The following is a 57,671-nucleotide window of genomic DNA, read 5'->3' on the forward strand; positions in this document are numbered from 1 at the left end:
ATACGCCGCCGCGCGGCTGCTCGACCAGCACATGCCCCGTGCTGGTCGAGCAGCCCGCCACTCTTGCTGATCGAGTAGCCCGCGCAGCGGGCGTATTGAGAGATCGACACCGCTGGCAGGGCGGAACGCGTCTCTCGCGCTCTTCACGACGGCGATTCTGCCGTTCACCGCCGTCGCGGATGCCGAGGCTCGGCGTCCCGAGCCGTGCGTGATCAACCGGAACACACGCGCAGGTGCGGGAGCCGCAGAGGCGAGACGATCGATGAACGACGAAGCGGACGTGCCGGACACCGCCCTACCCAGGGTGCGGTGTCCGGCACGTCCGCGGGAACGCCCGAGCAAGTGGTCCTGCCCGGCTCGGACGTGTCTGGAGTAAGTGCTACATGCCGTCACTCAGCATGGATTGCACCAGCTTGACGTGGCGCTCGAAGTTCAGCTCGCTGAACTCGGTGTTGTAGTTGAGGCCGTAGGGGTAGAAGTGGTACCCCGAGCAGTTGAGCGTGGCGTTCGGTCCGTCCCAGGTGCGCAGCAGAGCCTGGGAGGAGACCCAGCCGTTGTTCTGGCAGTTCTGGTTGAAGCCGTTCGAGGTTCCGACACCCACGGTGTGCGCCATCTCGTGCATGGCGGTGCCCTCCACCATGTAGGTGCGGTTCGAGCCGAAGCGCATCTGGCCGTAGATGTTCGCGTCGGCCGTCGGCGTGCCGGGGCCGTAGGAGACGGTCAGCTGGCGGGAGATGTTGTTCAGACGGTTGTACCGGGCCACAGCGCGGTCCATCGCGTCGGTGATGCGGGCGTAGGCGTCGGCCTCGTCGGCGGTCGGGTTCGCCGACCGGTTGAGCGTGTAGGTGATCTTCTGCACGGTCGGGTCGGTCAGGGCCCAGCGCTGGGCCTTGGAGCCCGTGCAGGTCCACTGCTGGACGAGGGAGCCGTCGAGCTGACCGAAGTCCTTGTTGTCGAGGCACAGGTTGCTGTGGCGGTTGGCGAGCTCGGCGTAGCCCCCACCGACGGAGGTGATGCGCCACTGCTGCGCGGTGCTGCCGTTGCAGCTCCACTGGCGCACTTCAGAGCCGGGCGTGGTGCCGAAGTCGAAGTTGTCGAGGCAGAGGTCGCTGTGCTTGTTCTTGATCTCGGCGTAGCCGTTCCCGAGGTCGCTGACCTGCCAGAGCTGGTTGGCTGTCTCGCCGCACGTCCACTGGCGCACCTCTGCGCCGGGCTGCGTGGCGAACTCGTAATCGTCGAGGCACATGCTGCTGTGCTGATTGCGAATCTCCTGCGCCGCTCCCGTGCCGATGGGGGCGGTGGCGGCGGAGGCGGGAGTGCTCACGCCGACTGTCGTGAGGCCGACGACGGCCAGGATCAAAGCTCCAATCGTGCGCGTGGAGACTCGGGACTTCGTTGTCCAGGACATGGAGTGCCTTTCACAGACATGCGGCATCCCCGAAGGGACGCTAGTGGCGGGAGCGCGCCTCCTGATCGGCGGAGGCGGCACGAGGGAGCATCAGAGCCGTCCAGGATGGTGATCCGAAGGTTCCGTCGCGGGCCGAGCAGCGCTGGGGCTCTCTGATGGAGGCGGAGCGGCTGTTGACCGGATGTTGACGTGGACAACCATCGACCGGTCACCGACGCGGTGTCAAGGGCCGTTCGTCATGCGATCCACGCCGGGGATCCGGGTCCGGAAGGGCGGATCCCAGCCCTCGAGCGGAGAGAGCGCTTCCACCGCCCGGGCGCACAACATCCCCGGAATTCCGGCATTGTTACCGTTAACAAAATTCGCTACAGTGACCGAGCAGTGGTTGAGCAGCACGACGCTCCTCCCGACCCACCCCCGATCCAGCGGTTCGATGACGAGCCGGAGAGGACCGTCGACGATGACGTCCCCACACCTTCTTCACGCCAGTCGGAGCACCCCTTCCCCGGGTGTCCGTCCCCACTGCCCCGACAGCGGCGGTGCCTGGACAGCGCCGGCTCCCGCTCCGCGGTAGAGACCATCACGCTGGGCGCGCCACCCCTGACCTCGGCGCACCTAGTCGGTCAAGCCCGCGCAGGACATCCGCCGCGGCGATCAGCCCGCGCAGGACATCCGCCGCGGCGATCAGCCCGCCGATGCCCATCAGAGGATCACGCCCTCCGCCTCGCCCTCCGCTGCACCCGGAACCGCCTCCCGCTGCGACCTCGCTCGCAGCACCCTTCTCTCCTCCCCGCCCCCCTCACCTGAAGGACGACCCATGTCACGATCCCCCCGGCAGGAGCGCACCCGGCGCTCACGCCTCCCTCGAGCGGGCGCCGCGCTGACGCTCGCCGTCGCCTGTCTCGGCGGCGTCCTCGGCCCGATCGGCACCGCCGGCGCAGCCGAGAGCGTTCCCTCGCCCGTGCTGCAGTACTCCTTCGACGACATCGGCGCGACCCTGGGCAACGGAGCCGTCGTCGCCGACGCAGCACCCGGCAACCACCCCGGCACGCTGGTGAACGCCGGTGCCACCAGCGTCGCCGGGCCCTCCGGCACCTCGGGCGACCGCGCACTCTCGCTCCCGGGCGGCTCCAACACGTCGGCCGCACCGCACGTCCGCATCGCGCCGGGCCTGATCCCCGCCGGCACCCAGGACGTCACGATGTCCGCCTGGCTGCGCTGGAGCGGTGCTCCGGACTGCACCTGGCCCTTCACCCTCGGCTCGAGCGTCGACTCGCACGTGCTCGCCACCACGAAGTGCGGGCCCGCCGGCTTCGGCGCGATCAAGAGCGGCTCCGAGGTGCGAGGCGCCGGCAACACGCCGGTCGCCGCGAACCGCTGGGTACACATGGCGGTCGTCGTCAAGGGCGGCCAGTCGGTCTCGACCTACTTCGACGGCGCTCTCGTCGGCCAGGGGAACACCACCTACACCGCCGCCTCCGCGATCGGCACCTCCACGTTCTCCGGCTTCCTCGGCAAGTCGTTCTACGGCGGAGACGCCTACTGGGCCGGCGCCATCGACGACATGCAGGTCTGGACCTCCGCGCTCACCGCGGGCCAGGTGCAGCAGAGCGCCGCGAGCGTGCACTCCGTGCTCGCGAACCAGGACGCCGCCGTCTCGCTCGGCGACACCTCGAACGTGACCGCGAACCTGAACCTCCCCACGACCGGCGCCAACGGCTCCACGATCACCTGGACGTCGAGCGCCCCCGGCGTCGTCAGCACCAGCGGCGTCGTCACGCGGCCCGCCGCGGGGAACCCGGACGCGACCGTCACGCTGACCCCGACCGCCGTCCACGGCGGCGTCACCGTCGTCGGCCGGTCGACCACCGTCTTCGTCCCGGCGTACGCCGCCGGTGACAGCGCCGAGGCCGAGCTCGCCCGGGCCGTGGCCGACGGCATCAGCAACGACCCCGCCCTCGCCGGACCGGTGCGCGGCAGCCTGAACCTGCCCTCGACCGGAGCCGACGTCGCCGCCACCGCCGCGCGCGCGAACAGCTCGAGCGCCGTGGTCACCTGGACCTCCTCGAACGAAGCGGTCATCACCTCCGCCGACAAGGGCACCGCGCCTAACGTCGTCGCGAAGGGATCGCTCACGCGTCCGTCCACCGACACCACCGTCACCCTCACCGCGACGGTGACCGTCGCCGGCACCACGCCCCTCGTGCGGACGCTCACGCGCACCGTGCCTGCCGCGGCACCCGTAGCCGCGTCCGACCTCGACGCGTACCTGTTCGCGTACTTCACCGGCGACAGTGTCGAGGGCGAGAAGATCCGCTTCGCAACTTCCGACGGCAACGACTCGCTCCGGTGGAAGACTCTGAACGACGCTCAGCCGATCCTCACGTCGACCCTGGGCACGAAGGGTCTGCGCGACCCGTTCATCTTCCGCTCGAAGGAGGGCGACCGCTTCTTCCTGATGGCCACCGACCTCTCCGTCGGCACCACCGGCTTCGGCGGATCGACCAACCGCGGCAGCCGCTACCTCGAGATCTGGGAGTCCACTGACCTCGTCAACTGGGGCCAGCAGCGCCACGTCGAGGTCAACCTGCCGAACGCGGGCATGACCTGGGCGCCGGAGGCTACCTACGACCCCACCATCGACGCCTACGTCGTCTACTGGACGTCGGCTCTCTTCACCGACAGCACGCGCAACGTGGAGGACGGCAACGGACCGCAGATCCTCACCTCCACCACCCGCGACTTCCGCGACTTCACCACCCCCGAGGTCTGGTTCAAGGCCGCTGACGTCCCTTCGCTCAACAAGAGCAACGGCCTGATCGACGCCACCATGCTCAAGGACGGCGACACCTACTACCGCTTCACGAAGGCGACCGAGACCAGCGGCTGCCCCTCGCCCGACATCATCGGACAGAAGTCGACGAACCTGCGCGCTACCACCGCCTCCGGCGCGTGGAGCCTGATCGACACCTGCATCGGCCGCACCGCCGGAACGCCGGAGGTCGAGGGTCCCGAGATCTTCAAGACCAACGAGGGTGACCGGGCCGGGTACAAGTACTTCCTCTGGACCGACAACTACGGCGGCCGCGGCTACATCCCGCTCGGCACGAACTCGCTCGAGGGCGACATCCAGTGGACGATCCCCAGCAGCTTCTCGCTGCCGACCTCGCCGCGCCACGGATCCGTCGTCTCCATCACCGCGAAGGAGCGCGACGCGCTCGCGGCGAAGTGGAACCCGTCGCTCCTGGTGACCTCGATCGACGCCGTGGCGCGGACCGTGCAGGCGGGATCGACGACCGTCGACCTGCCCGCGACGGTGGGCGCGACCTTCAAGGACGGCCACCGCGAGACGGTCGCCGTGACGTGGGAGACCGCTGACCTCAGCACGCTGAAGAAGGCGGGGGACACCGTGCAGGTGCGCGGTCAGCTCGCCAACTCGGCCGCGACCCCCGCCATCGCCACGATCACGGCGACCGCTCCTCCTGGGCCCTCGGTGGAGGCCTCGGCCTCGAACCGCTGCATCGCCGGCAAGGTGACGGTCACCGCGACCGCCACCAACACCAGCGGCTCGACCGTCGAGATGACCGTCGCATCGCAGTGGGGGAGCAAGACCTTCACCGGCGTCGCACCCGGCAAGTCGGTCACCGCCGCCTTCAGCACCCGCGCTGCCTCGGTCACCGCGGGTGACGTGAACGTCACCTCGAAGGACTCGTCCGGCACCCGGACGGTCAGCGCACCCTACTCGGCACTCAGCTGCCGCTAGACCGAGATCCGGGAGGGGAGGAGTGCCGACCGCCCCCCTCCCGGATCTCTCCACCCCGGGGCCCCGGCTCCCGTTCTCCGGGGAGCACGGGCCGCAGCGTCCGTGCTCCCCGGGTCCCTCTCCTCGACGGAAGTAGACGAACAATGCGGTTCCGACGCACGACGGCCCTCCTGGTCGCCGCGAGCCTGACAGCGGGAGGCGCGGCGCTCAGCGCCGCCCCCGCGCAGGCCGCGGTCCCCGGTCCGATCCTCTCCTACGACTTCTCCTCGACCGCGGCCGCCGGCTCGCCCGTCACCGCGGGCACGACGCTCGTCGACTCCGCGGCGGGACGCTCCGCCACGGTCCGCGGCTCCGGAGCCACGACGGTCGTGGGACCGCGCGGCGGCACCGACCGCGCCCTGCGCCTCCCCGGCGGCGCCGCCGGGAGCTCCGCCGCCTTCGCCGAGATCGCGCCGGGACTGACCACGGCGGCGACCACCGACGTGACGATGTCCGCCTGGTTGCGCTGGGAGGGGAACCAGAGCTGCAGCTGGGCCTTCGCGCTCGGGCAGTCGACCGAGCGGTACCTCTTCAGCACCCCCCAGTGCGGCGGGAACCTCATCGGCGCCGTGAAGAACGGCTCCGAGCAGCGCGCGGTCGACACCGGCCCCGCCGCCACCGACCGCTGGACGCATGTCGCCGTTGTGCTGCGCAGCGGAGTGAGCGTCTCGACCTACGTCGACGGCCGACTCGCGCAGACCACCCCGACCTCCGCGACCGGAGCGGCGACCGTCGGCACCGCCGCCCTCTCCGGGCTGCTCGGCAAGTCGTTCTACGGCCCCGACCCCCTTTTCGCCGGTGCGATGGACGATGTGCACGTCTACTCCGCCGCCCTCACCCAGGACCAGGTGCGCGAGGACGCGGCCCCCGCCGCCGCCGCCATCGCCGCCTCCGACGCTGCAGCCGCGACCCTCACGGTCAGCGGCCCCGTCACCAGCGACCTCGCTCTCCCGACCCGCGGCGTCGGCGGCTCGACCCTCACCTGGGCGAGCAGCGACCCCTCGGTGATCGGCGCCGACGGCTCCGTCCGGCGCCCCGCGCCCGGCTCGGCCGACGCCACCGTGACTCTGACCCCGACCGCGACCTTCGCCGGATCCACGGCGACCGGCACCGCGCGCAGCGTGAGCGTCGCCGCGGACACCGAGGCCGACGCGACGACGCGCCTGCGCACCGCCCTCGTCGTCCCCCCGACCGTCGCCTCGGGCACCGCCCTGCCCACGATCGCCGGGTACACCGTCTCGTGGAGCGCCGACGCAGCCGGCCTGTCCGGCGGCCGCCTCGTCAACGACACGACGACCGACCGGGCGCTCGCGCTCACCGCCACCGTGAAGGTCGGCGCTACGACGCTGACCAAGACCTTCCGCACCACGATCCTCAGCGCCACCACGGCGAAGACCGTCGTCTCCTACACCCGCACACCGACCGGCGAGAACAAGGCGAACCAGGACGCGATCGCCCGCAGCCTCCACCTCGCCGTGGGCTCGTCCGTCGCCGACGCAGCGCCGCTCTCCGGCAACGCGGGAATCCTCTTCGCCGACGGCGTCTTCGTCGGCACCGACAAGGCCGACGCCCGCGCCCTCACATCGCCCTCGCTCTTCACCTTCGCCGACGGCACTGTCGGCGTGATCGCCACCCGCATCCTCCAGTCGGGCGCCTCCGACGGCACCGGGACCGCGAGCGCCCTGGTCTTCAAGGCGACCGATGCCACCGCGACCGATTTCACCGAGCTCGGACTCATCGACCTCGGCACCACCGGCGGCGTCGTCTCGCCGCGGGCCGTCTACGACACCGACCAGAAGCGCTACCTCGTCTCCTGGACCGACTCGGCCGGAGCCGCGAAGTACACGACCGTCACCGACCTCGCCCGCACCGAGCTGCGGACGCAGGCGTTCTGGCCGAAGGACGGCGGACGGCGGAGCGTCGTCGTCACCGATGGGAACCGCGGAGCCGTCCTCGCCGGCAGCCCCGCCACCGTCCCCGCCCCCGATCTCTCCGGATTCGGCGGCCGCGTCGCCGACGCCCTGCCCGGCAGCGCGCTGACGGTCTCCGCGTCCGTCGCCGAGGCGCTGATCGAGACGTTCGGCCGCACGGTCAACACCGCCTCCTCGGTCGCTCCCCAGACGATCGACCAGGGCGACACCTCGACCCTCGCCGGAGTGAAGGCGACGCTGTCCTACGCCGACGGCTCGACCGGCAGCCTCGGCGTCGACTGGAACCCGCAGCAGCTCGCGGACCTCGCCGCGAAGGGCCCGGGTACGTACGACCTCTCCGGAACCGTCCGCCAGCGGCAGTACAGCGAGCCGTTCGCCTACAACCGCGCGGACCCGACCATCTACCGCTACGAGCGCAACGGGAAGACGCAGTACCTCTTCACGGCGACCGACGACACGAACAACAACAACGTCGCCTCCCAGCACCTCCCGATCCGCGTGGCCGACAGCATCGACCAGCTCAGCGACGACAACGGCGGACGCACCCGCGAGGTCGACCTGCTCAACCGCACGACCCGGATGGACCGCACCGCCGAGGGCAAGGTGATCGCCGGCTGCTACTGGGCCCCCGAGATCCACGAGATCGGCGGCAAGCTCTCCATCCTGTTCGCCCCCTGCTTCAACCCGACGAACGACCAGTCCAACCAGGACGGCGCGTGGTTCACCGTGCAGGCGCACATCATGCAGCTGCGCGACGGGGGAGACCCCGCGAACCCCGCCGACTGGACTGCGCCGCGTGCCGTCGTGAAGAGCGACGGGAGCGCCCTCAGCCGCACCGGCACGGGACGCAACATCAGCCTCGATATGAGCTACTTCGAGTCCGGTGGAACCGCCTACTACGCCTGGTCCCAGCGCTACGTCGACAACGGCGCGAGCGACCCGGCGACCTGGATCGCCAAAGTCGACCCCGCGAACCCCACCCGCGTCATCGGCGAGCCGACCCCGATCATCGTGCCCTCGCTCACCTTCGAGGACCGCCTCGCCGAGGGAGCGTTCGCGATCCAGAGGGACGGGAAGATCACCCTCGTCTACTCCAGCAGCGCCGTCAGCCCGAAGTACATCGTCGGCGGCGCCTGGGCGAAGGAGGGCAGCGACCTGACCGACATCGCCAGCTGGACGAAGTACGACGCCCCGCTCCTGCAGAGCGTTCCGATGCCCGACGGCGTGGTCGACTACCGCACCTACGAGCAGGGACCGGGCCACGGAGCCGTCACTCAGGACGAGGACGGCAACGACCTGTACGTGTACCACACCTGGGGCAATGGAGTCGGAGGAGACGGCCGGGACACCCGCCTCACCCGCATCCACTACGCCGCCGACGGCCGACCGGTCTTCGACCTGACGCCGACCGAGGAGGTCGCGCCCGCGAACCGGACCGTGACCGCGAAGGTAACCGTCACCTCACCCCTCACCGTGACCGCGACCGCGTCCACCCGCTGCGTCAGCGGGAAGGTCGTCCTCACCACCGTGGTCAAGAACGACAGCCGCTCGAGCATCGACGTCACCACCGCCACCGCCTACGGCTCGAAGACCGTGACCGGCGTCGCACCCGGCACATCGGCGACGACCGCGACGACCACCCGCGCCGCCTCGATCCCCGCCGGATCGGTCGCCACGACGTCGACGGCCACCATCGACGGCAAGGTCGTCACCGCCCAGAAGAACGCCGACTACTCCGCGCGCAGCTGCCGCTGAGAAGAGGGGGAGCGGGAGGCGCGACCGCCCGCTCCCCGGATACCCGCATCGGACATCACCACCGCTGACTCCAGCACCTTCACCGGAAAGACGAGGACCGACACCATGCAGCACCGCAGAACAACCGTGACCGTCCTCGCCGCCGGCCTCCTCTTGACGAGCGTCATGCAGTCGTCCCTCTTCACTGACCAGAACGCCGCCTTCACCGAGGCACTGAACGATCCCACCGAGACCGCAGCGGCTCCAGGTGATCGCGACGTCCTGCTGATCAACGGAAACGCCTTCGACCTCTCCTGAGCACCGGTCATCCCCTGACAGACCGACGATGAGCGGCCCACGCCCCCTGCCGACTCCCGCCTGACGACCACGATCCTTCGGAAGTCCGATGGACTCCGCCCCGAACACCCACCACACACGCCGCGCCGGCATCACCACCGGCCGCAGAACGGACAACCCGACATGAACACTCGCTCCTTCCTCCTCCGCGGAACCGCCGGTATCGCCGGAGGCCTGCTCCTGCTCGGCGTCGCCGGCACCGCCTTCGCCGACGAGCAGCAGGGCGCCGACGACGTCGACGTCAACGTGCAGATCGCGCCCCTCACCGGGGTCGGCGCGCTCTCGATGACCGTCGCGAGCGACTCCACCGCCCTGACCGAGAACGGCTCGACCAGCACGGTCCGCCAGTTCACGGGCTCCCTGCCCACCGTCACGATCACCGACACCCGCGACGCCGCGGACATCCCCGCCGGGGCCGGCTGGTACGTGCTCGGCACCGCGAGCGACTTCACCTCGTCGACCGGCGACACGATCGGCGCGGAGAACCTCGGATGGGCCCCGAACCTGATCGACGGCGGAGACTCCGGCCTCGTCGCCGAGGGCGACGTCGTCGACACCGCCCTCGACGCCGGACCGAACAACGTCGGCCTCGTCGACCAGGAGCTGCTGGCCATCACCGACAACAGCGCCGAGGTCGCCGAGGAGGGCTCTTGGACCGCCGACGCGGCACTGACCCTCAAGACCCCGACCACCGTCGACGCCGGCGATTACAGCTCCACCCTCACTCTCTCGCTCTTCGAGTGAGAGAGAGGACTCGTGTTCCGTCTCGCGGCAGCCGCCTCCTGACGGCTCTGCCTGGTCGGGCGCGGCACCCGAGAGTGTGCAGCGCCTGCACCTTCAGCGGCGACGTCGACACCTTCATCCTGATCGAGCTCGCACGAGGCGAGCACGCCGAGGAAAGCGGTCTCAGAGCAGCACTTGCGCACCGGACCGCTGGCAGCATCAGCCTCATCGCCCTGCGTGTGCACCTTCGCGGCCTCTCGAGTCGAGGTCTGGTGCTCCTGGAAGGACGCAGGAGAACCAAGGTCCTGAGCACAGAGAGTCTCTCGATCACGCGCGCTGGCAGAGCCTCACTCGCGGCTCAGGCGCGGGCACTGGATCTCCTCACTGAGGAGATCCACGTCGCCCTTCTCGGTGGCAAGCCGACACACTGACGTGAACTCGGTCCCGGAGACGATGACTCCATCCCCACCACTGGACGAGAGCGGCGTGAGTGCGCTGCCGCGCTCGGCCCGCTCACTGTCGTGAGCGTGGACCTGCCAGGCCGCGGGGCCGGCACCTCCGGTGAGGAGATCGAGTGGCTCCTCGCGTCCTTCGTGCGAGTCCTTCCCGGCGAGGACGCTGCGGTGTCCGTGCTCGGCGCTCCCACCGGCGCGCAGACGCTGGCGGCGACGAGTCGGCGAGCGGCGACGCTCGACGAAATGCAGATCGACCTCGGCGAAGGGCCCGCCTGGGATGCACACCGTACCTACCGTGCGACCGAGATGCGCATCGACGACGAGCGGCACTTCGCTGCATGGCCGGTCTTCGGCCTCTCCGCTGAGGCGGCCGGAGCGAGGGCAGCCCTCGCCGTTCCTCTGCTGGTGGGCACCTCGAACATCGGCGCCGTCACCCTCTACAGCAGCGCCGTGATGCGGCTGGATGCTCGGCAGCTGCAGCTCGCCGGTCGATTGTCGGGAACCCTGGCCAGGGCCGTGGCCGAGCAGATGATGAGTCATTCGGCTGACGGCGTGCTCGTCCGTGATCCCGCATTCTCGCGCCGAGAAGTGCATCAGGCGACCGAGATGGTGATGAGCCAGATGCGGTCGACGCCCGCGGACGCCCTGGTGATGATCCGCGCCCACGCCTTCTCGGAGGGCATCGGCGTGCGCGAAGTGGCCGCACTGATCATCGCCCGAGCGCTCGACTTCTCCCACGATTCACCGGCCTGAACCGAGGCGTGAATTCACATGTCGGTAACACGCCGGTAACAGGCAGCTCGTGGTTGCTCTGCTTTCCTTGACGAGTCCTCGGCGAGGGCGCCCGTAGATGCAACTGCTGTCTGACGGGGAGGCACTCTCGATCGTACGCATCGATTTCTGGAGTCTAACGCGCCGGGTCGTAGGCCAGTCCTGGCCTCGCGGTCCCTCTCGCTTGCGACCGCGTCATACCTGCTCAGCAAGGAGACGGAATGTCCAGCGCATTGATCGTGATCGACATGCAGAACGGTTTCATCCACCCGGAGGGATCGCTTCCGAGCCTGGGGCTGGGGATGCCCGGCGTCGAGGCCGTCATCGCCGAGAACGGAGAAGCGATCGCTGCGGCCCGTGCTGCAGGCATACCCGTCATCTACACCCGGAGCGTCTTCCGACCCGGAATGGTCGATCTGCCGATGCGCATGGAAGGCCTCCTCCCGCCGGACTTCGAGATTCTCGAGCGCGGCAGCTGGGATGCGGACATTCACTCGGACCTGACACCTCACGAGGGCGAGGCGGTCATCGACAAGAACCGCTACGACGCCTTCCTGAACACCCCGCTCGAGCAGGTTCTCCGGACCCTGGGGGCCACGTCCGTGCTGGTGACCGGAACGGTCACTTCGATCTGCGTGGAATCCACGGTGCGGTCAGGCTACATGCGCGACTTCGACATGTACGTCGCCTCAGACTGCGTCCTGGGCGCTCCGGGGCAGCACGAGGCCTCGCTGAGCATCATGGGAGCCGCGTTCGCTACCGTGCTGCCCTGGCGCGAAGCGATGGCGGCGCTCCCTGAGGCTGCCGTCCCTGCCGCATCGGCAGTGGGCGCCGACAGGCCGTGAGGTCAGTCGTCGGCGGCCGGTCGATCGGCGAGCCGCGCAGCGAGGACATCGCGATGCGGCGGCGGGCCTCGGGATCCAGCAGACGATCGGCCAGGGACTCGTAGACCCGGAGGCCGTCCGCGGCGAGGCGGGCGACGAAGCGCGCGAGCTCCGCTTCGTCAGCATCGCTGGTGGGTGGTGCGGGGGTGGACCGACCCGAGACCTCAGCGCTCATCTCGGCTCCTGAAGGGACTTGCGCTCGACGGCGACTCGCACCACCGCTGCTCGTGGCAGGTTGAAGGAGGCCTCTTGTTACCGTGAACAATTTGCATTAGGTTCAGCGTGTCGACGAGGATCCCCCGTCCTCCCCTGCAGTTCGACAAGCGTTGCGCTCTTCGTGCTCTCGCTTCCCCCATCTCGGATTCAGAGGCGAATCCGGAGAGGAACCGTCAATGTCGACGTCCCCACGCCCGAAGAGACCCGATCCCAAGGCACTGCGGGCACTTGTCACCGCCTCCGTGGCGACGGTCGCCCTGCTGGCCTCCTGCGCTGTCCCCGCGTCCGCCGCGACAGCAGCCGGTGCGGTCCCGTCTCCGGAGCAGAGCCTGCTCGCTGACCTCACCTTCGATACGGCGCCGAGCAACGGCGCGTACGTCGACCGCAGCACCCGCGCCTCCGTCCAGGGAGCGGCGAACCTGGTCCCCGGGAACACGGGCCAGGGAACAGCAGCGCGCCTCTCGTCGGCCTCGTGGCTCGACCTGACCGCCACGGACGGCAAGGCCCTCCTGGCCGGTCGGCAGAACGTGACGATCTCGTACGACAGCAAGCCCGACGCCTCGGTGAACACCGGCTGGGCCGTCTTCGCCGCCCGCTCCACCACGCGTCAGGAGTACGCCCAGGAGCACTACCTCGGCGTCCTCGACCGGACCTCCGGAATCACGGTCGAGCGGTACGACAACACGAACGGCCGGAACACGGCCGGGAACCTGGCCACGACGGCGACGAACGCCGAGTGGAAGCACGTCGATCTCGTCATCACGGAGTCGACGACGCGTCTCTTCGTCGACAAGAAGCCGGTCGCCGTCAACGGCTCCGGCGTCCCGCTGAGCCAGATCCTCGGAGCGTCCGGTGGAGTCCTCCAGGTGGGCAAGGCGAACTGGGGCGGGGGAGAGTACTTCTCCGGCCTGATCGACAACCTCCGCATCTACGACCGAGCGCTCTCCGGCACGGAGCTGGGCGCGGAGCAGGCCGCGGTCACCTCCGACGCGGGCGCCGCACTGGCCGTGCCGGCCACCGTGCTCGGCGACCTCCCGTCCCGCGTCCTCGGCAAGCAGGTCACCTGGAGCGCCACCGGCGCCGGGGCGAGCCGCGTGCAGTCGAACGGAGCGATCGACACGTCGGGCCTCGGCACCGGGACCGCCGCCGTGACGCTCACCGCCACCGTCGAGGGCAGCAGCCAGACCTTCCGCTGGGACAGCCGCATCGCCGCCCCCGGCGGACGGATCGCGACCTACGTCAAGACGGTGACCACCACGGCCGGGACGAAGGACGACCCGCTGGCCTACAACGACGACCGCCGCGCTGATGCGCTGTACGCCGCGGCACTGCCCGCCGGCGGCAGCAGCTGGGAGCCGCTGAACCGCTCCCAGGCGATCCTGTACGTCGCCAACGACGGCGACCAGAACGCGAAGCCGAACGCTCAGGTCGGTTCGCCGAGCCTCTTCCGGTACGCGAACGGGGCGCACGGCGCGGTGTCCGCGCAGAACAACGCGACCGACTCCGTCTACGTGTGGACTTCTCCCGAGGGGAGCACGTTCTCGCAGCAGCGCGCCGTGCGGATCGCTCCCGGCTCGGTCGTGACCGACCCCCGGATCGTGTTCGACGCCACGGCGCAGAAGTACAAGGTGTTCTGGACGGACCTGCTCACGGGTGAAGGACGGGTGACGGTCCTCGCGGACCTGACCACGAGCACACCTCTCGGCGTCACGTCGAAGGCTGACACCCGGGTCCTCGGCGTCCAGGGCGCAGGACTCCCGTCCTGGGCCGCGCAGAGCCAGGCGAGCGACCTCGCGGTGACGGCCGCCGAATTCGACGTCTTCTACAAGAACTACGTCGACCTCCAGAACACGGGCGTCGAGAAGATCGACGCCACCGTCGCCCAGGGAGCCGGAGCCGGTGGAGTCGCCGCCGCGCTTCCGAAGCAGGCCGTGCTGACCTACAACGACGGGTCGAAGAAGAGCATGAACGTCGACTGGCAGGACGACCTCTCCGGAGTGGACACCACCACGCCGGGCAGCTACCAGGTCTCCGGGACCCTCCAGCAGGATCCCGAGGAGATGGTCAGCGACGCCCGCGCCGATCCGCACGTCTTCTTCAACCCGGACGACGGCTACTACTACCTCACCGGTTCGCACTACGGACAGCCCTCCCTCGGACCGATCGAGGAGAGCTCGAGCTACCGCAAGATCGGCCTGAAGCGGGCCACGACGCTCGCCGGGCTGCAGGACGCGCCGGAGCAGATCGTCATCGACCCGGACAAGGGCACGCCCGGCAAGGAGGGGCAGTACCCGAACACGTTCTACGGCTGGGGCGGCTACATCTGGGCGCAGGAGTTCCACAAGATCAACGGCACCTGGTGGATCGTCGCCGGGATGAACAAGGGCTACGCACCCGTCGGCGGATGGTGTGACAACACCGTCCTGATCCCCTACACCGGCACCGACGCATCCATCGCCGCGGGCGGCTTCTTCGACCAGACCAAGTGGGGCGAGCCCGTCGTCCTCGACGGAGCCGCGTTCGACGTCAGCTACTTCGAGCGCACCGAGGCGGGCGTGCAGCAGGGCTACTGGATCATGCCCTCCGGCGGGCAGATCCTGATCGGCAAGGCGAAGACCGGACCGAAGGGCACCGTGCCCCTCGTCGACGGCGAGCTGAAGCGCGTGTACGGCGAGTCCCAGCCGTGGGAGATCGGCAAGCGGTCGCCCACACCCAGCGACACGACCGAGGGCGCCGACCAGGGGATCGTCGAGGCGCCGTTCATGGTGCAGCAGGGAGACGCGATCTCGATCACGTACTCCGGCGGTACCGTCGACAAGTACTACAGCCTCGGTCTCCTCACCACGACCGCGAGCGCCGACCTCCAGGACCCGGCGAGCTGGAAGCAGACGCCCTTCCCGGTGCTCGACACCAACGACACCTACACCGGTCGCCTCGGAGCGGACGAGACCCGCTACTACACGAAGCAGCAGGCCGGAACGGGACACAACTCGTTCGCGAAGGACGAGTCGGGCAACCTCGTGCTCGCCTACCACGCGCGCCCGTACCAGGACCCGCACCAGGCCACCGACCCGCAGAACGCCGGCGGGCTCTTCGACTCCGACCGCAACACCTGGTTCAAGGGCGTCAACGTCCGCGCCAACGGCACCCTCGACCTGTCGCTGACGAAGAACCAGGAGGTGGCGCCGGGGAACCGGACCGTCACCGCGACCGTCGTCGTCCGCGGAACGACCTCGACGGTGACCGCGACCGCCACGTCGCGATGCGTGGCGGGGAAGGCGATCGTCACCGTCGTCACCAAGAACACCGGTGCCGCCGCGGCCGTCGTCACCTGGGCGACGCCCTGGGGTGAGCGCACGCAGAGCGTGGGCGCGCAGAAGACCGCCTCCCTGGCGATCACGACCCGCGCCACCGCGATCGCCGCGGGGACGCTCACCGGAACGGCTGTTGCAGCAGGCACGAGCACGCCTGTCACCGCGACGTATCCCGCAGCTCGCTGCGGCTAGCGCGAGCGAGGAGCGGGGCCGGCCGACGGCCGGCCTCGCTCCTCGTCGTCACGCCCACTCACCTTCGAAAATCCCCCACCGATCAGGGCCGGCACCGCTGCCTCGCCCGGACATGAAGGAGTTCCCCATGAGACTCGTCCCACGACGGCGCACTGCGCCTGTCGGCGCGCTGCGGAACCCAGCCGCCCCTCGGGCGCTCGGCCGGCCCGCCCGCCGCTCTCCCCTTCGCGCTGCCGTGGCCGCACTCGGCCTCGGGGCGGTGCTGGCCGCCGGCCTCGTCGCCCCCGCCGCCACCGCGGCCGACGCCGCGATCCCCACCGCCGGCCTCCTCGCCGACTACCGCTTCAGCCAGTCCACCGGCGCGACCGTCCCCAACTCCGCCGGCGGAGCCGTGGGAGCCGCGCGCGTCGTGAACGGGACCGACGCGCTCTGGACCGGCACGTCACTCCGTCTCACCGGCGGCGCGAAGACCAGCGCGGCCCCCTGGGTCGAGCTGCCCGACGACCTGCTCACGGGCAAGAGCTCCGGGACGGTCACGATCGAGACGCGCGCCGACGCGTCGATGCTCTCGAGCTTCCACTTCCTCTGGAACATCGGCAGCGACAGCACCTCGCAGTACTGGTTCGCCTCCGTCCGCGACAAGGTGCGCACCGCGATCACGACGTCCGGCGGCGGCGGCGAGAACAACGCCCGCAGCGCCTCCGGTATCGCGGCGGACCGCTGGTACAGCCTCAGCTCGGTGATCGACGGCTCGGCCGGCACGATCTCGTTCTACGTCGACGGCGCCCGCGTCGCCTCCGCGCCCACCGCGCTCCGGCCCTCCTCCGTGGCCGACCAGTCGCTGAACACGATCGGCCGCGCGCCCTACCCCGACCCCTTCTACAAGGGAGAGGTGACGACGTTCCGCGTCTACGACCGCGCCCTGACCGGCGAGGAGGTCGCGGCCGTGTCGAGTGTCGACGCGAAGCTGCACGCCTCGTCCTTCGCGCCGCTGACCGCGGCCGTGCTCGACGGCGTCACCCCGCTCACGATCGACGACTCGACCACGAACCTGCCCGACTACGGCGGCACGGTGCGGTGGACCTCGAGCGACCCGACCCTCCGCGTCTCCGCCGACGGCCGCACCCTCACCGCCGACCGCCCGGCCGTCGGCCAGGCCGCGCGGACCTCGTCGCTCACCGCGACGGCGTCGATCCGCGGAGTCTCGCAGTCCCGCTCCGTCGCCGTCACCGTCGAGCCGCAGGTCGGCGTCGACACCCCCTACGGCTATCTGATGGTGCACTTCGTCGAGGACGCGCAGGGCTACGCCGAGAAGATCTACCTCGACGTCTCGCGCGGCGACGACCCGGAGAAGTGGGACCCGCTGAACGGCGGGAAGCCGATCCTCGCCTCCGATCTCGGCACCACCGGCGTCCGCGACCCGTACCTCACCTACAACCCCGAGACGAAGAAGTACTACATCATCGCCACCGACCTCCGCGTCTTCGGCGGCGACCAGGGCTCGGGCTCCTGCACCACCTGGTGCTCCTGGACCACGCAGGGCAGCACCAAGATGAACGTCTGGGAGTCGAGCGACCTCGTCTCCTGGAGCGACGTGCGCCAGTTCGACGTCGCGCTCGACGCAGCCGGGAAGAAGGCCCTCGAGGCCGGGATGATGTGGGCGCCCGAGGCGACCTGGGTCCCCGACTACAACGGCGCCGGCAAGGGCGCGTTCGTCGTCTACTGGTCCTCCACCGTGTACCCGAACGCCACGCACACCCCCGGCACGGGCGCCTCGCGGGTGCTCTGGGGAGCGACCACCGACTTCACGCAGGCCACGTACTCCTACGGCGGCACCTTCATCGACACCGGCGCCGACGTCATCGACACCACGATGATCCAGGACGGCGGCACGACCTACCGGATCTCGAAGGACAACGGCACCGGCCGCGGCATCTACATGGAGTCGACGACCGCCGAGCAGTGGTGGCTCCCGTCCACCGCGTGGACGCAGCGGCAGGACCGCATCGGCGCCGTCTGGGCCGGCGGCAACGCCGGGGGAGTCGAGGGACCGGCCGTCTTCAAGGACCATGATGCGGATCGCTGGTACCTCTACGTCGACGTCATCCCCTCGACCGGCTACCGCCCGATGGTGACGACCGACCTCGACGCCGGCTGGACCCAGCTGAACGACCCCGGCTTCTCGCTGGCGCCGTCGACCAAGCACGGCGGCATCGTGTCGCTCACCGCCGGTCAGTACGCCGAGGTCCGCGCGGCCGACGCCGCGACCGCCGTGCGCTCCGACCTGGGTGAGGTGGGCTCCGTCGCTGCGCTGCCCGCCCGGGCCGACGTCGTCCTCGCCTACGACCGCGGCACCGCCTCGCAGCCGGTGACCTGGGACACGTCTTCCGTCGGCACCGCGCCCGGCCGCTATCCGGTGACCGGAGTCGTGCGCACCATCGGCGCGAACGACAACCAGTGGGTCGGAGCGGGCGGATCGACGGCGTACAACGCGCCCGGCCGCGTGCTCTCGAGCTCGACGGCAGTGCGAGTCACCGCGACGGTCGTCGTGGCGGCGTCCACGGCGACCCTCACCGCGTCGACCCGCTGCGTGGCCGGCAAGGTCGTCGTGACCGGAGTCGTGAAGAACACGGGCACCGCGCCGCTGTCCGTCGTGATCCGCTCGGCCTGGGGCACCTCGCCCACGCTGACCGCGGCCCCCGGCGGCAACGCGACGCACGCCTTCACCACGCGCGCCACCTCCGTCGCCGCGGGCACCCTCACCGCGACGGCCGGCACCGCCACGCTGCAGGCCCCGTACACGGCCCGCACCTGCGGCTGACCCGCCCACGCCGATCGAGCACCGCGCATCCCATGCTGGTCGAGTAGCGCGGAGCGCGTATCGAGACCCGCCCTCCTGGTGACGCCGGATCTCGATACGCCCTCTGCGAGGGCTACTCGATCAGCATGATCCGGCGCGTGTCGAGACCGGCGTCCGTCAGAACGGAGGCGGTGCGTCCTCGAAGCGCGGGCCCGGCGGGGCGCCGGCGAGGGCCGGTGGGCGGATCGTGACGAGGCGGCCGGTGGGGGTGGTCCAGACGATGCTGCCGTCCGGGTGGGGGACGTAGGTCCACCGGTCGCCGTGGCGGACGTGGTGGTGCGACGTGCAGAGGCAGACGAGGTTGTCGAGGGACGTCTCGCCGCCGTTGCGCCATTCGAGAGTGTGGTCCGCCTCCGCCCTCGAGGCGGTGCGGGTGCAGCCGGGGAAGCGGCAGGTCTGGTCGCGCAGCTGGAGGTGCAGACGCATCTGCGATGGCGGGACGCGGTAGGTGCGGCCGACGGACCTCACGGCGCGGGTGTCCGGATCGGTGAGCACGCGGGTGAACGACGCGCCGGTCGAGACCAGGGCGCGGGCGAGGTCGGCGGGGATGAGGCCGTAGCCGTCGAGGTCCGCTGGCGCGTCGTCGAGGCCGACGGCGGTGGATGCGGCGAGCGTGAGGCGCACCTCGGCACGGATGCCGGGCACGTACGACGAAGGCATCTGAGGGCCGTCGCCTGCGGGTGTGGTGCCGGCGATGTCGCCGTCACGCAGCAGATCGGTGAAGACGTCCGCCTTCAGCTGCGCCAGCGTGCGCTCGTCGCCACCCTCTCGGAGACTGCGGGCGATGCGGTCGACGCGCTCGCCGATGCCCATCGCGTCCGGCGCCGGCAGCAGGGCGCAGAGCGTCGCCATCCCGTCGACCTCCGGCGAGACCCAAACGGCGCGGTCCTGCCGGGCGCGGACATGCCGCTGGGCGAGCGGCTCCTCGTGCAGCTCGTCGCGGAGCCGGGCGACGATCCTCCTCAGCTGCGTCGGCGTGACCTCCGGTGCGACCTCGGCGGCGCGCTCGTCGAACCGGGCGCGGGAGCCGGGAGGCAGGGTGGCGGCGGTCGCGCAGACGATCTCGCTCGACTCCCACAGCAGCCGGCCCTCGGCCAGCAGGGCGCGGGTGCGGGGGAGGTCCTCGACGAGCAGCCGGGCGTGCTCGAGGACCGTCTCGGTCGCTCGCGCGGACAGGCGGAGCTTGACCGCGAACTCGGCGCGGATGGACCGCTCGACCAGGGTGCGCGCTTCGCTGCGGGAGAGCGAGTTCCCGCGGGCGAAGGCGTCGGGGACGGTGACGGCCGCGCGGTAGGCGAGGTGCAGGGTCTGCGCGCGGGTGAGGAGAAGCTGTGCGGAGGTGCGTCCGATCTCCGCGGCGATGTCGGTCAGCGCGTCGACGGCCGAGAGTGCGCTCGGCTGTCCTGCCGCTCCCGGGTCGCTGTGCTCATCCATACGCGTATTGAACCAGGGACCACCGACACCCGAGCGGCCATCGGGCGGAACCCTCGGACAACTCCGCGAGATCGGATCTGTGGAGGAGAGCGCTACTCCCGCCGCTACTCCCGCCGCCACTCCTCGAGGAACTCGGCGGTCGTCTTCGTCTCGAGCTCCAGCTCGATCTGACCGAGCAGGACGTAGGGGTCGCCGATGTCGGCGGGCGTGCGGATGATCTCGGCACCGGTGTCGAGGCGGGTGATCACGAGGTCGTGCGTCGTCATCACGCCGCCGCCGAGCAGGGCGTCGATCGTCATCCGGAGCCAGGTCAGCGACCGGGGCCGCAGCTGGGCGCCCAGGTACTCGGCCGCGACCTCGCGCTCGCCGTCGTCGTCCCGCCCGTCGTCCTCGTTCACGCCGTCACTGTAGCGAGCGCCCTGCACGGCTCGGCGTCAGTGGCGCACCTGGAACCAGCGGATCAGCTCGCGCAGCGCCGGCAACGTCGCGCTCGCGTCGACGTCGGTGTCGATGTCCTCGAAGGTGCTGCGGTAGCCGGGCAGCTCGGTCGTCATCGAGTCGGTGATCGCCTCGTACGCCATCGTCCACGAGGGGAACAGCCGGTGCGCCGGCGTCTCCTCGAGCAGCACGCGCAGACCGGCGTGCCGGGGGTCGTCGGCGATGATCGCCATCCGCTCGCGCAGCGTCGCGTCCGGCCCCTCGAGCAGCTGCAGGAACCGGCCGTCGCGGAACAGCAGGATGCCGGTCAGGCCGAGGCGCTCGTTGTTCGCGCGGCACTGCTCGAGCAGCGCGGGCAGGTCCGCCTCCTCGAGACCGGCGGCGGTGTGGCTCGCGTAGACGATGGAGCGGAGGTCGTCGTCCTGGGACGGGCGAGCAGCGGAGTCGGACATGACGCCATCCCATCAGGGGTGCGGGGAGACGGCAGCCCCCTGCCCTGATCCGCGCGGCCCTGCTATGCGTCGCGCCAGGAGGCCTCACAGCAGGTCCGTGCCGCCCGTCCGCCGCAGCGCCCTGCGGGCAAGAGCCCAGCCGAGCAGCCCCAGCCAGAACCACGCGGCGCCGAGAACGACGACGGCGCCGCTCTGCACCGCGAGCGCGCCGGTCCACCCCTCGTCGAGCAGGGTCCGCAGGGCGTCGGAGGCGTACCCCAGCGGCAGCACCCGAGCGACGGCCTCGACGACCAGCGGCAGCTCGCCGACCGGCGCCACGACTCCGCCGAGGACGGTCAGGACCGCCGTGAACGGCCCGACCCAGGCGAGCCCGTCGCGCGAGCGGACGCCGAGCACCCCGACCGCGAACCCGCAGCCGCTGCCGGCGAGGGCGGCGCAGCCCGCGAGTGCGATCGTGCCGGCGGCGACCTGCCACGGGACGCCCTGCCCGAACAGCAGGAGGGCCCAGACCAGGGAGACGAGGCCCGCGGCGAACCCGACGACCGCCGCCGCGAGCGCGACCCCACTCCAGAGCAGGACAGCCGGACGGGTGCTGAGCAGCACGGTTCCGAGCACCGCATCGTGCCGCATGCGGATGAGCGACACCGTGACGGCGTCGACGGCGGTCAGGGTGGCGAGCAGGAGACTCGCACCCGCGCCGACCACGATCGACGGCGCCGAGACAGCAGCGAAGTACAGCACCTGCAGCACCGGCCCGACGACGACCGCGACCAGGAGCGTCCGCCGCGTCCGCGTGGCGTCGAACGACCGCAGCGCAACCACGATCGACGCCGCCACGAGCCCGCTCACGACAGCGCCAGCGTCCCGGCGAGCCGCGCCCGCCGCAGGGCCGTCCGCAGAATCAGGCGGGCCAGCAGCAAGGAGAGCAGAGACGTGATCAGCCCCTGCGCGCTCCAGAGCGCGATGACGTCGCCGGACGCGTCGCCCGAGACTCCGGCGTGCAGGATCTGCACCGCACCGGTCAGCGGATCGACGACCCCGAGCAGCTGCAGCGGCACCGGCAGCTGCGCTCGGTCGATCACGGTGCCGGAGAGGAGAAGGACGGGAGCGACGAGGACCGGTTCGTAGACCGTCGCGTGCGGTGTCAGCACGAACAGGCCGGACAGCACGAGCGCGGTCGTCCCGCACGCGGCGAGGAGCAGGACCAGCCCGAGGGCGATGAGTGCGGGGGAGCGCGGCGCGGACCCGCTGCCGAGCAGCCACGAGGCGACGACCGCGGCGGGGATCGACAGCAGCCCGACGCCGGCGCAGGCGAGTGAGATCGGCGCGAGCGCACCGCCCAGCGGCCGAGGGGTCAGCGCGATCTGCTCCAGCGTCCCCTGCGACCGCTGGTAGCCGAGTATCCCGACCGCCGCCGCGGTCACCGTCCAGACGCCGACAACGGCTCCATCGACTCCCAGCGCCGGCCCGCCCCGACCCGCCTGGACGCGCAGGACGACGAAGACGACCGGTGCGATCAGAGCGGCCTGGACGAAGTAGGCGTTGCGGAGCAGCAGCCGCAGATGGAAGGCGCCCTCCTGCAGCCCCCCGATCACTCCCGCCCTCCTCGGCACCGGTCGACGAGGGCGAGGTAGCCCTCCTCGAGGGTCGCCGACCGGGTGGTCCAGGTCCCGGTCGGGACGTCGGTGACGACGGCCGCCAGGGCGCGCAGGTCGGGCTGCGAGGAGTCCCAGCCGACGACCACGACGGGCCGACCGGCGATGCTGTCGGAGCGGACCGAGCGGACACCGTCGAGCGCGGAGAGACGGTCCGCGAGCTCCGCGGTGAGTGCTGGAGCGGCGAGGGTCGTCACCTCGCCGAGCCCGCCCGCGGCGGCGATGTCCTGCGGTCGCCCCGCCGCGCGGATCCGGCCGTCGAGGAGGACGAGGCTCCGGTCCGACAGCTCCTCCGCCTCGTGCAGGTGGTGGGTGGTCAGAACGACGCCCCGCCCGTCCCGGCGCAGCTCGCGGACCAGGGCGCGGAGCGCGAGCGCCGCCTCCGGGTCCAGCCCCACCGTCGGCTCGTCGAGCAGGAGCAGCGGCGGCTCCGCCAGCAGCCCGCGGGCGAGGTGCAGCCGCTGGCGCATCCCGCGGGAGAACTCCTCGACGCGGTCGCCACGCCGCGCGCTGAGGTCGACCGCCGCGAGCACCTCGAGAATGCGGCTGTCCCTCCGCCGTCGCGGCACGCCCGCGAGAGACGCGAAGTACCGGAGGTTCTCGAGCGCGGTCGCGCGCAGAAAGAAGCCGCGCTCGCCGCCGAGGACGAGGGCGAGGAGGCGCCTCGCCTCGTCCGGCCTCGCGACGGCGTCGACCCCGTCGACCCGGATCGAGCCGCTCGTCGGCGTCAGCAGCGTCGCGATCATCCGCGCGAGCGTCGTCTTCCCGGCGCCGTTCGGCCCGAGGAGCGCGACGACCTCGCCGGCCTCGACCCGGAGGTTCACGCCGCGGACGGCCCAGGATGCCTCCGGCCCGGTGCCGAATCGGCGCGATACGGATTCGACGTCGAGCAGGGGTACGCCCTGATCCGTCGTGCCGGTCCTGCCCATCGTCCGCCCTTCGCCGCGGAACAGCGTTCCCCTTCTCCGCTCCCCAGTCCGCATCGGTGGCGCTCGCTGAAGACCGTGGCGGCGGGCGGCGCCCATGCCTTCGAGCCCGCTCAGCCCGCGCGCCGAAACCTCACCGAAAGCAAATTGTTCACGGTAACATCGCGCCCAGTACCGATCTCAACGACGAGAGGCTCCACCAATGACGACGAGACGACGACTCCCGATCGCGGCGGCGGCGGTGATGGCGCTGACGGCGGGACTGCTCGCGGTCGGCCCGACCGCGCAGGCCGCGCCGGCCGCCTCCCTCGACAGCGCGAAGGTGCTCGAGCTGCCCTTCGACGGCAGCATCACCGACACCAGCGGTCGCGGCAACACGGTCGGGATGCAGAAGGGCACCGCCGCGTACGGCACCGGCCTCGCCGGCCAGGCCTTCGAGTTCACCGGCGGCAACGCGGTGTCGCTCGGCACCGACGCCCGCCTCCAGCCCGCCGACCTGACGGTCTCGTTCTGGTACAAGCCGACCGCGGCGATGACCGGCGAGCAGGTCTTCACCTGGAGCAAGACCGCCTACAACTCGGACGGCTGGTACCTCACCTCCGAGAGCGACGCGACGCCGCTCGCGCTCTCGATCGGCCCCGCGACCGGCCAGCCCTACAAGGTCGCGATCGACACCGCCCGCGCCGGCTTCTTCCCGACGAACGAGTGGACCCACGTCGTCGCCACCTACGACAAGGCGACCAAGCAGGTCGCCTTCTACCGCAACGGGGTCAAGCAGCCCACCGTCACGAAGTACGAGGCGAGCGGAGCGGCCACCGGCGTGCTCGGCTCCGAGGGCACCTCGACCAAGACCCTCGGCTTCAACGGACCGCAGTACAACGGCGCGCACCTGCGCGGGCTCCTCGACGACTACGTCCTCTACGGCGAGGTCGCCACGACCACCGACGTCGTCGCCCTGACGAAGGCGCACAACGCGGCCTTCGACCCGGCCGCCGTCGCGAAGGCCGACCTCGACGCCGTCACCCTGCCCGCGAGCACGAGCACCGGCTTCTCCGTGCCGACCCGCGGCGCGAAGGGCTCCGACCTCAGCTGGACCTCCTCCGACGAGTCCGCGATCGCGATCTCCGGCGGCACCGCCACGGTCACCCCGCCCACCGGCACCGCGACGACCGTCACCCTCACCGGCTCCTCGACCTACGGCGGCAGCACCGCCGTCACCCGCACCTTCACGATCCAGGTGCAGCCGAAGGGCGTGAAGAGCTCGAGCCACCTGCAGGAGGCGGGCCTCTCGGACGTCACCGTTCAGGACCCGTACCTCGACAACGGCGAGCAGCAGACCGTCGAGTACCTGCTCAGCCTCGACCCCGAGATGTTCCTGCACTCCTTCTACACGCAGGCCGGACTCACCCCGACCACGGCCGGCGGCTACGGCGGTTGGGAGCGCGAGAGCGGCACCCGGTTCCAGGGCCACTTCTTCGGCCACTACCTCTCCGGCCTCTCGCAGGCCTACGCGAGCGAGCAGGACCCGACCACGAAGGCCGCGCTGCTCGCGAAGCTCACCGCCTCCGTCGACGGCCTGAAGAAGGTCCAGGACGCCTACGCGCTGAAGGACCCGGCCAACGCCGGCTACGTCTCGCCGTTCCCGGTGAGCTACCTGCCCTCCGGCGCCGACGGCCTGCTGGTGCCGTTCTACAACCTGCACAAGGTGCTCGCGGGCCTGCTCGATGCGCACCAGTACGCGCCCAGCGCCGTGTCGGCGGAGGCGCTCGTCGTCGCCGACGGCTTCGGCAGCTGGATCACGACGTGGGCCGGCCGCCAAGCGAATCCGGGGCAGCTCCTCAACACGGAGTACGGCGGGATGAACGAGGCGCTCTACCGCCTCTACGAGACGACGCAGAAGCCGGCGCACAAGCGCGCGGCCGAGTACTTCGACGAGACCGCGCTCTTCCGGAAGCTCGCGAACAACGAGGACGTCCTCAACGGCCTGCACGCGAACACGACGATCCCCAAGCTGATCGGCGCGCTCAAGCGCTACACCCTCTTCACCGACGACCCGGCCCTGTACGCGACGCTGACCGCCACCGAGAAGGCGGACCTCGACATGTACCGCCGGGCCGCGGAGAACTTCTGGCGGATGGTCGACGAGAGCCACAGCTATGCGAACGGCGGCAACAGCCAGTCCGAGCACTTCCACGGCGCGGACACCCTCTACCAGTACGCGACCAACGGCCAGACGACCGGCTACGGCGAGAACTCGACCTCCGAGGGCTGCAACATCTACAACATGCTCAAGCTCACCCGGGCGCTGTTCCAGGTGACGAAGGACGTGAAGTACGCCGACTTCTACGAGAACGCGTTCATCAACGGCGTGCTCTCGGTGCAGAACCCGGAGACGGGCATGGTCACCTACTTCCAGCCGCAGACCGCGGGCTACGCGAAGGTGTTCGGCGAGGAGCACGACGAGTTCTGGTGCGACCACGGCACCGGCGTCGAGAGCTTCACCAAGCTCGGCGACTCGATCTACTTCGAGGGGCCGAAGACGGTCTACGTGAACCAGTTCCGCTCGTCGGTGCTGAGCTCGGGCGGCAGCAATCTGAAGGTGACGCAGACGGCCGACATCCCGAACACCGACACCGCGCGCTTCACGATCGCGGCGCTCGGAGCGGGAGCGGTCGCCGAGGGCACCACGCTGCGCCTGCGCATCCCGGCCTGGGTCGACGGAGCGCCGACGCTCACCGTGAACGGCGCCGTCCACGACGTCGCGGCGCTGACCGAGGGCGGCTACGCGGTCGTCCCGGTGGCGGCGGGCGACACCCTGACCTGGAAGCTCCCGGCCGCGGTCGCCGCGGTGGCGAACACCGAGAACGCGAACTGGACGGCCTTCACCTACGGGCCCGTCCTCCTCGCGACCGAGCTCAACCGGAACAACGTCGACGCCTCGTACCCCGCGGGCGTGCTCGTGCAGATGAGCGTCGCCGACAAGACGGTGAACTCGAACGTGATCGTCGCGAACGCGGCCGCGTGGACGTCCTCGGTGCAGCAGAACCTGCTCCGCCTGCCCAACGGGGCGAACGGCAACGGGACGACGACGATGCGCTTCGGCATGACGAACGTCGACGCCGCCTCCGAAGCCCGGATCTTCCAGCCGTACTACAGCCTCTACAACGCGCGCTACGCGACCTACATGACGCTCATCGCCCCCGACTCTCCGGAGGCGCAGGCGCTGATCCTCAAGGAGAAGCAGCAGCTGCGGGTGGAGGAGGCGACGATCGACTCGCTCACGTCGTTCGACAACAACAACAGCGAGGCCGACAAGAACTACAAGTACAACCGCTCGTCGGTCGGCACCTGGCGCGGCGAGGGCTACCGCGACGGCGAGCGGTCGGCCGACGCGTACTTCCAGTACGACATGATCGTCGACCCGACGCTGCCGAAGAACCACCTCGGCGTCCGCTACTACGGCGGCGACGCGGGGCGCACCTTCGACGTCTACCTCAACGACGTGAAGCTCAAGACCGAGGTGGTCTCGGGCGCCGCGGGCGCGCTGAACTGGTACGTGCAGTACGACGAGATCCCGCGCTCGGTGCTCGACGGCATCGCGGCGAAGGACAGCTACAAGAGGAACCAGGCCGGGGCGTACGTCCTCGACGCGCAGGGCGACAAGGTGCCGAAGGTGACCGTGCGCTTTCAGGGCACCGGCACGGCGAGCAATGTTGGCGGCGTCTTCGGCGTCTCCACGACGGAGTCGACCGGGTTCGCGACGAACGCGGAGCTGTCCAAGCTGACCTCGTCCGTGGGCACGCTCTCGCCGGCGCTCGCCGCCGGGGTGCGCGATCTGACGCTGACCGTGCCGGTCTCGACGACGAGCGTCGCGCTCGATCTCGACCCGGCCGTGGCCAGCGGACTGGTGAAGGTCGACGGCGTGCTGATCGACGACACCGTCGCCCGGACCGTGACCCTCGCGGCCTCGGGGACCACGAACGTCGTGATCACCTCCTCCGCGCAGGACCACACGACGCTCGCGACCTACCGGCTCGCGATCGTCCGGGCCGCTCCGGCCGCCGTGATCGACCTGACGGTCTCGGCCACGACGCGCTGCGTCGCCGGCAAGGTCGTCCTGACGACGACGGCCCGCAACGACTCGACGGCGACCGCGGCGATCTCGATCGCCACGCCGTACGCCACGAAGTCCTACCCGGGCATCGCGGCGGGCAAGAGCGCGACGCAGGCCGACACCACCCGTGCCGTCTCCATCCCGGCCGGCACCGCGACCGTCACCGCGACGGCCACGATCGACGGGGCGGCGGTGACGACGACGAAGGCGGCCCCCTACTCCGCCCGCGCCTGCGGCTGACCCCGCGCCGGCTCCCTCCGCGAGATGCCACTTGTGCACGCTTTTCACGGCGTGTCGCGTACCCAAGTGGCATCTCGCGGCGGGGATCAGGGCGTGGGGAGGCGCCGGGCGTTACCTATTCGTTACACATCTCGACCAAACCAGCACCACACTGCGAACGGGCAGGTCAAGGGCGGACGATGACTCCCATGGAACAGACAGGGAAGACCCCGCGCGCACCGAAGCTGCGATTCATCGCGCTCGCGGCCGTCGCCGGCATCGTCGTCGCGGGCGTGCTGCTCGCGATCGCCGAGCTCGTCGCGCTCGTCGTCGCGAAGAACGCCAGCCCCGTGCTCGCCCTCGGGGCGTTCGTGGTCGACATCGTCCCGCGCCCGCTCAAGGAGTTCGCGATCGAGACGTTCGGCGCGAACGACAAGATCTTCCTGCTCGCGGGCATCGGCGTCGCCGTCCTGGTGGCCGCCGCCCTCGCCGGCGTGCTGCAGCTGATCCGCCCGCCGCTCGGCCAGATCCTGCTCGTGATCGCCGGCGGCCTGTCGATCGCCGCGATCGTCACCCGCACCGGAGCGACCGCGCTCTCCGCGGTGCCCACCCTCGTCGGCCTCGTCGTCGCCATGATCGTGATGCACCTCACCGTCTCGCGCCTGCGCCGCTGGCGCGCCGCCTCCACCGCCGAGAAGACCGGTGCCGCGCCCGCCGCCCGCCCGGTCGGCATCGAGCGCCGCGGCTTCTTCCGCGTCACCCTGATCGCCGCCGTCGGCGCCGCCGTGATCGGCGCCGGGGCCCGCGCCGTGAGCGCCGCCACCTCGTCGCTCGCCAGCGTCCGCGACGCCCTGCGCCTGCCCAGCCCGCGCAGCACCGTGTCGGTGCCCGCCGGCGCCGACCTCGGGATCGACGGCCTCACCCCGCTCTACACGCCCAACGCCGACTTCTACCGCGTCGACACTGCGCTGACCGTGCCCTCGATCGACCCCTCCACCTGGTCGCTGAAGATCTCCGGCATGGTCGACCAGGAGGTCACGATGTCGCTGCAGGACATCTTCGACATGGGCCTGGACGAGTACGGCATCACCATGACCTGCGTCTCGTACCAGGTCGGCGGCGACCTCGTCGGCAACGCCAAGTGGCTCGGCGTCCCGCTCCGCGACGTGCTGAAGAAGGCCGGCGTGCAGAGCGGCGCCGACATGCTGCTCTCCACCAGCGTCGACGGCTACACCGCCAGCACCCCGCTCTCCGCCGTCACCGACGAGAACCTCGACGCGATCCTCGCCGTCGGCATGAACGGCGAGGCGCTGCCCTTCGAGCACGGCTTCCCGGTGCGGATGGTCGTCCCCGGCCTCTACGGCTACGTCTCCGCCACCAAGTGGCTGACCGAGCTGAAGGTCACGACCTTCGCCGCCGACGAGGCCTACTGGACCCCGCGCGGCTACGACGCCGAGGCCCCGATCAAGATGTCCTCGCGCATCGACACTCCGCGCATCGACGCCGCGATCCCTGCCGGAGCGACCAAGATCGCCGGAGTGGCGTGGGCGCAGACCACCGGCGTCGCCAAGGTCGAGGTCAGCATCGACGACGGCGACTGGCAGGAGGCGACGCTGTCGACCGCGGTCAACCTCGACACCTGGGTGCAGTGGTACGTCGACTGGGAGGCCGAGACCGGCGCCCACTACGTCGCGGTCCGCGCCACCGACGCCGACGGCATGCTCCAGATCGAGGACCGCGCCGGCGTCGCCCCGAACGGCTCCTCCGGCTGGCAGCGCACCCTCGTCCGCGTCAGCTGACGCCGAACCGGATCTCGACAGGCGCTCGGCGAGCGCTCCTCGATCGGCATGATTGCGCGAACGGACCCGCGATGGGCTTCGAGCGCTGAGCAGCGCCCCGCACGGGTCCGCTCGAAGGCACCGCTGCGGGCGAGTGGACCCGCAGCGGGCCCTGCACCTCTGCTGCACCCCGCCCCGCGTCCAGTCGTCCCTCGCCCGCGCCACGCCCTCGCCCGCTCGATCAGCAGGATCGCCCCATGCTGGTCGAGGAGCCGCGCAGCGGCGTATCGAGACCCGCCGGCTCAGGGGCGGAAGGTGGCCGCGTGGTGCTCGGGGGCGAGGTGAGGCCCGGTGCCGAGCATGCGCTCGCGGAAGGTGGCGCCGGTGGGCTCGGGGTCGAGGCGGCCGCGGCGGCGCAGCTCGGGCTGCACGAGCTCGATGAAGTCGCGCATCGAGGCGAGGCCGAAGACGGCCTCGAGCATGATGCCGTCGAGGTCGGTCTCGTCCATCATCCGCTCGAGCTCGTCGGCGACCTCGACCGGGTCGCCGGTGATCGCGAAGCCGCGGGTGCCCTTGCCCTTCAGCTCGTCGAGGATCTCGCGCACGGTCGGCACGGTGCCGTCCGGGCGGGTGAGGAAGCGGTCGATGTTGCTGGTGCCCATCTGGCCCGCCTGGCCGTCGAGGACCAGCTGCTCGGCGAGCGTCCGGTCGAGGTCGTAGGCCAGAAGATCCACGCCGGTGTTGCCGGCGTAGTAGTGCGCGGCCAGCTCATCCGTCTGCAGGGCGTCGAACTCGGCGCGCAGCTGCGCCGCCTCCGCCGAGGTCGGCGCGACGACGATCGTCACGCCCACCATCACCTTGATCGACGCCGGATCGCGGCCGTTCTCCGCGGCCCGGCGGCGGATGTCCACGATGTCCGCCGTGACCTTGCCGTACGTCGAGCCCTGCACGAACACGCACTCGGCGTTCTTCGCCGCGAAGGCGCGGCCCACCGGCGAGGTCCCGGCCTGGAAGAGCAGCGGCGAGCGCTGCGGCGACGGCGGCAGCGTGTGGTACCCGTGCGAGCGGTAGAACTCGCCCTCGTAGGCCACCGGCCGGATCCTCTCCGGGTCGGCGAAGACGTTGCGCTCGTGGTCGAGCACGATGACGTCGTCGTCGTTGCCGCCCTCCCAGAAGGAGAAGGCGACGTCGACGTACTCCTGCGCGGCGCGGTAGCGCTCGTCGTGCGGGACCATCGCGGACTGGCCGAGCATCGCGGCCATCGTGTTCTGCGAGGCGCCGGTGACGATGTTCCAGCCGATGCGCCCGCGCGTGACGTGGTCGAGGGTGGAGAACTTGCGCACGGCGTGCAGCGGGTGGTCGGCGCCGGTGGTGCTGGTGACCACGAAGTTCAGGCGCTCGGTGCCGACCGCGAGCGCGGGGATGAGGTACGCGCCGTCGAGCGCGAAGGTCATGCCGGCCTCGACGAGGACGTCGGAGAGCTCGCCGCGGCGCGAGGAGTAGCCGAAGGAGCCGCCGGCGAAGAAGAGGAAGTCGAAACCGGCGTCGTCGAGCAGCCGCGCCATCCGCTGCCAGTAGTCGATGTCCCGGAAGTCGCCGTCGCGGCTGCGCGGGTGCGACCAGCTGATGGTGCCGCCGACGTGCGGGGTCCCCGCTTCGAAGACTCCGAGGACGATCCGCTTCTGCATGCTCTCCCGCGTTCCGGCCGGCGTCCGCCGGCACTGCTCCGGGAACCCTAGCGAGCGCGCGTTTCGGGGCTGTTGCGGGGGGAGGGCGTGCGGGGGGCGGGGGGTCTCGATACGCCCGCTGCGCGGGCTACTCGACCAGCATGAATCGCGCGACCCGCATGGATCGCGCGACCACCATGAATCGCGCGGCCCGCATGGATGGCGCGGCAACCAGGGGGCGCGCAGCATGCTGGTCGAGTAGCCGCGCAGCGGCGTATCGAGACCCGCGCCGTCAGTCCGCGGAGACGCCGGTCAGGCCGAAGCGGAACTCCAGACGCCCGTCGAGGGGACGGACCTCGTACTCGGGGTGCGGGCGCGCGCCCCAGGAGTCGTCGCCCGCGACGCCGCGCCGCCGCAGCGCCGGGCGCAGCACCGTGCGCTGCACCGGCGGCAGCTCGTTCGGGTGCTGCGCGTTCTCGATCTCGTACGGCGTCCACGGCAGAGCCGAGAACTCCATCCCGCCGGCGCAGTCGACCCGCAGGCCGAAGCCCCCGTCGTCGGTCACCTCGGCCCAGCGCACTCCCGTGCGGCTGCCCGACTCCTGCGGCTTGAGGTACGGGGTCAGCTCGCGCGCGACGTCGCTCTCCCAGACGTCGAGCCGCGCGCCGAGCCGGCGGTCGGAGTAGCACTCGTCCGGTCCGTCGCCGTACCAGCGCAGCCGGTGGGCATCGGCGCCGGTGGTCAGCTGCATCCCGAACTCGGGCAGACCGGGCAGTCCGTCCGGCACCGTCATCGCGACGGTCACCTCGATCCGCCCGTCGCCCGTCACCCGGTAGTCGACGTCGCAGACCGCCCGCGGCGTGGTCGGCAGCTCGTAGCGGAAGCCGACGGTCACCGCGTGCTCGTCGACGGACACCCGCGCCGTCCGCAGCGCCTCGCCCGCGGCCCGCGCGTAGCGGCTCGCCAGGAGCCACTGCCCGTCCTCGAACGGGCCGCCCCAGCCGCGCTCGTTCGAGGTCGGCGCATGCCAGAAGGACGGCGTCGGGATCGAGGCGAGCAGCTCCCGGCCGCCCTCGGGCCCGCCGCCCCAGCGGTACGACATCAGCCCGCCGTGCAGTCGGGAGAAGAGGACGCTGAAGTGCTCGCCCACGACGCCCACGTTGTGGGTGCCGTCGATGAGCTCCGGCCGCGGCGCGTGCTCCGGCCGCGCACTCCCCGCCGCGACCTCGAGCACGTGCTGCCCGCGCGCGACGACGTGCCCCGCCGCCGCCCAGCGGGTGTCCTCGCGCAGCCGCAGCTCGACGTCGAGCGTGTACTCGCCCGGCAGCTCGGGCAGCGGCACCGGCTGCGGGAAGCTCGAGGACCCACCCGGCGCGACATCGGTCGCGAGCTCCCGCTCCGCGAGCACCCGTCCCTCCCGCCGCAGCACGACGACCGCCGCGTACGCGGAGGACGCGGTGGCCAGCAGCCGGTTCCCGATCACGATCTCCGACGCCGAGACATCGACGCGGAACGGCTGGTACAGGTGCGCGACCTCCTGCAGCTTCGGCGTCGGCGTGCGGTCGGCGAAGAGGATGCCGTTGCCGCTGAAGTCGCCGTCGTGCGGCGACTCCCCGCTGTCGCCGCCGTAGCCGAGGAACGGCACCCCGTGCCGGTCGGTCATCGCGACGGCCTGGTCCGCGAAGTCCCAGATGAAGCCGCCCTGGAACAGCGGCTCCCGCTCGGCCAGATCGAGGTAGCGGTCGACCGCGCCGAAGGAGTTGCCCATCGCGTGCGCGTACTCGCAGAGCAGGAACGGCTTGTCGCGGTGCTCCGCGAGGTACTGCTCGATCTCCGCCGCCGGCGTGTACATCTGGCTGACCACGTCGGTCGTCTCGGGGTAGCGGGAGTCCCAGTGCACCCCCTCGTAGTGCACCGGCCGGTCGTCGACCGCGCGGAACCAGTCGGCGAGATCGCGGAGGACGGTGCCGCCGAACGACTCGTTGCCGAGCGACCACATCACCACGCTCGGGTGGTTCTTGTCGCGCTCGCGCAGGCTCCGCGCCCGGTCCTGCAGCGCGGGGGCCCACCGGCCGTCGTCGCCGGGCACCGACTCGGCGAGCGGCGCGTCGAGATAGCGGACGCGGTCCCACAGCCCGTGCGTCTCGAGGTTCATCTCGTCGATCACGAGGAAGCCGTACTCGTCGGCGAGGTCGTAGAAGTAGGAGTTGTTCGGGTAGTGGCTGGTGCGGATCGCGTTGACGCCCACCCGCTTCAGGATCCGGAGGTCCTCCTCCGTCTGCGCCCGGTCGACGACGCGCCCCTGAAGGCCGAACTCGTGCCGGTTGACCCCGCGGAAGACGACCCGCCGCCCGTTGAGGCTGAGCACGCCGTCCTCGATCGCGAAGCGGCGGAGCCCGACGGTCTGCGGGATCACCTCGGTCACGGCGCCGTCCGCGTCCCGCACGCGCACCGTCAGGCGGTGCAGGTGCGGGTCCTCGGGGCTCCACAGCCGCGGCTCCGCGAGCCGGAGGCGGTGCACGCCGTCCGGGTCGAGCCGCAGCGGGCCGACGCCGTCGAGCTCGATCGTCGCCGAGCCCGCCCCGTCGAGCCGCAGCTCGACCGCGACCTCGGCGCCCTCGTCGTCGACCGTCGTCCGCACGCGGAGGTCTTCGACGTGCGCGCGCGGGCGGCGCAGCAGCACGACGTCGCGGAAGATCCCGGAGAAGCGGAAGAAGTCCTGGTCCTCGAGCCACGAGCCGGCGCTCCACTTGACCACCTGCGCGGCGAGCAGGTTCTCGCCGGGCAGCAGCGCGTCCGTCAGATCGAACTCGGCGGGCGAGAAGCTGTCGGCCGAGAAGCCGAGGTAGACGCCGTTCAGCCAGAGGGCGATCGTGCTCTCGGCGCCCCGGACGTCGAGCGCGATCCGCTCGCCGGGCGCGAGCGGCGCGTCCAGCGCGAAGGTCGTCCGGTAGGAGGCCGTCGGGTTGAAGCGCTCGGGAGCCTGCCCGGGCAGGATGCTCTCGCGCCCGTCCCAGGGGTACTGCGTGTTCACGTACTGCGGGCGGTCGTGGCCGTGCAGCTGGAGGTGCGCGGGCACGGGGATCAGCTCCCAGCCGCCCGCGTCGAACTCCGGCCGCTCGAAGCCGGCCGGCGCGTCCGCCGGCCGGGGCGCGCAGTGGATCCGCCACAGCCCGTTCAGCGACTGCTCGAACGAGCTGACGCCGGCCTGCGCCTCCTCCTCGGAGCGGAACCAGCGGTGGTCGGAGTGGGCCGGCCGCCGGTTCTCGGCGAAGAAGCCGGGGTCGGACAGCCGTGCGAGGTCGAACACGGCAGCAGGCGCGGCGGCGCCCGGGAGCTCCGCGAGGCTCACTTGATCGCTCCCGTGATGCCCTCGGCGAAGGAGCGCTGCAGGATCATGAAGACGATGACGGTGGGCACCGAGGCGAGGAAGACGGCGAGCATCAGCACGCCGTAGTCGACGACGTAGCCGGCGCTGAGGTTCGAGATCAGCATCGGCATGGTCTGGAAGTCGTTGTTGACCAGGATGACCTTGGGCCAGAGGAAGTTGTTCCAGGCTGTCATGAAGGTGATGACGGCGGCCGCGGCATAGGTCGAGCGCATCGACGGCAGGTAGATCCGGGCGAAGATCCCGAGCTCGCTGACCCCGTCGATCCGCGCGGCCTCGATGATCTCGTAGGGGAACGAGCGCGAGGCCTGGCGGAAGAGCAGGATCAGGAACGGGGTGGAGACCGCCGGGATGATGACCGCGGCGAGCGAGTTGATCATCCCGACCTCGGCGAAGACCTGGAAGAGCGGGATCATCGTGGCCGCGAACGGGATCATGATCGCGATCAGGAGGACCGCCATCACCAGGTCCTTCGCCCGCGAGTGGAAGACCTCGAACCCGTAGCCGGCGATCGAGCAGACGATCAGCGCGAGCACGGTGGTGCCCACCGCGACGGTCGTCGAGTTCCACAGCGCCGCACCGACGTCCTGCAGCTCGAGCAGACCGGCCAGGTTGTCGAAGAGCGCCAGGCCAGGGAGCATCCGCGAGTCGAGCACGTCCTGGCTGGTGTTCGTGGCCGAGACGGCCATGAAGTAGAGCGGGAAGATCGAGAAGACCGCGAAGACCGAGAGGAAGAGGTACTTCGGCAGACCGCGCAGCCGCGAGGACAAGGGCGCCGTGCGGACGGGCACGGTGGTGCTCGGGGCGACGGACTCGACGTCCTCGATCGCGGGCAGGGTGCTGACGCGCTCAATCACGCTTGTCACCGACTTTCAGCTGGACGAACGCGAGGACCGCGACGAGGAGGAGGATCACGTAGGAGAGCGCGGAGGCGTAGCCGAAGTTCGGGTTCTTCAGGAACGAGACCTCGTAGAGGTAGTGCGACATCGACATGGTCGTGTAGGCCGGACCGCCCCGGGTCAGCGCCCACGACTCGTCGAAGAGCTGCAGCGTCCCGTTCGTCGACATGATCGCGGTGAGCAGGATGATCGGCTTCAGCTGCGGGATCGTGACGTGCCAGAAGGTCTGCAGCGCGCTCGCGCCGTCCATCCGCGCGGCCTCGATGCTCGAGTAGTCGACGTTCTGCAGCGCCGCCAGGTAGAAGACCATGTTGTAGCCGGTCCAGCGCCAGAGCAGGCCGAGGATGATGACGAAGCGGCCGGTGTCGGGATTGCCGAGCCAGTTGATCGGCGAGTCCATCAGGCCGATGCCCATCAGCACGTCGTTGACGAAGCCGTCGTTGGCGAAGATCGTGCGGAAGACCAGCGAGTACGCGACGAGGGAGACGGCGCACGGCAGGAAGATCGCGGTGCGCCAGAAGGTCTTGAACTTGAGGTTCCGGCTGTTGAGCACATTGGCGAGCACGAGCGCCATGATCAGCATCACCGGCACCTGGATGATCAGGTAGATGAAGGTGTTCTGCAGCGTCAGCCGGAAGATCTCGTCCTGCAGCAGTCGCTCGTAGTTCAGCCAGAACGGCTGCGCGTAGCTGAGGTTCGCCCCGCGCCCGGTCTGCAGCGAGAGCAGGAACGCCTGGATCATCGGCAGGAAGCTGACCAGGAAGATCAGCAGCGCCGCCGGCAGGAGGAAGGCCCAGCCGGTGAGGCTGCGGCGGCGCTCGCCGGTCAGGCGGATCGGGCGGCTGCGGAGATCGCGCTGCGGCCGGGGTGGGACGCGCAGGCGCGGGCGCGGAGGGGCGGAGGTCGACACGGGCGGGCTCGCATTCTCGGAAGGGAGAGGGACGGGGAGGGACGGGCCGGGGAGGAGGAGTCCTCCCCGGCCCGGGGTGCGAGCCGGCTCGCGGTGACGCCGGCTCGCGGCGAGCCCTAGCTCATGGCGAACTCGACGTTCTTCTGCGCCTCCTCCAGCGCCGACGCGGGGTCCGCACCGCCGATGATCTGGGTGATCGCGGCGCTCACGGCGTCGCGGCCCTCGTAGTAGTACGCGCCGGTGTTGTTGCTCGGCACCTCGGCGCCGAACTCGGCGACCTCGGCGAAGATCGGCTGGCCGGCGAAGAACTCGTTCGGCGCCTCGTAGGCCGTCGAGGATCCGGCGGGCAGCCAGTTCGCCACGGCGCCCGACGTCGGCAGGATCGTGTCGTAGAGCTCGGTCGAGCCGGCGAAGGTCGAGGCGAGGAAGTCGGCCGCGAGGTCGACGTCGGCGTTCGCGCTGATCGCCCAGGACGATCCGCCGCTGGCCGTGTAGTTGGTCGCGCCGGAGATGCCGTCGAGCGAGGGGACGTTGGTGATCGCCCAGTCGCCGGCCTGGTCCTCCGCGGACTGGATGGAGCCGACGATCCAGACGCCCTGGATGGTGCCGCCGACGGAGCCGTTCACGAAGGTGCCGAGGTACTCGTCCCACGAGTTGACCTCGACGAAGACGCCGGACTCGACGAGCTGCTTGTAGACGTCGATCGCGGCGAGGAGCGCGTCGTTGTCGGTGATCGTCGGGTCGCCCTCGTCGTCGAAGAGGCTGGCTCCGGCGCTCTGCAGCATCATCATGATCATGTCCGAGGAGCCGGCCTGACCGGAGAGCAGCGGCGACCCGGTCTTCGCCAGGACGTCCTTGCCCTTGGTCAGGAAGTCGGCCCAGGTGATGTCGGTGAAGTCGTCGATCGTGTAGCCGGCCGCCTCGAGGACGTCGGTGCGCAGCGCGGTGACCGCGGTGCCGGAGTCGAACGGCACGCCGTAGTGCACGTCGTCGACGGTCGAGTAGGCGGTGACCGCCTCGGGGAACTCCGAGAAGTCGACGGCGTCCTCGGGCAGCTCGCTGAAGATCTCCGGGTAGTTGACGAGGTTCTTCTGGAACGCGTTGTTCTGCATCAGGAAGACGTCGGGCAGCTCGCCGTACTGCTGCGACTGCGCGAGGGTGGTCAGCTTGGGCTGCAGGTCGTCCCAGGGGGTCTCGATGATGTCCAGCTCGAAGTCGGGGTGGTCCTCCTGGTAGATCTTCTCGGCCTCCTCGAGGGCCGCGATGTTGAACAGCGGGTCCCAGGCCCAGACGCTGAGCGTCTCGTCGCCGTCGCCTCCGCCGGCGCTGTCGCCACCGCCGCCGCCCCCGGCCGCGCAGGCGCTGAGGGCGAGGACGAGGGGCAGGGAGACGGCCACGACGGTCGTGAACTTCTTGGAGCTTCTTCGCACGGATTCGTTCCTTCTGTGTGGGTGGAGAGTGCTGCTGCGGAGTGCAGTGCTGCTGCGGATGCAGTGGTGCTGCGGGAGAGAGGACAGTGGTGCTGCGGGAGGGAGGAGAGGGGGCGCTCGGGCTCAGCCGAGCGGCTGCCAGGGCCCGTACGGGTCGCCCGGGGCCTGGTTGCGGGTCCACCACTTCGCGCGGTAGCGCTGGCCCTGGTGGACGACGACGTCGCCGGTGTCGAAGATCCGCGAGGCCGTCCAGACGGCGGTGCCGTCGGGCGCGGTCGCGAGCTGCTGCCACGGGCCGTTCGGGTCCCCGGGGGTCTGGTTGCTCGTCCACCACGACGCCCGCCAGAGCGAGCCCTGGAAGAGGACCGTGTCGCCCTGCTGGTAGACCGACCCCGCCGACCAGGAGGCCGCGGCCTGGCGGCGGAGGGCCAGCGCGTCGACCGTCAGTCCGGCGCCGCCGGGGCCGCTCGCCAGGATCGCGACCGTGGCGGTGCCGGCCGGCAGCGAGAACTCCGCCGAGCGCACGTCGGCCCAGCCGCTCGTCGCGGGGATCTCGGTGCGGTGCTCGACGCCGTCGGCCCCGGTGACCACGATCCGCGCGGAGTCGAGTCCTCCCGGCCGGTCCGCGCGGAGCGACAGCGTGTAGACGCCCGCGGGGACCTCGTCCTGCTGCTGCACGCCGCCCGAGAAGGCCTGCGCCGCGCCGAGCCGGAGGGCGAAGCGCGAGCCGTCGGCGCCGGGCGAGGGGTTCGAGACGAAGGCGGTGGTGGTGGAGGCGGGGTCGGTCGTCTGCGTCCAGCCGGTGACCGCGGTCACCGGGATCCGGTCGGCGGCGAAGTCCGGGTTGAGGATCCAGTTGTTGCCGGCGCCGACCTGCCACTCGCCGGAGCGGGCGTTCACATCCCACTCGCTCAGCGACTCGAAGCGGACGTCCGCGCCGGTCCCGCTGAGCGGCAGCCACTGGTTGTAGCCGAGGCCGTTCCAGGCGAAGTCGGCCCAGCGGTCGCCGGCGTAGATCACGGTGTCCTGCTCGGTGCCCTGCACCGTCAGGAAGAAGCCGCTCTGGGTGACGTGGCTGTAGTCCTTCTCGGTGCCCGGGAGCACGTACATGCTCGAGTACGGGCCCTGGATCCGGCCCTCGAGCGAGCGCACGAGGTAGGTCTGCGAGGTGTTCCAGCCGTGCAGGTCCGAGCTCGCCACGTAGTACTGGCCGTCGAGCTTGAACATCGCGTTGCCCTCGCGGCCGGCGCCGCGGTAGACCTCGACGGCCGTCTCGACCGAGAGCGAGTCGGTGTCGCTGATCCGGCCCACGTAGGTGCGGCTGCGGCCGTCGCGGTAGGAGAAGACGAGGTAGTCCGCGCCGTCGTCGTCCGTGAAGACGGTCTGGTCGCCGGTGCCCTGCTCCCAGCCGGGCTTGCTCGGGTTCCGGTAGACGCCGGGGATGTGGGTCTGCAGGTTCGCGTACTCGAAGTCGGCGACGGGCGAGTCGCCGCTGAGGAAGAGGACTCCGGCGTTCGTGACGCGGGCGGGGTCGGGGCTCTCGAACTGGGTGAGCAGGACGTACTTGCCGGTCTGCTCGTTGTAGGCGACGCCGAGCCGGCCGATCCAGACCGCGTCGGCGAGCGTCTCCATGTCGGAGAAGTAGGTGCCGGAGACGTCCTTCGAGGCGGGGATGTCGAGGCGGGTGTCCCGGGTCGCCACGTCGTTCTCGAACGTCCAGTGCACGAGGTCCTCGGAGGAGTACGCCGTCACCGCGACGAAGTCGCCCTCGCCGGCCCGGGTGTAGGCGCGGGTCGGGGAGTCGTAGTAGAGCTGCGAGCCGGTGTACTCGACGCCGTACCAGTAGTAGCGGTCGCCGAAGCGGAAGATCCCGCCGCCCTGGGAGAAGATCGGATCGCCCGCGGTGTCGAGCCAGAACCGGTTGTTCTCGATGGTCTCGAGGGTGCCGTCGGCGAGCGGGACGAGGGCGGCGGCGGTGGTCTGCAGGCCGTTCTTCGCGGCGACGACGGCCGCGGCGCTCGCTCCGGAGTCGTCGAGGACCTCGCCCGCAGTGACGGTCGCCGCGGCGAAGGGCGCCCAGGACGCGGCCGTGTAGGCGGAGGGGACGCGGGTGCGGTACTCGTCGAGCCGCTCGCGCAGCCCGGAGATCCGGACGAGGCCGGTCTCGGCCGTCTCGAGGTCGCTGCGGGCGGCCAGCAGGGCGGCGTCGGTCGAGGCGGCGTCGTCGCGGGCGGCGGTCGCGGTCGCGACGGCGGCCGAGAAGGGGGCCCAGGAGGAGGCGGTGAAGTCCGGAGCGGCGAGGGCGCTCACCCGGTCGAGCGCGGCGGCGAGGCGGGCGCGCTCGTCCACGAGCACGGTGCTGGTGAACTCGGCGGAGGCGTGGTTGATGAAGCCGACCGTGACGACCCGGAGGACGTGCTCGCCGGGGGCGAGGCCGGTGAAGCTCGCGATCGGGACCGTCGTGGTCGATCGGGCGCCGCGGTAGTCGGCCGAGCCGATCTTCTCCCCGTCGACGAAGACGTCCGCGGTGCCGTTGGTGGTGGCCTTCCGACCCGAGAGGGCGACCGTCTCGCCGGTGAAGGCGATCTCGAAGGCCGCGCCGCCGGTCGCCCAGGTGTGCGTGCTGTTCTTCGACCAGGCGCCCTCGTAGAAGGTGGCGTTCGGCGTGCCGCGGACGGTCGTGGTCTCGGTGAAGGCCACCGTCGTCGTCCGGATCTCGGCCGCCTCGGCGGTCTGCCCGGCGAGGGGCGACTGGCCGGTGAGCACGAGCAGCCCGGCGAGCAGAGCAGCGATCAGGGCGGGGAGCCGCCTCGTCGTCGTACGCGTCATGTCGTGCCTCCGTCATCGCAGGTCCACCGTGGTACAGCGCTGTACCACGACGCGAATCTAGCCTGGAGGATCCTTCGAGGGCAAGGAGACTTTTCGCTGATCAGCGAGTCGTGCCGCGGGCGACGACCTGCGACCGGGCGAAGAGGGTGGTCGCGGGGGTGTCCACCCGGTCGATCCGCGCGACCAGCCGCTCGAGGGCCGTGCGGGCGATCCACTCGATGCGGGAGTCCATCGAGGTGAGCGGCGGGGACAGGAACGCCGACTCCTCGACGTCGTCGAAGCCGATCACCTGCACCTCGTCCGGGATGCGCAGACCGCCCTCGCGCAGCGCCGAGAGCGCGCCGGTGGCGAGGACGTCGTTGAAGCAGACCAGGCCGTCGAACGGCACCCCCGCCTCGACGAGACCGCGGGCGACCCGGAAGCCGGAGCCGATCGTCCAGTCGTAGCCGGTGACGCCCACCAGCCGCGGGTCGAGGGTCCGGCCCGCGGCGGCGAGCTCCTCGAAGACGCCGCGCAGCCGCAGCTCGGCGTTGCCCTCGCGGGCGGAGCCGATCCGCCCGGCGTCGAAGGGGGCGTGCGCGCCCACGACGGCGAGGGTCGTGCTGCCCCGCTCGAGGAGGTGGGCGGTGGCGGCGCGCGCGTCGGCGACGTCGTCGGTCGTCACGCGGTCGACCAGCTCGTAGGTGTCGCGGGTGCCCAGGCAGACCAGGGGGTACTCGACGTCGAGCGCGGAGCGGTCGAGGGTCTCGTGCTCGGACAGCGAGAGCAGCAGGCCGTCGGTGAGCTGCGAGTTGAACCGCTCGAGCAGCCGTCGCGAGCCGTCGCCGCCGTCGTCGGGGTAGGTCGTCACGGAGACGACGAGATTCATGTCGCGCGCGGTCTCGATGACCGCCTCGGCCAGCTCGGCGAGGTAGACCGCCTTCAGGGTCGGCACCGCGAGCGTCACCGCATCGGTCCGGCCCCGGGTGAGGTTGCGGGCCGCGACGTTCACCGTGTAGCCGAGCTCCTCGACCGCCGCCCGGACGCGCTCCCGGGTGCCCTCGGCCATCCGGCCCGTGCCGTTGACGGCGTTCGACGCCGTCTTGAGCGAGACGCCGGCGCGCTCGGCGACGGACTCGAGCGTCGCCTTCCTGCGCGGTGGTGCCATGTCGAGCGCCTTCCGTCGTCCCGGGGTGGTCGGCCTCCCGGCCACCCCATGGATACACCACGGCTCGGCTCCGACACTGCGCGGGTGCCGATGGTCAACCCTCCCCGGTCGCCCGACCGCGATCGCGGAGCGCGGCGGATACTGGGAGCGCACCCGATAGCAGACAGATGTCGGACTGCGCGGAGCGCGGCCCGGCGAAGGAGGAATCGTGAAGGCACTGCGCTACACCACCGTCGGACAGGCCCCCGAGGTCGTCGAGATCGAGAAGCCCGTGCCCGGTCCGGGCGAGATCCTGCTGCGGGTGACCGCGGCCGGCGTCTGCCACTCCGACGACTACGTGATGAGCCTCCCCGAGGAGGACTACCTCGCTCAGCACTACCCGCTGCCGCTGACCCTCGGCCACGAGGGTGCGGGCGTGATCGAGGAGTTCGGCCCCGGCGTCGAGACGGGCCTGCAGATCGGCGAGGCCGTCGCCGTCTACGGACCGTGGGGCTGCGGCCACTGCCTCAACTGCTCGCGCGGCGCGGAGAACTACTGCACCAACGCCGAGGCGGAGGGCATCCGCCCGCCCGGGCTCGGCAATCAGGGCTCGATGGCCGAGTACATGATCGTCGACGACGTCCGCCACCTGATCCCGATCGGCGACCTCGATCCGGTGAAGAACGTCTCGCTCACCGACGCCGGCCTCACGCCGTACCACGCGATCAAGCGGAGCCTGCCGAAGCTCGGCGCGGGCACCTGCGCCGTCGTCATCGGCTCGGGCGGGCTCGGCCACGTCGGCATCCAGATCCTCAAGGCGCTCTCCGGCGCGACGGTGATCGTGCTCGACGTGAGCGAGGAGAAGCTCGAGCTGGCGAAGCACGTCGGAGCCGACGTCACGCTGATCAGCGACGCCTCCGCCGCCGAGAAGATCCGGGAGATCACCGGTGGGCTCGGCGCGGACGCCGTGTTCGACTTCGTCGGCGCCGGCCCGACCATCGCGACCGCCACGGCGGTCGCGGCCGTCGAGTCGGACGTGACCATCGTCGGCATCGGCGGCGGGCAGGCGACCGTCGGCTTCGGCACGATCGCCTACGACGCGGCCCTGCGGATCCCCTACTGGGGTTCGCGCAGCGAGCTGATCGAGGTCTTCGAGCTCGCCAAGGCCGGCCGGATCGACGTCGAGGTGCAGCAGTACGCCCTCGACGACGCCCCCCAGGCCTACGCGGACCTGCACGACGGCACCGTCCGCGGCCGAGCGGTCATCGTCCCGTAGGCCTTCCTGGTCGCCCCTTCCTGCTGATCCGGAGGGGCTCCTCTTCATGCTGGTCGAGTAGCCCCGGAGGGGCGTATCGAGACCCACCCGTCTAGCCTTCGAGGATGCGCTCCCGGCTCCTGCACGCCCGCGAATCGTTCTGGTTCCTGCCCACGCTGTTCGGCGTCCTCGCGATCGTGCTGGCCTTCGGGCTGATCGAGATCGACCGCCTGCTGATCCGCGCCGGGATCCAGGACCTCCCGCTCGTCGAGGACCTCTCCGCCACCGGCGGCCGGGCGATCCTCTCCGCGATCGGCGGCACGATGCTCGGGGTCGCCGCGACCTCGTTCTCGATCACGATCTCGGTCCTCGCGACCACGTCCTCCGCCTACGGGCCGCGGCTGGTCCGCAACTTCATGGCCGACCGCGGCAACCAGGTCGTCCTCGCGGTCCTCACCTCGACGTTCCTCTACTCGCTGATCGTGCTGCGCTCGGTGCACACCGAGGAGGACGCGACCCTCGCCTTCGTGCCGGTCGTCGCGGTCGGCTTCGCGGTGGTGCTGGCCGTCGGCGACGTCGCCGTGCTCGTCTACTTCATCCACCACATCGCGCTGTCGGTGCAGGTGACCACGCTGCAGAAGCGCGTGCTCGGCGAGCTCGAGGACGTCATCGCGGAGCTCTCGGGCGACGAGGACGAGCCGGACCGCCGCGAGGAGCCGTTCCCCGCCGGCGGCGTCGTGCTGACGGCGCCCCGCGCGGGCTACGTGGAGCAGCTGGAGCTGGAGCGCCTGATCGCGCTCGGCACCCGCCACGACGCGGTGCTGCGGGTGCTCGCCCAGCCCGGCGACCACGTGCTCGCCGGCGACCCGGTGCTCGAGGTCGTCGGAGGGGGCGACGGCTCGGGAGACCTGGCGGAGGCGGCGCTCGCCGCGGTCGTGATCGCCGACGCGCGCACTCCGCACCAGGACCTCCGCTACGCCGTGCAGCAGGTCGTCGAGATCGGCGTCCGCGGCCTCGCGACCGGCACGAACGACCCGTACACCGCGGTCAGCGCGCTCGACGCCCTGACCGGCGCGCTGGTCGAGCTGTGCGGCGGCGACGGCGCGCGCACCCGCTTCCGCGACGCCGACGGCGTCGCCCGCCTGTTCTGCACCTGGCCGACGGCGGGCGACCTCCTCGCCGAGGTCTACCTCGCCCTGCGCGCCTACGCGCTGGATCAGCCGCTCGTCGTCCGCGCCGGCCTCCGCCTGGCGCAGCGCCTCGAGCCGGTCGCCCGCGGTGCATCCCGAGCCGAGCTGCACCGCCAGATCGAGGCGTTCGCGGCGGCCTACGACGCCGCCGACCGCGACGCGCTCGAGGCCCCCGTGGTGCGCCGCGACCTGGCGGAGCTGCTCGCGCGCCTGTCCGCCGCGGATCGCGCGCGCGACTGAGGAACACCTGCTGACTCGATCAGCATGAATCGATTCGCAGCGACGGCTGCAGTCATGCTGGTCGAGTAGCCCCGCAGGGGCGTATCGAGACCCGCCGTCAGCGCAGCGGCGCCGTCGACGATCGCAGCACGAGGCGCGCCTGCACGGCCGTGCGCTCCTGGCGCTCGCCGGTGCGGATCCGCGCGGCCAGCATCTGCAGGGCCTTCTCGCCCAGCAGCTGGTGGTCGAGGTGCATCGTCGTCAGCGGTGGCGAGTAGTAGGCGGACTCGGGCATGTCGTCGACGCCGACGATCGAGTAGTCGTCGGGTGCCGTGCGACCGCGCTCGGCCATCGCGCGGAGGAAGCCGAGCGCGATCTGGTCGTTGGCGGCCGACACCGCGGTGAACGACCCGGGATCGACGGCCCTGCCCTGCTCGGCTCCGGACCGCGCGTCCCACTCCCGGCACCGCAGCACCTCCAGCGGGGCGACGCCCGCCTCGGCCAGCGCCGCCCGGTAGCCGCGCTCGCGGTCGACGGCCTCGTTGCGGTCGCCGGGGCCCGCGAGGTGCAGGATCCGCCGGTGCCCGAGCTCGAGCAGGTGCCGGGTGCCGAGGAAGCCGGCACCGTAGGAGTCGGCGTAGGTGGAGTCGCCGGCCGGGCCGCCGCGCTCGGACCGCGTCACGACGGGGACGGACGCGGCGATGTACTCGACCAGCTCGTCGAGCCCGCCGTAGGGGGTGCCGACGATGATCCCGTCGACCTGGAACGAGAGCAGCTTGTCGACCGCGTGCCGCATCTCCTCGCGGGCGCCGGGGGCGTCCGGCCCGACCTCGATCAGCGCCGTGATCAGGGAGAGCCCCTCGGCGCGCGCCCCGCGGCTGACGCCCGTCAGCAGCTCGGAGTGCCCGTAGTTCAGCGGACCCATCGCGAGGAAGCCGATCGTGTCGGTGCGCTGCACCCGGAGGTTCCGGGCGACGCGGTTGTGCCGGTAGCCGAGCTCGGCGATCGCCGCCTCGATCCGCACGCGCGTCGCCGGTGCGACGTAGCCGCCGGTGAAGAAGCGGGAGACGGTCTGCGCCGAGACCTCGGCGTGCCGGCCGACGTCGGCCATGCTCGGCCGCGCGCGGGGAGGGGTCGTGCTCGACATCGAGGCTCCCTCCCTGGCGGCGACCCGCTCACTCTACTGAGCCGATTCCGGCCGGAATCCCGTTACCCGATCGTGACCCATCAACCGGTTGCGCGCATTGTCGTCCGAATGTGTTATCGATAACGTATCCCTCATCCACCGCCGCGAGAGCTCCAGTCCCGGCTCCGATCGGCGGATCCGACGTCGATGTCGCGCTGCTGCGATGTCGAGCAGCGAAAGGACGCGAAGATGCGTGCTCTGACCCGATCCCGTGCTCTGACCCGATCCGTCGCCCTCGCCACGGGAGCTCTCCTCCTCGCAGGCGTGGCCGGCTGCTCCGCGAGCGGTGGCGACTCCGGCGGGAGGACCGAGATCACCTGGTTCAAGCTCACCGAGTCGGCCGAGTCGGCCAACGCGACGATCAACGGGATCGTCGACGACTTCGAGGCCGCCAATCCCGACATCACGGTCAAGGTCGAGGAGCGCTCGACCGACGCCCACAAGGACGCGCTGCGCACCACGCTCGGCACGAGCGGCGCCCCCGACGTCTTCTTCTCCTGGGCCGGCCCCGGTCTCGGCGGCGAGTTCATCGACGCCGGCGCGAGCCTCGACCTGAAGGAGTACTACGACGAGTACGGCTGGGCCGACCGCTTCTCCGACACCGCGATGTCGACCGTCACCCAGTACGGCGGCTACGACGGCGTGCCCTACACCCAGCGCACCGAGGCGGTCTTCTACAACAAGGACCTCTTCGAGCAGGCCGGCATCGACGCCGCGCCCGCCAGCTACGACGAGCTCGTCGAGGACGCCGGGAAGCTCAAGGACGCGGGCATCACCCCGTTCGAGTTCGGCGGCACCGTCAACTGGCACGTGATGCGCCTGCTCGACAGCCTCCTCGAGACCGAGTGCGGCGCCGACGGCTACCAGGCCCTCGTCACCGGCGAGGCGAGCTGGGCCGACGAGTCGTGCGTCACCGACACCTTCACCGAGTTCGCCACCTGGACGAAGGACTACGTCAACGACGGCTTCATCTCGATCAACAACGACGAGTCCAGCTCGCTCTTCTTCGGCGGCAAGGCGGCCATGGCGATCGAGGGCGACTGGTTCAACCAGCAGGTCCGCGACGCCGGTATGTCCGAGGACTCGGTCGGCATCTTCGCCTTCCCCACCGGCACCGACCGCATCTACGGCTTCAACGAGAACAACTACATCTCGGCGAACTCCGAGCACCCCGCCGAGGCCGCGAAGTTCCTCGACTACCTGACCTCGGCCGAGGCGCAGTCGACGTTCATCGAGACCTTCGGCAGCCGCTCGGTCAACGTCGACGTCGCCCCCGAGGACCAGAGCGCCTTCGACGCCCTCTGGAACCCGATCACCGAGGCGGCGACCGGCGTCTACATGAACAACGACCAGAACCTCTCGCAGTCGCAGACCACGGAGTACTGGCGCATCCAGAACCTCGTCGCGACCGGCGAGCTCGACCCGTCCGACGCCGGCGCCGAGTTCCAGACGTTCATCGACCAGCAGTGACGCCGCGGGCGGAGGGGGCCGCGCGTCCCCTCCGCCCGAGCGCCGCCGTGCCCGAGCATCCCGTGTCCGAGACGTCCGAGAGGTCCGACATGACGACATCCACCCCCGCCCGCCCGCGGCGGGCCGCCCCGGAGCCGACGCGGCCGAAGCACCCGCGCCGCCGGGCCCTCGCCCGCTTCGGCGGCACCGGCTTCCTCGCCGCACTGCCGTTCCTGGCACCGGCGCTCGCCGCCTACCTCGTCTTCGTGGTCGGCCCCTCGCTCGAGTCGGTGCGGCTCAGCTTCTTCGAGTGGTCCGGCTTCCAGGGCGCCCCGCAGGTCTTCGTCGGCCTGCAGAACTACGTCCGCATCTTCACCCAGGACCCGGTGTTCTGGACCGCGTTCTCGAACACCCTGATCTGGGTGGTGCTCTCCCTCTTCATCCCCGTCGGCCTGGGCCTCGTGATGGCGCTGGCGCTCAACCGCCCGCTGTTCGGCCGGAACGCCTTCCGCTCGCTCTTCTACATCCCGGGTGTGCTCGCTCCGATCGCCATCGCGAACATGTGGCGCTGGATGTACAACCCGAACTACGGCGTCGGCGTGAACCTCGCGCAGCTGTTCGACCTGCCCTGGCTGGCCGAGGTGCAGTGGCTCGGGGACAAGAACCTCGCGCTGTACTCGATCTTCGCGGCCTTCGTCTGGCAGATCGCGGGCACGAACATGGTGCTCTTCCTCGCCGGCCTGCAGAGCGTCTCTCCCGACCACGTCGAGGCGGCCCGGCTCGACGGTGCGAACGCCTGGCAGGTGTTCCGCAACGTGACGATCCCGGCGCTGCGGCCGACCACGGTCATCGTCGTGGTCCTCACGATCATCAACTCGATCAAGGTGTTCGACCTGATCGTCGGCATGACCGGAGGCGGCCCCGCACAGCAGACGCAGGTGCTCGCGCTGTGGTCGTTCCAGCAGTCCTTCAACAACCACGAGTACGGCCAGGGCAACGCGATCGCCACGGTCCTGCTCGTGATCACCCTCGTCATCGTCGTCCCGTACATGGTGTGGACGGCACGTCAGGAGAAGAACTCATGACCGTCACGAGCATCCCGACCAGCGCGCCGGGCCTGGTCGAGCCGCCGAAGCGGCAGCGCCGTCCGGTCGGCGGGCGGGACTACATCCGCATCGCCCTGTGGATCGCGCTGGTCTTCGCCGTCCTGATCTGGGCGATCCCGCTGGTCTTCATGGTCTTCACCTCGCTGAAGAGCGAGGCGGACATCTTCAGCACCCCGGCCTTCGTGCCGCCGTGGTCGCCCGACTTCGGCAACTACGTCGAGGCACTGGACCGCGGCAACCTGCTCACCGCGGGCGGCAACAGCCTGATCATCGCGCTCTTCAAGGTGCCGATCGGTCTGTTCATCTCGGCGGCCGCCGCCTTCGCGCTGGCCCGGCTGCGGTTCCGCCGGCAGCGCCTGCTGATGGGGGTGATCGCGCTCGGCGCCATGGTGCCGATCCAGGTCGCGATCGCGCCGCTGTTCCAGGTGATCAACGGGCTCGGGCTGCTGAGCAGCAACGTGGGCATCATCCTGCCGTACATCGCGTTCGGCCTGCCGTACCAGACCTTCATCCTCTACGGCTTCTTCCGGCAGATCCCGGAGGAGATCGACGAGAGCGCGCGCATCGACGGCGCCGGCAACTGGCGGCTGTTCCTGACGATCATCCTGCCGCTGGCCCGCCCGGCGCTCGCCGCGCTGTTCATCCTCGACTTCGTCTCGACCTGGAACGAGTACTCCATCGCGCTCGCCCTGCTGCAGAGCCAGGACTCGTGGACGATCCCGCTCGCGCTGCAGGGCTTCCAGTCGCAGTTCACCAGCTCCTACGGGCCGCTGAACGCCTTCACCATCATGTCCGTCTTCCCCGTGCTGATCGTCTACCTGATGTTCCAGCGCTACTTCGTCGAGGGCGCCTTCGCCGGCGCCGTGAAGGCCTGACCGTGCCGCACACCACCGACACCGCCGAGCGGTTCTCGCGCGAGACGCGCCTGTTCGAGGTCCTCCGCGACCCGCGCGGGCACGCGATCGTCGAGCGCCGCCTCCCCGGGCTGGTGCACTCCTCGATCCTGCACACCCTGCACGGCTATCCGATCGGCCTCGTCGTCGACACCGAGGAGTCGCTCGGCGAGGCGGAGCGCGAGGCGCTGCTCGCCGAGGTCGCCGCGATCCCGACGGAGGAGCCGGCGCCGGTCCGCGAGCAGGAGCGGTACGTCGAGCCCTCCGGCGACTACGAGACCGCGGACGTCCCGCTCGCGTCGGCCGTCGTCTCCGCGCCCGCCACCGCCACCGTCTTCGGGCGCGTCGAGATCGAGCTGCGCGGCCCGTCGCACGGCAACCCGTTCGTCGACGTCGCGCTCTCGGCGATCGTCGACGGGCCGGGCGGCTCGGTGCGCGTGCCCGGCTTCTACGACGGCGACGGCGTGTACCGCCTGCGCTGGATGCCCGAGGCGACCGGCGAGTACGCCTGGACCACCTCGAGCAGCGCCCGCTCGCTCGACGGCGTCACCGGCTCCGTCTCGGTGACCGCGGCGCTCGAGGGGCGCCACGGCCCGGTGCGGGTGGCCGACACCTTCCACTTCGCGCACGCCGACGGCACCCGCCACCGCCCGCTGGGCACCACCTCCTACGCCTGGACGCACCAGGGCGACGAGCTGGAGGAGCGCACGCTCGCCGCGCTCGCCACCGCGCCGTTCACGAAGATGCGGATGTGCGTCTTCCCGAAGTCGTACCTCTTCAACGAGAACGAGCCCGAGCGCTACCCGTTCGAGGCCTCGCCGGCGACGGGGTTCGACTGGCAGCGCTTCGATCCGGAGTTCTGGGCGCACCTGGAGCAGCGGATCGAGCAGCTGGGCGAGCTCGGGATCGAGGCGGACCTCATCCTCTTCCACGCCTACGACCGCTGGGGCTTCTCGACGATGGACGCTGTCGCCGACGACCGCTACGTGCGCTACGCCGTGGCGCGGCTCGCCTCGTTCGCGAACGTCTGGTGGTCGCTCGCGAACGAGTACGACCTGCTGTTCGAGAAGACCGAGGAGGACTGGGAGCGCTTCGCGAGCATCGTCGTCGAGGACGACCCGTCGCGGCACCTGCTCTCGATCCACAACTGCCGCGAGTTCTACGACCACTCCCGCCCGTGGATCACGCACGCCAGCATCCAGCGGCAGGACGTCTACAAGACGGCCGAGATGACGACCGAGTGGCGCCGCTGGGGCAAGCCGGTCGTCATCGACGAGTGCGCCTACGAGGGCGACATCGACCAGGGCTGGGGCAACATCACCGGCGAGGAGCTGGTGCGGCGGTTCTGGGAGGGCGCGCTGCGCGGCGGCTACGTCGGGCACGGCGAGACGTACGTGCACCCGGACGACGTGCTCTGGTGGTCGAAGGGCGGCGAGCTGCGCGGGACGAGTCCCGCGCGCATCGCCTTCCTGGAGTCGGTGCTGGCCGAGGGACCCGAGCGCGGGCTCGAGCCGATCCCGCTCGACTGGGACGTGCCGCGCGCCGGCGTCGAAGGCGAGTACTACCTCTACTACTTCGGCTTCGACCGGCCGACCTACCGCCGCTTCCTGCTCGAGCCCGACGTCTCGTACACGGTCGATGTGCTCGACACCTGGGCCATGACGGTCGAGCGCCTGCCCGGCACCTACTCGGGCCGCTTCCGCATCGACCTGCCGGGCCGCGAGCACATCGCGGTGCGCCTGCAGCGCGCGCACTGACGCCTCCCTGCTGATCGAGTAGCCCGCGGAGCGGGCGTATCGAGATCCACCCTGCTGACGACGGTGGGTCTCGATACGCCCCTGCGGGGCTACTCGACCAGCATGAAGCTGTCCGTCGCCGGTCACCGCATGCTGGTCGAGTGGCCGCCGCAGGCGGCTTATCGAGACCCACCCCACCTGTTTATCGAGGACTCGAATCAATTCGACTAGGCTCGACGGCATGACCGAGAACACAGGCACCACCGAGACTCCGGGGGAGCTGCGCGTCGGCGTCGTCGGCCTCGGCTTCGCCGGCACCACCCACCTCGACGCCTTCCAGGCCCTCCCCGGCGCGCGCGTCGTCGCGCTCGCCGGCCAGGAGGCGGAGCGCCTGCGCGAGCTCGGCGCCAGCCGCGGCGTCCCCGACCTCTACGCCGACTGGGAGGACCTCGTCGCCCGCGACGACCTCGACGTCGTCTCCATCGGCGTGCCCAACCACCTGCACCACCCGATCGCCGTCGCCGCGCTCGCCTCCGGCAAGCACGTCTTCTGCGAGAAGCCGCTCGCCACGACCGCCGAGCTCGCCGCCGAGATGGTCGACGCGGCCCGCGCCAACGACCGCGTCCTCGAGATCGCCTACAACCACCGCCGCCGCGCCGACGTCGCCTACCTGCGCACTTACCTCGACGACGCCCCGCTCGGCGAGATCTACCACGCCCGCGCGAGCTGGCAGCGGCGCACCGGCATCCCCGGCATCGGCTCCTGGTTCACCAGCAAGGAGCTGGCGGGCGGCGGCCCGCTGATCGACCTCGGCTCGCACGTCCTCGACATCGCGCTGCACCTGCTCGGCGAGCCGCGGGTGACGAGCGTGTCCGCGGTCGCGTACGGCGAGATCGGCCGCTCCGGCCGCGGCGGGCGGCCGCACGGCGTCGCCGCCACCGGCACGCACGCCTTCGAGGTCGAGGACTTCTCCAGCGCGCTGCTGCGCCTCGACAACGGCCGCAGCCTGCAGCTCGACGCCTCCTGGGCCAGCTACTCCAAGGTGCACGAGGACATCGAGGTCGAGCTGCTCGGCTCGGCCGGCGGTGCCCGCCTGCACGTCGCCGACTACGCGACGGAGGGGACGCTCACGTTCTACTCCGAGGTCGCCGGGGCCCCCACCACCTCGCGCCCCGACGTGCCGGTGCCCGCCGGGCACCACCGCTCGGTGATCGCGGAGTTCCTGGCCGCCATCGCCTCGGGTGCCGACGCGCCCGCCGGCGGACCCCGCTACGCCGGCCACTACGGCGACTACGCGCTGCACCGCAGCCGGGTGGTCGACGCGATCTACCGCTCCGCCGCCGAGAAGAAGGAGGTGGCGGTCGCATGAGCGCTCCCCTCGAGGTCCTGGTCTGGAACGAGTTCCGCCACGAGACGCGCGGCGACGAGACCGTGATGCGGCACTACCCCGACGGCATCCACCGGGTGATCGCGGACGGATTGTCCGAGTCGCTCGGCGACGCGGTCTCGGTGCGCACCGCGACCCTCCCCGAGCCCGAGCACGGGCTGACCGAGGAGGCGCTCGCGAAGACCGACGTCCTGCTCTGGTGGGCGCACATCGCGCACCCGGAGGTGTCGGACGAGGTCGTGCAGCGGGTGCTGCGGCACGTGCAGGAGGGGATGGGCATCCTGATCCTGCACTCCGGGCACTACTCGAAGATCTTCCAGGCGCTGATGGGCACGACCTGCTCGCTGAAGTGGCGGAACGACCACGACCGCGAGCTGGTCTGGACGATCGCGCCGACCCATCCGATCGCCGAGGGCGTGCCGAGCCCGATCGTCATCCCCGAGCAGGAGATGTACGGCGAGTACTTCGACATCCCGGTGCCCGAGGAGACGGTCTTCCTCTCGACCTTCTCGGGCGGCGAGGTCTTCCGCTCCGGAGTGACCTACACCCGGGGCCTGGGCAAGGTGTTCTACTTCTCGCCCGGCGACCAGGACTACCCCGTCTACCACCACCCCGACATCAAGCGGGTGCTGGCTAACGCCGCGCAGTGGGCGCGCCCCAAGCGCGAGCGCACCCCGCTGACGGCCGACCACCACCCCCGAGGCTGGTTCGAGTCCTGACCCCTCCCGCGAGATGCCACTTGTGCACGCCTTTCACGGCGTGTCGCGTGCACAAGTGGCATCTCGCGGAGGCGATCAGGCTCGGCGGGCGTGCCAGGCGCGGAGGGCGGCGACGCCGAGCGCGGCGACCACCAGGGCCGTCACGGGGGTTCGGAGCGAGACGGCGGGGAGCATCAGCGCGCTGGTGAAGACGGCCTGCGCGTAGTCGAGCATCTCGAGCGGATGGCGGGCGAGCACCCGCGAGCCGGCGGCGGCCGAGACGGCGGTCACCAGCACCGGCCCGACCCAGAGCACGGCGAGGCTCACGATCCAGGCGATCACCCGGCCGGCGGAGAGGACCCCGCACCAGGCGAGGGCGAGACCGGCCAGGATCCCCGGCAGCCACTGCACCGCGTTCAGCAGCGCGACTCCGGCGGCCGAGCCGTCGCGGCTGAGCGGCGCCACCACTCCGGTCAGCCACCCACCGGCGGCGACCGCAGCGAGCGAGATCGCGACGGCCGCCCCCGCCCTCGGCGCCCGGGCGATCACGAGCACGAGCAGCGCGCCGACCGCGATCGCACCGACGGTGCCGCCGACGATCGCCGCGAGGTAGAGGTCGGAGTCGCGGTCCTCCCGCAACCCGGCGGACACGGTCAGCGCCGACTGCACCAGCGCGACGACCTGCACGCCGACCGCTCCGAGCGCCGCGCCGAGCGGGCCGACGCCGCGGCGCCGACCGACGCGGGCCGCGAGTCCCGCGAGGGCCGACCCGACCACGATCACCGAGACGATCAGCGTCAGGAAGTACTGGCTGAACGGCAGGAGCGCGAGCGGCATCTCCTCGGGCAGGACGTCGGTCGCCCAGAGGTTCTGCAGCGGCAGCCGCAGCCCGGTGAGCAGCCACGGCAGCAGTCCGAGCACGCCCGCTGCGACGCCGACCCCGAGACTCGGGAGCAGGCGCGGGCGAGGGTGGACGGGCGCTGCGGAGGAGGTCACCCGACCATCCTCCCGCGAGTGCTGTCCCGCGGGGGCCCGCTCGTGCGACTGTGAGGAGTCCCCGCTCCACCCCGCATCCACGCCCCACACGAGAGGAGGGCCGCCGTGGCCCTCGACCAGACCGTCCGCTCCTCCGCGGCCGAGCTCGACCGCCTCGACCCGCTCGCTGGCTACCGCTCGCGCTTCGTCGGCGCGGACGACCTGGCGCTGCCCGCCTACGTCGACGGCAACTCGCTCGGCCGTCCGCTGAAGGTCCTGACCGAGCGCTACGCCGCGTTCGTCGAGCAGGAGTGGGGGAACCGCCTCATCCGCGGCTGGGACGACAGCTGGTTCCAGCTGCCGCTGACGCTCGGCGACCGCCTCGGCCGCTCCGTGCTGGGCGCCGCTCCCGGCCAGGTCGTCGTCGGCGACTCCACCACCGTCTCGCTCTACAAGCTGATCCGCACCGCGCTGACCGCCCGGCCCGGCCGCTCCGAGATCGTCATCGACCGCGGCAACTTCCCGACCGACCGCTTCGTGGTCGAGGGCATCGCCGCCGAGACCGGCGCCACGATCCGCTGGATCGAGACCGAGTCCGGCAGCGGGGTCACGCCCGACGACGTCCGCGCGGTCGTCGGGGCCGACACGGCCGTGGTCGTGCTGAGCCAGGTCGCCTACCGCTCCGGCTACGCCGCCGACGTCCCGGCGATCACCGCGATCGTGCACGAGCACGGCGCGCTGGTGCTCTGGGACGTCTGCCACTCCGTCGGCGTGCTGCCGATCGAGCTCGACGCCTGGGGCGTGGACCTGGCGACGGGCTGCACCTACAAGTACCTCAACGGCGGCCCGGGCGCCCCCGCCTTCCTCTACGTGCGCCGCGAGCTGATCGCCGGGGCTCAGCAGCCGATCCAGGGCTGGATGGGCGTCAAGGACTCGTTCCGGATGGGCGAGGACTACGACCCCGCCGACGGCATCCGCCGCTTCCTCAGCGGGACGCCGCCGATCGTCGGGATGCTCGCGATGCAGGCGATGCTCGACCTGATCGAGGAGGCCGGCCTGCCCGCGATCCACGCCAAGTCGATCGCGCTGACCGCCTTCGCCGTCGAGCTGTTCGACGAGCACCTCGCCCCGCTCGGCGTCGAGCTGTCGACCACCCGCGAGCCCGCGCGCCGCGGCGGCCACATCACCGTCGACCACCCGGACTTCGCCGCGATGGTGCCCGTGCTCTGGAAGCGCGGGATCATCCCGGACTTCCGCACGCCCAGCGGCATCCGGCTCGGCCTCTCGCCGCTCTCCACCTCCTTCGCGGAGGTCGAGACCGTGGTCCTTGCGGTGCGCGACCTGCTCGTCGAGGGGGCGCGCGAGTCCCGAGAGGTCCACGGCGGAGCGTGAGCGGGGTCCTCGACCTCGTGGCGCGCGAGGCCGACCAGGTGCTCCGCTACGGCGAGGCACCGGAGCAGATCGCCGAGCACTACCGCGGCTCCGGTAAGGGCCTCGTGCTGGTCGTGCACGGCGGCTTCTGGCGCGCGCGCTGGGACCGGAGCCACGCGCGTCCGCTGGCCGCCGCGCTCGCCGACGCCGGCTGGTCGGTGCTGCTGCTCGAGTACCGGCGCGTCGGCGACGAGGGCGGCGGACGGCCGGGCACCTTCGACGACGTCCTCGCGGCGATCGCGGCGCTCCCGCCGCTGCTCCCCGCGGAGGAGCGCCCGCGCACGGTCCTGGTCGGCCACTCGGCCGGCGGCCACCTGGCGCTGTGGTCGCAGGCCGCACATCCCTCGCCGCACATCGACGCCGTCGTCTCGCTCGCCGGAGTCGTCGACCTGCGCGCCGCCGCCGACGAGCGGCTGGGCGACGGTGCGGTCGCGGAGCTGCTGGGGCCGGACGGCCCGCTCGACGACCTCGACCCGGCGCGGCTCCCCGGCCCGCCGATGCCGACCGTGCTGCTGCACGGCGCCCTCGACGACGAGGTCCCGATCGCGCACAGCCGCCGCTACTGCGTCGCGCACCCGTCCGCGCGCCTCGTCGAGCTCCCGGACGCCGACCACTACGCCCCGATCGACCCGCGCACCCCCGCGTTCGCCGCCCTCCTGGCCGTCCTCTCAACAGTGCCCCTGCACAACTGAGGCGGGATCTCCCGAATCGACCTGTTCTCCCGCCGATCGCGCTTCCTGGCCATGGTTGTGCACCCGTTCGCGGGTCGACCCTCTCGTCAGAGATCGGGCACGGAGGCGGCGGACATCGCTCGGTGTCTCGGCGAAAGGCAGGGCTCGGCCGTCAGGCGCGCAGTCATGCTGGTCGAGTAGCCCCGCAGGGGCGTATCGAGACCCACCGTCCTCAGTGGGGCGGTCTGCAGACTCGTCCTGCCGGCGGTGGTGGATCTCGATACGCTCGCTTCGCGGGCCACTCGATCAGCATGGACGGGTCCGCGCAAAGGCGGTGAGCGATCCGCGAGGCGGCGGGGGCCGCCGCTACAGGGCCGGCGGATAGAGGAAGAGGGGGACCTGCGCCGTGGGGAAGGTGCGGGTGACGTAGCTGTGGCGGCCGCCATAGTTGTACTCCTCGAGGAGGACGGTGCCGTCGTCGTTGACCTGCTGCACGTAGGAGACGTGGTTGTAGGTCCACCAGGCGACGCAGCCGACGATCGGGACGGCGCTGGTGGCCCAGCCCTTTGCGGCCCAGTTGTCCGGCCACTCCCAGGCGCTGCCGCCCAGCGGGGTGATGTTGCCCCAGGTGTACGTCCACGGCGCTGCGGTCGCGCCGGCGTCGCGGTTCAGGCGCCAGGCCACGAAGTCGACGCACTCGCGGTAGTAGTAGCCGAGCGGGGAGAGCCCGCCGCCGTTGTCGTCGATCGTCTCGTGCGGCCACGGGTAGTCGTCGCCGACGGCGCGGGTCTGCACGGTGCTGAAGCCGCCGCCGTTCGCGTTCTGCAGGACGGCCGCCTGGCGGCCGGCCTCGTCGAGCTGCGCCTGCGTCGGTGCGGCGAACGCGTCGCGGACGGCGGTCTGGCCGGCCGCCTCCGAGGAGACGGTGAGGTTCTGCAGGCCGACGCGATTCGCGGCGGTGCCGGCCGCCGTGGCCGCGGTGCTGCGGGCGCCGTACGCGGGGAGGGCCGCGGTGGCGAAGAGGCCGCCGACGATCGAGAACGTGGCGAAGCCGAGGGTGCGCCGGCTGAGCGAGCCGGTGCGGGCGGGCTGCGGGACCGCGGGAGTGCGCGGGGCGACGGGCGTGCGCGGGGTCGCGGGGGCGGCGGCGGTCCGGACCTCAGCGACGCGGGTCTCAGCGACGCGGGTCTCGACGACGCGGGCCTCGGCGGCCGCCTCGGCGGCGCGGGCCTCTCGGCGGGTGCGGTGCACCGGCGCGGAGGGAGAGGTGTCGTGACACTCCAGCGGATCGGGAATGCCAGTGGTCGACACGCGTGCACTCTCCTCGGGTGGGCGGACGGGGGGTGGTGCAGGGGGGCCTGCGGGGCGGTGCGGGGCGCCGGCAGGGCCCGGCGACTCGTCACTCTAGCCCGCCCCCGCCCGGTAACGGAATGATCACGGGCGAACTCGTCGCGCAGCATCGCCTCCCGGCCGGGCCCCGGTGGGAGGATGGAAGGACCAGGGAAGGAGCCGTCCATGACCGAATCCACCCCCTCCGGACCCGTGCTCGTCGGCGTCGTCGAC

The 57,671-nt window shown here is 71.1% G+C and carries 38 protein-coding genes (1 of these 38 only partly in view); 21 read left to right on the forward strand and 17 right to left on the reverse strand.

Annotated features, from left to right (window positions below; genetic code table 11):
* Positions 1–379: 379 nt before the first annotated feature.
* Positions 380–1,324, reverse strand: a complete 945-nt coding sequence (locus GTU73_RS02870; protein ID WP_160086813.1) for an RICIN domain-containing protein — start codon at positions 1,322–1,324, stop codon at positions 380–382.
* Positions 1,325–2,225: 901 nt separating this feature from the next.
* Between GTU73_RS02870 and GTU73_RS02875 the strand changes: the two genes are divergently transcribed.
* From GTU73_RS02875 to GTU73_RS02910, 8 genes are all read left to right on the forward strand, one after another.
* Positions 2,226–5,171 carry an immunoglobulin-like domain-containing protein gene (locus tag GTU73_RS02875; protein WP_160086815.1) on the forward strand — a complete coding sequence of 982 codons (2,946 nt, stop codon included), beginning with the start codon at positions 2,226–2,228 and terminating at the stop codon, positions 5,169–5,171.
* A 143-nt stretch (positions 5,172–5,314) separates the two neighbouring features.
* On the forward strand, positions 5,315–8,896 hold the full coding sequence (locus GTU73_RS02880; protein ID WP_208543729.1) for a family 43 glycosylhydrolase: 3,582 nt from the start codon (positions 5,315–5,317) through the stop codon (positions 8,894–8,896).
* A gap of 105 nt (positions 8,897–9,001) precedes the next feature.
* The gene (locus tag GTU73_RS02885; protein ID WP_160086817.1) at positions 9,002–9,193 is read left to right on the forward strand and encodes a hypothetical protein; all 192 of its coding nucleotides are present in this window, start codon (positions 9,002–9,004) and stop codon (positions 9,191–9,193) included.
* A 162-nt stretch (positions 9,194–9,355) separates the two neighbouring features.
* A complete protein-coding gene (locus GTU73_RS02890; RefSeq protein ID WP_160086819.1) occupies positions 9,356–9,976 on the forward strand; it encodes a hypothetical protein in 621 nt (206 codons plus the stop codon).
* A 500-nt stretch (positions 9,977–10,476) separates the two neighbouring features.
* Complete coding sequence (locus GTU73_RS02895) at positions 10,477–11,163, forward strand: GAF and ANTAR domain-containing protein (RefSeq protein ID WP_160086821.1); 687 nt, start codon at positions 10,477–10,479, stop codon at positions 11,161–11,163.
* Positions 11,164–11,402: 239 nt separating this feature from the next.
* Positions 11,403–12,026, forward strand: coding sequence for a cysteine hydrolase (locus GTU73_RS02900; RefSeq protein WP_160086823.1), 624 nt, complete (start codon positions 11,403–11,405; stop codon positions 12,024–12,026).
* Positions 12,027–12,457: 431 nt separating this feature from the next.
* Positions 12,458–15,787 (forward strand): LamG-like jellyroll fold domain-containing protein, encoded by a 3,330-nt coding sequence (locus tag GTU73_RS02905; protein ID WP_160086825.1) that lies wholly within the window; start codon positions 12,458–12,460, stop codon positions 15,785–15,787.
* A 235-nt stretch (positions 15,788–16,022) separates the two neighbouring features.
* Complete coding sequence (locus tag GTU73_RS02910) at positions 16,023–18,608, forward strand: LamG-like jellyroll fold domain-containing protein (protein ID WP_160086827.1); 2,586 nt, start codon at positions 16,023–16,025, stop codon at positions 18,606–18,608.
* Positions 18,609–18,764: 156 nt separating this feature from the next.
* Here GTU73_RS02910 and GTU73_RS02915 read toward each other — a convergent pair whose 3' ends face one another.
* The 6 genes from GTU73_RS02915 to GTU73_RS02940 form a co-directional block, all read right to left on the reverse strand.
* Complete coding sequence (locus GTU73_RS02915; protein ID WP_160086829.1) at positions 18,765–20,081, reverse strand: HNH endonuclease signature motif containing protein; 1,317 nt, start codon at positions 20,079–20,081, stop codon at positions 18,765–18,767.
* A 104-nt stretch (positions 20,082–20,185) separates the two neighbouring features.
* Positions 20,186–20,479 (reverse strand): hypothetical protein, encoded by a 294-nt coding sequence (locus GTU73_RS02920; protein ID WP_160086831.1) that lies wholly within the window; start codon positions 20,477–20,479, stop codon positions 20,186–20,188.
* Positions 20,480–20,515: 36 nt separating this feature from the next.
* Positions 20,516–20,971 carry a BLUF domain-containing protein gene (locus tag GTU73_RS02925; RefSeq protein ID WP_160086833.1) on the reverse strand — a complete coding sequence of 152 codons (456 nt, stop codon included), beginning with the start codon at positions 20,969–20,971 and terminating at the stop codon, positions 20,516–20,518.
* Between the two features lie 84 nt (positions 20,972–21,055).
* Positions 21,056–21,820: an ABC transporter permease gene (locus tag GTU73_RS02930; RefSeq protein WP_160086834.1), complete on the reverse strand. Its 765-nt coding sequence runs from the start codon at positions 21,818–21,820 to the stop codon at positions 21,056–21,058.
* Complete coding sequence (locus GTU73_RS02935; protein ID WP_160086836.1) at positions 21,817–22,566, reverse strand: ABC transporter permease; 750 nt, start codon at positions 22,564–22,566, stop codon at positions 21,817–21,819. Before GTU73_RS02935 ends, GTU73_RS02930 begins: the two co-directional genes overlap by 4 nt.
* Positions 22,563–23,450 (reverse strand): ABC transporter ATP-binding protein, encoded by an 888-nt coding sequence (locus tag GTU73_RS02940; protein ID WP_160086838.1) that lies wholly within the window; start codon positions 23,448–23,450, stop codon positions 22,563–22,565. Before GTU73_RS02940 ends, GTU73_RS02935 begins: the two co-directional genes overlap by 4 nt.
* Before the next feature lie 304 nt (positions 23,451–23,754).
* Between GTU73_RS02940 and GTU73_RS02945 the strand changes: the two genes are divergently transcribed.
* The gene (locus GTU73_RS02945) at positions 23,755–27,906 is read left to right on the forward strand and encodes a beta-L-arabinofuranosidase domain-containing protein (RefSeq protein ID WP_160086840.1); all 4,152 of its coding nucleotides are present in this window, start codon (positions 23,755–23,757) and stop codon (positions 27,904–27,906) included.
* Positions 27,907–28,094: 188 nt separating this feature from the next.
* The gene (locus GTU73_RS02950) at positions 28,095–29,684 is read left to right on the forward strand and encodes a molybdopterin-dependent oxidoreductase (RefSeq protein ID WP_160086842.1); all 1,590 of its coding nucleotides are present in this window, start codon (positions 28,095–28,097) and stop codon (positions 29,682–29,684) included.
* Positions 29,685–29,965: 281 nt separating this feature from the next.
* Here GTU73_RS02950 and GTU73_RS02955 read toward each other — a convergent pair whose 3' ends face one another.
* The 7 genes from GTU73_RS02955 to GTU73_RS02985 all read right to left on the reverse strand — a co-directional run bounded on the left by GTU73_RS02955 (position 29,966) and on the right by GTU73_RS02985 (position 41,933).
* A complete protein-coding gene (locus GTU73_RS02955; RefSeq protein ID WP_160086844.1) occupies positions 29,966–31,351 on the reverse strand; it encodes an NtaA/DmoA family FMN-dependent monooxygenase in 1,386 nt (461 codons plus the stop codon).
* 271 nt (positions 31,352–31,622) lie between these two features.
* On the reverse strand, positions 31,623–34,640 hold the full coding sequence (locus GTU73_RS02960; protein WP_160086846.1) for a glycoside hydrolase family 2 TIM barrel-domain containing protein: 3,018 nt from the start codon (positions 34,638–34,640) through the stop codon (positions 31,623–31,625).
* 38 nt (positions 34,641–34,678) lie between these two features.
* Positions 34,679–35,575 (reverse strand): carbohydrate ABC transporter permease, encoded by an 897-nt coding sequence (locus GTU73_RS02965; protein ID WP_244231746.1) that lies wholly within the window; start codon positions 35,573–35,575, stop codon positions 34,679–34,681.
* Positions 35,568–36,527, reverse strand: coding sequence for a sugar ABC transporter permease (locus GTU73_RS02970; protein WP_244231747.1), 960 nt, complete (start codon positions 36,525–36,527; stop codon positions 35,568–35,570). The genes GTU73_RS02965 and GTU73_RS02970 overlap by 8 nt, the downstream gene beginning before the upstream one ends.
* A 116-nt stretch (positions 36,528–36,643) precedes the next feature.
* Positions 36,644–37,957 (reverse strand): extracellular solute-binding protein, encoded by a 1,314-nt coding sequence (locus tag GTU73_RS02975; protein ID WP_160086848.1) that lies wholly within the window; start codon positions 37,955–37,957, stop codon positions 36,644–36,646.
* 123 nt (positions 37,958–38,080) lie between these two features.
* Positions 38,081–40,786 carry a carbohydrate-binding protein gene (locus tag GTU73_RS19450; RefSeq protein ID WP_160086850.1) on the reverse strand — a complete coding sequence of 902 codons (2,706 nt, stop codon included), beginning with the start codon at positions 40,784–40,786 and terminating at the stop codon, positions 38,081–38,083.
* A 100-nt stretch (positions 40,787–40,886) separates the two neighbouring features.
* Positions 40,887–41,933, reverse strand: coding sequence for a LacI family DNA-binding transcriptional regulator (locus tag GTU73_RS02985; RefSeq protein WP_160086852.1), 1,047 nt, complete (start codon positions 41,931–41,933; stop codon positions 40,887–40,889).
* 208 nt (positions 41,934–42,141) lie between these two features.
* Between GTU73_RS02985 and GTU73_RS02990 the strand changes: the two genes are divergently transcribed.
* Positions 42,142–43,188 (forward strand): NAD(P)-dependent alcohol dehydrogenase, encoded by a 1,047-nt coding sequence (locus GTU73_RS02990; RefSeq protein ID WP_160086854.1) that lies wholly within the window; start codon positions 42,142–42,144, stop codon positions 43,186–43,188.
* A gap of 104 nt (positions 43,189–43,292) precedes the next feature.
* Positions 43,293–44,597: a DUF2254 domain-containing protein gene (locus GTU73_RS02995; RefSeq protein WP_160086856.1), complete on the forward strand. Its 1,305-nt coding sequence runs from the start codon at positions 43,293–43,295 to the stop codon at positions 44,595–44,597.
* Positions 44,598–44,694: 97 nt separating this feature from the next.
* Here the strand turns inward: GTU73_RS02995 and GTU73_RS03000 are convergent, their stop codons facing one another.
* A complete protein-coding gene (locus tag GTU73_RS03000) occupies positions 44,695–45,723 on the reverse strand; it encodes a LacI family DNA-binding transcriptional regulator (RefSeq protein WP_160086858.1) in 1,029 nt (342 codons plus the stop codon).
* A 303-nt stretch (positions 45,724–46,026) separates the two neighbouring features.
* Here GTU73_RS03000 and GTU73_RS03005 point away from each other — a divergent pair, with 303 nt between their 5' ends.
* The 6 genes from GTU73_RS03005 to GTU73_RS03030 all read left to right on the forward strand — a co-directional run bounded on the left by GTU73_RS03005 (position 46,027) and on the right by GTU73_RS03030 (position 53,052).
* Positions 46,027–47,232 carry an extracellular solute-binding protein gene (locus tag GTU73_RS03005; protein WP_208543730.1) on the forward strand — a complete coding sequence of 402 codons (1,206 nt, stop codon included), beginning with the start codon at positions 46,027–46,029 and terminating at the stop codon, positions 47,230–47,232.
* Between the two features lie 89 nt (positions 47,233–47,321).
* On the forward strand, positions 47,322–48,296 hold the full coding sequence (locus tag GTU73_RS03010) for a sugar ABC transporter permease (RefSeq protein WP_160086862.1): 975 nt from the start codon (positions 47,322–47,324) through the stop codon (positions 48,294–48,296).
* Positions 48,293–49,192 (forward strand): carbohydrate ABC transporter permease, encoded by a 900-nt coding sequence (locus GTU73_RS03015; RefSeq protein WP_160086864.1) that lies wholly within the window; start codon positions 48,293–48,295, stop codon positions 49,190–49,192. Before GTU73_RS03010 ends, GTU73_RS03015 begins: the two co-directional genes overlap by 4 nt.
* 2 nt (positions 49,193–49,194) lie before the next feature.
* Positions 49,195–50,967, forward strand: coding sequence for a DUF5605 domain-containing protein (locus tag GTU73_RS03020; protein ID WP_244231748.1), 1,773 nt, complete (start codon positions 49,195–49,197; stop codon positions 50,965–50,967).
* A gap of 220 nt (positions 50,968–51,187) precedes the next feature.
* Positions 51,188–52,315 (forward strand): Gfo/Idh/MocA family oxidoreductase, encoded by a 1,128-nt coding sequence (locus tag GTU73_RS03025; RefSeq protein ID WP_160086866.1) that lies wholly within the window; start codon positions 51,188–51,190, stop codon positions 52,313–52,315.
* Positions 52,312–53,052 carry a ThuA domain-containing protein gene (locus GTU73_RS03030; protein WP_160086868.1) on the forward strand — a complete coding sequence of 247 codons (741 nt, stop codon included), beginning with the start codon at positions 52,312–52,314 and terminating at the stop codon, positions 53,050–53,052. Before GTU73_RS03025 ends, GTU73_RS03030 begins: the two co-directional genes overlap by 4 nt.
* Before the next feature lie 75 nt (positions 53,053–53,127).
* On the opposite strand, the gene GTU73_RS03035 is transcribed toward GTU73_RS03030, so the two are convergent.
* Positions 53,128–54,027: a hypothetical protein gene (locus tag GTU73_RS03035; protein WP_160086870.1), complete on the reverse strand. Its 900-nt coding sequence runs from the start codon at positions 54,025–54,027 to the stop codon at positions 53,128–53,130.
* A 105-nt stretch (positions 54,028–54,132) separates the two neighbouring features.
* Here GTU73_RS03035 and GTU73_RS03040 point away from each other — a divergent pair, with 105 nt between their 5' ends.
* Entirely contained in the window at positions 54,133–55,398 is a 1,266-nt protein-coding gene (locus GTU73_RS03040) for an aminotransferase class V-fold PLP-dependent enzyme (RefSeq protein WP_160086872.1), read from the forward strand.
* Complete coding sequence (locus tag GTU73_RS03045) at positions 55,395–56,129, forward strand: alpha/beta fold hydrolase (RefSeq protein ID WP_160086874.1); 735 nt, start codon at positions 55,395–55,397, stop codon at positions 56,127–56,129. The genes GTU73_RS03040 and GTU73_RS03045 overlap by 4 nt, the downstream gene beginning before the upstream one ends.
* A gap of 345 nt (positions 56,130–56,474) precedes the next feature.
* Here GTU73_RS03045 and GTU73_RS03050 read toward each other — a convergent pair whose 3' ends face one another.
* Positions 56,475–57,359 (reverse strand): CHAP domain-containing protein, encoded by an 885-nt coding sequence (locus GTU73_RS03050; RefSeq protein WP_160086876.1) that lies wholly within the window; start codon positions 57,357–57,359, stop codon positions 56,475–56,477.
* Positions 57,360–57,623: 264 nt separating this feature from the next.
* On the opposite strand from GTU73_RS03050, the gene GTU73_RS03055 reads away from it, so the two are divergent.
* Positions 57,624–57,671, forward strand: the 5' end (the start) of a protein-coding gene (locus GTU73_RS03055) for a universal stress protein (protein WP_160086878.1). The gene runs 477 nt beyond the window's last position; the window shows 48 of its 525 coding nt (coding positions 1–48); the start codon lies at positions 57,624–57,626; the stop codon falls past the right edge of the window.

The organism is Rathayibacter sp. VKM Ac-2804 (assembly GCF_009866655.1).
Lineage (GTDB): Bacteria > Actinomycetota > Actinomycetes > Actinomycetales > Microbacteriaceae > Rathayibacter.

Excerpts from the sequence above, each read along its gene's own strand:
- GTU73_RS02905 (WP_160086825.1), top strand. The coding sequence starts at position 12,458 with ATGTCGACGTCCCCACGCCCGAAGAGACCCGATCCCAAGGCACTGCGG.
- GTU73_RS02925 (WP_160086833.1), bottom strand. The coding sequence starts at position 20,971 with ATGTCCGACTCCGCTGCTCGCCCGTCCCAGGACGACGACCTCCGCTCC.
- GTU73_RS02880 (WP_208543729.1), top strand. The coding sequence starts at position 5,315 with ATGCGGTTCCGACGCACGACGGCCCTCCTGGTCGCCGCGAGCCTGACA.
- GTU73_RS03030 (WP_160086868.1), top strand. The coding sequence starts at position 52,312 with ATGAGCGCTCCCCTCGAGGTCCTGGTCTGGAACGAGTTCCGCCACGAG.
- GTU73_RS02945 (WP_160086840.1), top strand. The coding sequence starts at position 23,755 with ATGACGACGAGACGACGACTCCCGATCGCGGCGGCGGCGGTGATGGCG.
- GTU73_RS19450 (WP_160086850.1), bottom strand. The coding sequence starts at position 40,786 with ATGACGCGTACGACGACGAGGCGGCTCCCCGCCCTGATCGCTGCTCTG.
- GTU73_RS02885 (WP_160086817.1), top strand. The coding sequence starts at position 9,002 with ATGCAGCACCGCAGAACAACCGTGACCGTCCTCGCCGCCGGCCTCCTC.
- GTU73_RS03010 (WP_160086862.1), top strand. The coding sequence starts at position 47,322 with ATGACGACATCCACCCCCGCCCGCCCGCGGCGGGCCGCCCCGGAGCCG.
- GTU73_RS02955 (WP_160086844.1), bottom strand. The coding sequence starts at position 31,351 with ATGCAGAAGCGGATCGTCCTCGGAGTCTTCGAAGCGGGGACCCCGCAC.
- GTU73_RS02995 (WP_160086856.1), top strand. The coding sequence starts at position 43,293 with ATGCGCTCCCGGCTCCTGCACGCCCGCGAATCGTTCTGGTTCCTGCCC.
- GTU73_RS03025 (WP_160086866.1), top strand. The coding sequence starts at position 51,188 with ATGACCGAGAACACAGGCACCACCGAGACTCCGGGGGAGCTGCGCGTC.
- GTU73_RS02950 (WP_160086842.1), top strand. The coding sequence starts at position 28,095 with ATGGAACAGACAGGGAAGACCCCGCGCGCACCGAAGCTGCGATTCATC.
- GTU73_RS03000 (WP_160086858.1), bottom strand. The coding sequence starts at position 45,723 with ATGTCGAGCACGACCCCTCCCCGCGCGCGGCCGAGCATGGCCGACGTC.
- GTU73_RS02890 (WP_160086819.1), top strand. The coding sequence starts at position 9,356 with ATGAACACTCGCTCCTTCCTCCTCCGCGGAACCGCCGGTATCGCCGGA.
- GTU73_RS02985 (WP_160086852.1), bottom strand. The coding sequence starts at position 41,933 with ATGGCACCACCGCGCAGGAAGGCGACGCTCGAGTCCGTCGCCGAGCGC.
- GTU73_RS03015 (WP_160086864.1), top strand. The coding sequence starts at position 48,293 with ATGACCGTCACGAGCATCCCGACCAGCGCGCCGGGCCTGGTCGAGCCG.
- GTU73_RS02915 (WP_160086829.1), bottom strand. The coding sequence starts at position 20,081 with ATGGATGAGCACAGCGACCCGGGAGCGGCAGGACAGCCGAGCGCACTC.
- GTU73_RS02875 (WP_160086815.1), top strand. The coding sequence starts at position 2,226 with ATGTCACGATCCCCCCGGCAGGAGCGCACCCGGCGCTCACGCCTCCCT.
- GTU73_RS02900 (WP_160086823.1), top strand. The coding sequence starts at position 11,403 with ATGTCCAGCGCATTGATCGTGATCGACATGCAGAACGGTTTCATCCAC.